Raw genomic sequence first — 56,854 nt, forward strand, 5'->3', positions numbered from 1 at the left:
GTCGGCGAAGGGGGCGTAGGTCTTGTCGCCGAGGAGGGTGGACAGGAGGTAGCCGGTGAGGAGGGCTCGGGTGGTCTTCTCGGTCTTGTGTTCGTAGCGGCCCGCGCCGAGGGCGGCGAAGAGGCGGCGGCCTTCGATGATGCCGTTGTGGGAGGCGCCGTCGATGGTGCGCAGGAGGGAGGGGCCGGCCCAGGCGGTGGCGAGGGCGCGGGCGTTGGAGTTGACCGAGTCGAGGTCGGTGGCGCCGGCCAGGATCAGGCCGGGCGTGTCGATATCGGGGGCGATGTTCTCCGCGGCCGGGGAGGTGGGGGCGGGGAACAGGGCGGCGACGGCGGCGACGCGGCGCTGGGCGGCCGCGATGACGGCCGCGCCCGCGCCCATGCCGTGGCCCGCCAAGGCGAGGCGGTCGGGGTGGACGCTGATGGTGCCGTCACCGAGGCGCACCTTGCTGACGATGTCGAGCGTGGTGAGCAGGTCGGTGCCGAGGTCCAGGTGTGACGGGATCGGGCCGCGTTCGGTGTCGGGCGCGGCGACGACGAAGCCCCACGAGGCGACGTGCTCGAGCAGGCTCTTGTAGTTCTCGGCGCTGGTCAGCCAGCCGTGCGCGAACGCGACGGCGGGCAGGCTCAGCCCGGATTCGGGGGTGTACACCACACCCGGCTGGCCCGCGATGCCCAGATTTCCGCGCAACACCCGGTGGGGGCCACGCGCGGACAGGGTGCTCAGGAGCGACTTCACAGACACCGACACGGCGAGAAGGGTATCCGATCAGTAGGGTGGGGGACCATGTGCGGAATCGTGGGCTACGTCGGGTACCGGGACGCGCTCGGCGTTGTCGTCGACGCGTTGCGACGCATGGAGTATCGCGGATACGACTCCGCGGGCGTCGCGATTCTCGACGGAAACGGGTCGATCGCGGTCGAACGCAAGGCGGGCAAGCTGGCCAACCTGGAGGCCGAGCTGGCCGAAGCCGGGGCCGAGCGGTTCGCGGGCACCAGCGGCATGGGCCACACCCGGTGGGCGACGCACGGCGCGCCGACCGACCGCAACGCGCATCCGCACCGGGACGCCTCCGGCAAGCTCGCCGTGGTCCACAACGGCATCATCGAGAACTTCGCGCCGCTGCGCCGCGAGCTGGAGAACGCGGGCATCGAGCTGCTCAGCGACACCGACACCGAGGTCGCGGTGCACCTGGTGGCGCGCGCCTACGCCGAGGGCCCCACCGCGGGCGATTTCACCGCCAGCGCGCTGGCCGTGCTGCAGCGCCTCGAGGGCGCGTTCACGCTGGTCTTCACCCATGCCGATCACCCGGGCACGATTGTTGCCGCCCGGCAGTCGACGCCGCTGGTCGTCGGGGTCGGGCAGGGCGAGATGTTCATCGCCTCCGATGTCACCGCGTTCATCGAGCACACCCGCGAGGCGGTCGAGCTCGGGCAGAACCAGGCCGTGGTGATCACCGCCGACAGCTACACCGTCACCGACTTCGCCGGCAACACCGAGGGCGTGACGACCAGGCCGTTCACCATCGACTGGGATCTGGCCGCCGCCGAGAAGGGCGGCCACGACTACTTCATGCTCAAGGAGATCGAGGAGCAGCCGACCGCGGTCGCCGACACCCTGATCGGGCATTTCGTCGTCGACGAGAACGGCGGCCGGATCGTCCTGGACGAGCAGCGCCTCGCCGATCAGGAACTGCGCGAGTTCGACAAGGTGTTCGTCGTCGCGTGTGGCAGCTCCTACCACGCGGGCCTGCTGGCCAAGTACGCGATCGAGCACTGGACCCGGGTGCCGGTGGAGGTCGAGCTGGCCAGTGAATTCCGCTATCGCGACCCGGTCCTGGACCGGTCGACGCTGGTGGTGGCGATCTCGCAGTCCGGCGAGACGGCCGACACGCTCGAGGCGGTGCGCCACGCCAAGGAGCAGAAGGCGCGCGTGCTCGCCATCTGCAACACCAACGGCGCGCAAATCCCGCGCGAGTCGGACGCGGTGATCTACACCAGGACCGGGCCGGAGATCGGTGTCGCCTCGACCAAGGCGTTCCTGGCGCAGGTGGCGGCCAACTACCTGGTCGGCCTGGCCCTGGCGCAGGCCCGTGGCGTGAAGTACCCCGACGAGGTCGCTCGCGAGTTCGCCGAGCTCGAGGCCATGCCGAAGCTGATCGCGCGGGTGCTCGAGACCGGTGCGCAGGTGCGGGCCATCGCGCGCGAACTGGCGCACGTGCCGACGGTGCTGTTCCTCGGCCGCCACGTCGGGTACCCGGTGGCGCTGGAGGGCGCGCTCAAGCTCAAGGAACTCGCGTACATGCACGCCGAGGGCTTCGCCGCCGGTGAGCTCAAGCACGGACCGATCGCGCTGATCGAGGACGGTCTGCCGGTCATCGTGGTGATGCCCTCGCCCAAGGGGCGCCCGGTGCTGCACTCGAAGCTGCTGAGCAATATCCGTGAGATCCAGGCGCGCGGCGCCCGGACCATCGTGATCGCCGAGGAGGGCGACGACACGGTGCGGCCGTTCGCCGACGACCTGATCGAGATCCCGGCCGCGCCGACGCTGTACCAGCCGCTGCTGTCGACGGTGCCGCTGCAGATCTTCGCCGCCGAGGTGGCGCAGGCGCGTGGCTACGACGTGGACAAGCCGCGCAACCTGGCCAAGTCGGTCACCGTCGAATAGATCGACTCCGCCCAACTCCGTCCCCGCACGCCCCGACCTCGGGGAAGGGCAGGCCGGCGAAGTCGACCTGAGCGCACCAGCGCTCCGACAACTCGGCCCCGTACGCCCGACCCCTGGGGAGGGCAGGCCGACGAAGTCGGCCGTCGGCGGCCGTCCCGCCGGTCAGGCGCCGTGGCGCACGCGACGAAGGAGCAAGCCACGGCGCCTGACCGGCGGGACACAGGGGGCCGCCGACCTCGAGCGCGCCAGCGCTCCTAAGACACCGTGATGGTCCCCCGCATGTCTGGGTGCAGACTGCACAGGTAACGGTAGGTGCCGGGCTGGGTGAAGGTGTAGGACCATTCGCCCTTGTCGATGATCGGGCTGTTGATGCCCATCGCCTTGTCGCCGATGCCCTGCACGTTGTGCGGGGCCTTGTCGGAGAACTTCCAGGTGACGGTCTCGCCGACCTTGATGGTGGCGTCGGCGGGGGAGTACTTCATCCCGGAGACGTCGACCGTGAGGTTGGTCGGCTTGTGCTCGGTCTGGGTGGTCGTGGTGGTGACCGGACGCGGCTTGCGGGTAGTGGTGGAGGCGGCGTTCCCGGAGTCGCCGGAACAACCGGCGATCAACAGGGTGGCGGCCACGACGAATCCGGCGACAACCCGGGTGGATGCGGCGCGGTGACGAACCATCGACATGGGTCTGGAGCGTAGTCTGCGAACGATCGCGGACCTGTCGTGGGCCGCGCGGGCGGCCGGGAGGCGACGATGACGGATCGGCGTGGCTACTTCACCGCCGACCAGGTCAGGGCGGCCGAGGCGGAGCTGTTCACCCGCGTGCCCGCGGGGATGCCGATGCGCCGGGCCGCGTACGGGCTGGCCAACGTGGTGGCCGACGAATTGCGTTCCCGGACCGGCGGTGTCGCGGGCCGGGCGGTGGGGCTGCTGGTCGGGTCGGGCGACAACGGTGGCGACGCGCTGTGGGCGGGGTCGATGCTGGCGCGGCGCGGCGTGGCGGTGCGCGCGGTGCTGCTGAGTCCCGAACGCGCGCATCCGGCGGGGTTGGCGGCGCTGCGGAAGGCCGGCGGGCGGGTGGTCGACCGGCTCGACGCGGTGGATCTGGTGATCGACGGGATCGTGGGGATCTCCGGCCGTGGACCCTTGCGCCCGGCGGCCGCGGAGCTGGTGGCGGCCGTGACGGTTCCGATCGTCGCGGTCGATCTGCCCAGCGGCGTCGACGTGGATACCGGCGCGGTCGACGGGCCCGCGGTCCGCGCCGAGGTGACGGTGGCGTTCGGGGCCTACAAGCCGGTGCACGCGCTGGCCGCGCCGTATTGCGGACGAATCGTGCTGGTGCCGATCGGTTTACAGCTGCCCGAACCCGACCTCGCCCAGCTCGCGGCCGCGGCGATCGGGGCGGACTGGCCGGTCCCCGGCGCGACGGACGACAAGTACAGCCAGGGCGTGGTGGGGGTGTGCGCGGGCAGCGCGAAGTATCCGGGAGCCGGGGTGCTGAGCACCGGCGCGGCGGTGGCGGCGACCTCGGGCCTGGTGCGCTACGTCGGCGACGACACCGAGGTGCTGGAGAAGTTCCCCGAAGTCATTGCCAGCCACACGATCTCGGGCACGGGGCGGGTCCAGGCGTGGGTGTTCGGTCCCGGCGCGGGGACCGACCTCGCGGCCAGGGACCGGCTCGCGCAGGTGCTGGCCACCGAGCTGCCGGTGCTCGTCGACGCCGACGGGCTCACCCTGCTCGCCGCCGAACCCGCCCTGGTGCGGGGCCGCACCGCACCGACGGTGCTGACGCCGCACGCGGGTGAGTTCGCCCGGCTCACCGGTGCCGAACCCGGTCCGGATCGGGTGGAGGCGGTGCGCGCGCTCGCCGACGAGTGGCAGGTGACCGTGCTGCTGAAGGGCCGCGCGACGATCATCGCGGCGCCGGGGGAGCCGACGCTGGTCAGCGATGCCGGTGGTTCGTGGGCCGCGACGGCGGGCTCGGGTGACGTGCTGTCCGGACTGCTCGGCGCGCTGCTGGCGGCGGGTCGCCCGCCCGCGTGGTCGGCCGCGGCCGCCGCTCGCGTGCACGCCTTGGCCGCCAACCTCGCCGCATACGACGGCGAGCCGGCGGCCGCGCCGATCTCCGCCTCGCCGCTGTTGCGGCACATCCGCCCGGCTATCCGCGTGCTGCGGGAACTCGCGGGCGAATGACCACACGACCCAGGCGAGAATTCCGAGACGACCGCGAACCTGCCCCCTCGCGTGTGGACGGGGAGTGCGCGTGGTCGGCCGCCGCGGGGTGAGGTAGGCAGCCCAGCTGCCACGAATCCGGCGGGTCCTGGCAGGATCGAAGCCGTGAATGCGCAAGTGGAGACTGTCATCGACCTGGATGCCATCGCCCACAACGTGCGTGTGCTGCGCGAGTTCGCGCAGGGCGCCGGGGTGATGGCGGTGGTCAAGGCCGACGGCTACAACCACGGCGCGGTCGAGGTCGGGCGCACGGCGCTGGCGGCGGGAGCCACCGAGCTGGGGGTCACGACCGTCGCCGAGGCGCTGGCCCTGCGCGCCGCCGGGATCACCGCGCCGATCCTGTGCTGGCTCAACACCATCGATGCCGATTTCGGCGCCGCGATCGCGGCCGATGTCGAGATCGGGGTGTCCTCGCTCACGCAGTTGCGGGCCGTCGAGCGGGCCGCGCGCGCGAGCGGCCGGACCGCCACCGTGACGCTCAAGGTCGACACCGGCTTGAACCGCAACGGGGTCTCGGTCGCCGAGTATCCGCAGGTCCTGCGGGCACTGCGCGTCCTCGTCGACGAGCAGGTCGTTCGGTTCCGGGCGATCTTCTCCCACCTCGCGCACTCCGACGAACCGGAGCATCCGATGCTCGACCGGCAGCGGGAACGCTTCGTGGAGGCGATCGCGCAGGCCAAGGAGCAGGGGCTGGAACCCGAGCAGGTGCACCTGGCCAACTCCGCGGCCACGCTGACCCGCCCCGACCTGCACTTCGACGTGGTGCGCCCGGGCATCGCGGTGTACGGGCTGTCGCCGATCCCGGAGCTCGGCGACTTCGGGCTGCGGCCCGCGATGACGTTGCAAGCCGAGGTCACCCTGGTGAAACGGGTGCCGGCGGGGGAGGGCGTGTCCTATGGGCACCGCTGGATCGCGCCGCGTGACACGACGGTCGCGCTGGTGCCCGCCGGGTACGCCGACGGTGTATTCCGCTCGCTGAGTGGGCGTTTCGAGGTGTGGCTGGGCGGGTCCCGGCACCGTAATGTCGGGCGGGTGTGCATGGACCAGTTCATGGTCGACCTCGGCGACAACCCGGGCGGCGTGCGGGAGGGTGATCGGGCGGTGCTCTTCGGCGGCGGCGCCGGGCATCCGCACGCGCTCGACTGGGCCAGGCTGCTCGACACCATCGACTACGAGGTGGTCTGCTCGCCGCGCGGCCGGGCCGTGCGCCGCTACGTGGGGACCGGCCGATGACGCGGGGCAGGGTGATCCTGCGCGGCGGCCTGGCGACCGCGAGCCTGCTCGGCGCGCTCGCCGTCGCGCACACGCTGCGCCGGATCGGCGCGCGCGTGCTGTGGCCCGCCGAACGCGACGAGTACCGCGACGAGAACTTCGCCCTGATCGACGAGGACGAGCCGGGGTCGGTGATCGCCGACGACGGTGTGTCGCTGGCCACCCGCACCTACGGTGACGAGTCCGCCGAGGTGACCGTCGTGTTCGTGCACGGCTTCTGCAACAGCATGGAGTCCTTCCACTTCCAGCGCCGCGATCTCGCGCGCGCCTGGGGTCCGCGGGTCCGGATGGTCTTCTTCGACCAGCGCGGGCACGGCCGCTCCGGCACGCCGAGCACCGAGAGCTGCACCGTCGCCCAGCTCGGCCACGATGTCGCCGCCGTGCTGCGCGAGTGCGCGCCGACCGGGCCGGTGGTGCTGGTGGGCCATTCGCTCGGCGGGATGGCCGTGCTCGCGGCCGCGGCGCAGTTCCCCGAACTCTTCGCGGCGCGGGTGCGCGCGGTCGGCCTGTTCTGCACCGCCGCCGCCGAGGTGACCGCGACCGGGCTGCCGCAGCTGCTGCGGCATCCGGCCATCGACGGGTTCCGGATGGCGGTGCGCACCGCGCCCGCCGTCGTCCAGGTGAGCCGGACCGCGAGCAAGCAGCTGGTGACGCCGATCCTGCACGTCAGCTCGTTCCACGGTCCGGTGAGCCCGACGCTGTCGCGATTCACCACGATGATGATCGACCGCACCCCGGTCGTGACCATCGAGAAGTTCCTGAAAGCGATTGAGTTGCACGATGAGTCGGCGGCGCTGCCGGTGCTGGCCGAGATGCCGGTGCTGGTCCTGGGCGGCGCGCACGACATGGTGATCCCGTTCCGCAATTCGCGCGCGCTGGCCGCGGCGCTGCCCGGCAGCGAGCTGGTGCGGGTGCGCGAGGCCGCGCACATGCCGCACCTGCAGTACCCCGAGGTGACGCTGGACGCGCTCGACCGGCTGCTGGCCGCCGCCGGCTTCGGCGACGCGCGGAGTGGGGAGGCCGTCGGTGGCTGAGCCACAGCAGCGTGTCCTCGCCACAGTCGAGGACACCGAGGCGTTCGGCCGGGAGCTGGCCGCGACCCTGCGCGCCGGCGACCTGGTGGTGCTCGACGGTCCGCTCGGCGCCGGAAAAACGGCGCTGACCAGGGGAATCGCGGCGGGTCTCGGCGTGGCTGGCCGGGTCAGCTCGCCGACCTTCATCATCGCGCGGGCGCACAAGGCGGGGCAGCGGCCCGACGGCACGCCCGGCGTCGCGCTGGTGCACGTGGACGCCTACCGCCTCGCGGGCGACCTGGACGAACTCGACGCTCTCGACCTCGACACCGACTTACATCACGCCGTCGTGGTGGTGGAGTGGGGCAAGGGTGTCGTCGAACACCTCACCGAGCGGCATCTGCGGGTGCAACTCGCCCGGGAACCGGAATCCGATGTGCGCACGGCCATCTGGGAGTGGATCGAATAACCCGTGGATCGGCGGGCACCGGTGCGCGCCGGGCGCGGAAACCACCCGGTATTGTTGAGACAATCATGCTCGTACTAGCAGTCGACACCGCGACACCCGCCGTTACAGCGGGATTGGTGCATCTGTCACCTGCCGCCGACGCGGACGCCCGGCCCGCCGTGGCGACGCTCGCTGCCCGCGTGAAGGTCGACGCCCGCGCCCACGCCGAAGTGCTCACCCCGCAGATCCTGGAATGCCTCACCGAGGCCGGGGTGCGCCGCGACGAGCTCGACGCGCTCGTCGTCGGGATCGGGCCGGGCCCGTTCACCGGGCTGCGCGTCGGGATGGCCACCGCCGCCGCCTTCGGTGACGCGCTGGGGCTGCCCGTGTACGGGGTGTGCAGCCTCGATGCCATCGCCGCCGAGGCCGAGGCCACGGGCGAGCAGCGCGACATCGGCGAACTGCTGGTGGTGACCGACGCGCGCAGGCGCGAGGTCTACTGGGCCCGCTACCTGAACGGGACGCGCAGCGCCGGACCCGAGGTGTGCAAGCCCGCCGAGGTCCCGCTCGGCGACGCCGCCGCGATCGCGGGCTCGGCCGCCCACGTCGACTACTTCGATCTGCCGGTGCTGCCGAGCGAGACGCCCTCGCCCGCCGGGCTGGTGACCGTCGCCGCGGCCGAGCTGCTGGCCGGTACCGCGCCCGAGCCGCTGGTCCCGCTGTACCTGCGCAGGCCCGACGCCGTGGAGAACAGCTTCCGCACCCTCGACCGGACCGGGGCGTGAGCGCCGTGTCCGACTACCGGATCGCACCGATGACGGTGCACGACATCGACCGCTGCGTCGAGCTCGAGCACCTGCTGTTCCCCGAGGACGACCCCTGGCAGGCGGTGTCGTTCCGGTCCGAGCTGGCCGGCGCGCACAACCGCTACATCACCGCCCGCGACGCGAACGGCGCGATGGTCGGGTACGCGGGCATCGCGCTGCTCGGCGACGCCGCGCATCCCGAAGCCGAGGTGCACACCATCGGCGTCGATCCGGACTGTCATCGCGGCGGCATCGGCACGCTGCTGCTGGAGGCGTTGCTGGCCACCGCCGCCGAACGTGGCGGCCCGGTGTTCCTCGAGGTCCGCACCGACAACGCGCCCGCGATCGCGCTCTACGCCAAGCACGGTTTCCACATCATCGGGCTGCGCAAGAACTACTACCACCCCAGCGGCGCCGACGCGTACACGATGCGCAGGCCCGAACTCACCGTGGCGGCCGACGAATGGGCCGCGCGCGGCAGGCAGGACGAGGTGCTGTCGTGATCGTCATGGGCATCGAAAGCTCGTGCGACGAAACGGGAGTCGGCATCGTCCGGCGCCACCCGGATGGTTCGCTGGAACTGCTCGCCGACGAGGTGGCCTCCAGCGTCGACCAGCACGCGCGCTTCGGCGGCGTGGTCCCCGAGATCGCCTCGCGCGCGCATCTCGAGGCGATCGTGCCCGCCATGCGCCGGGCGCTGGCCGCCGCGGGCATCAGCAAGCCCGACGCGCTCGCCGTCACCATCGGGCCCGGCCTCGCCGGTGCGCTGCTGGTCGGCGTCGCCGCGGCCAAGGCCTACGCGGCCGCCTGGGACGTACCGTTCTACGCGCTCAACCACCTCGGCGGGCACGTCGCGGTGGACACTCTCGAGCACGGTCCGCTGCCGCCCGCGGTGGCGCTGCTCGTCTCCGGCGGGCACACGCACCTGCTGCAGGTCACCGACCTGGGCTCGCCGATCACCGAACTCGGCAGCACGGTCGACGACGCCGCGGGCGAGGCCTTCGACAAGGTCGCCCGCCTGCTCGGCCTCGGCTACCCGGGCGGTCCCTGCCTCGACGCGGCGGCCAAGGACGGGGACCCGCGCGCGATCGCGTTCCCGCGCGGCATGACCGGTCCGCGCGATGCCCGCTACGACTTCTCCTTCTCCGGCCTCAAGACCGCGGTAGCCCGCTATGTCGAGGCCGCGCAGCGCCAGGGCATCGGCCCCGACCAGCTGCCGATCCCGGATATCGCCGCGTCCTTCCAGGAGGCGGTGGCCGATGTGCTGACGATGAAGGCCGTGCGCGCCGCGACCGATGTCGGCGTGGACACGATCGTGCTCGGCGGCGGTGCCACCGCGAATTCGCGGATTCGTTCGCTGGCCGAGGAACGCTGCGCGGCAGCGGGATTGACCCTGCGGGTGCCCAAGCCTCGGCTGTGCACCGACAACGGGGTGATGATCGCGGCGCTCGGTGCGCACGTGATCGCGGCGGGCGCGCAGCCCGCGGAATTGACGGTCGCCACCGATCCGGGTCTGCCGGTGTCGGTGAGCGCTCTGCGCGGCTAGTCGATCAGCTGCAGTGGCGCGCTCTCCGGTGTACTCGCGGCGGGCGGCACCGGGAGCAGGCCCTGGGCGGGCCGCTGGGACGGTGAGGTGTTCGGCGTCGACGGTCGCTGCTGCTGGCCACCCGAGGACCCACTGTCGATCGGGCCGAGCGGCGACTCCGGGTAGGGGATCTGCGGCAGATTCGGATCCGGGCGCAGCGTGGGCGCCGTCGTCGACGACGGCGGCGCCATCTGGCTCGGGGGCGACGACGGCGGCGTGGTCGACGGCGTGGTCGGGGCCGGGGTCGTGGTGACTTCGGTGGTGGGCGGCGCGTTGGTGACGCCGGTGCGGTCGGTGCTCTCGCGATTCTGGGGTGTCGGTGCCTGCTGCGGCACCACGGGTAACGGCGGTTGCCGCACGGTGCTGCTGGTGCCCGCGGGGGTGACATCGGCGGGGTCGGGCGAGACCGCCTGCACGCCGTAGCCGATCACCAGGCCGACCACGACGACCGCGCCGGCCAGCGTCCCGGCGACCTTGGCGAAGGTGCCGCTCGGGGCGTCGCCCAGCGCGGCCACCTGCAGGGCCGAGGGTGCCGCCGCGTCGGCGACGAGCGCGGCGCCCTTGGCGATCACGGCCTCCGGATCGGGCACGGTGAGGACCGGGACGTCCAGCCTGCCGTGCAGCGTCTCCACGACGGCGGGGATGTTGGCGCAGCCGCCGATCACCGCGACCGCCTCGGGGTACTTCGGCGCGCGGGTGAAGACCGAACCGGTGAACAGCGCGATATTGCGCAGCAGCCCACCGATGAGCTCCTCGAAATCGGAGCGGGTGAGCTTGAGCGGCTGCCCGGCGACGTGGTCGATAGTGACCGCGGGCGCGATCGACAGGTGCTCCTTGGCCGCCCGGCCCCGGTTGGTCAGGGTGCCGCGGTTGGGCCTGGTGCCCCGGCGGGCGTAGTGCAGGTCGACGAGGTGGTGGTAGATCAGCTCGTCGATGGCGTTGCCGCTGAGCGTGGGCGTGCGTTCGGTGTGCAGGATCGTGCCGTCGGCGTAGTCGACGACGGTGACGGTGAGTCCGGTGGCGCCGAGGTCGACCACGGCGACGGTGGCGTAGCGGCCGAGCAGGCCGGTGTCGCGTAAGTAGGTCATCGCCGCGGTGCCCTCGGGCACCAGCCGCAGATCCCGGTGCCGGGTGGTGGCGGCCCGGATGGCCTGGGCCTGCTCCTTGTTCCGGTAGGCGACGGCGACGCTGGTCGGTGGGCGCGATCGGGCCGACTCGGCCCTGCGGTGCGCGCCGGTGGAATAACGCCCGAGCGGTTCGCCCGCCATGGCGGCGCCCTGGGTGACGGGCAGCTGGGTGGTCATCAGCTCGATCGAGGACGACACGAGATCGCCGAGATCGGAATGGGCCGCGTCGGCGGAGACGACGCGGTAATCGAAGCTCTGCTCACCGGCCGGACCGGTGGCGACCAGCGCTGAGCACACCACCTCGTTACCTGCGGAGATGCCGAGGGATGTTCGCATGTTCACCTCCCTTCGAGCGGATGGTTCTGTGATGCCGACCATCTCGAATGGAACGCTATACATATCCTTTCACAGCCTGTTATGCGAACGTTACAGATTGTGGCAAGCGATGTGAAGATCACTGGCCAGTGTGGGCGTGTCGAAAATGCGACATTGGCAGAACCCGGCCTTGAGCGCTGGCACTCTCACGTATAGAGTGCTAGTCGGCACTGTGTAGCTGTGCTTGTGCCAGTCGACTACTGGGCTTCGGGTCCCGGCACCCGCGACGACGGGGCTGACGCGCAGGGTCGGATGCAGACCGAAACCCGGTCCGGGACAACAGTTCCGGACGACCGAATTCCCCTGAAAGTGGAGGGCTCAACGTGGCGAGCGTGAACATCAAGCCGCTCGAGGACAAGATCCTCGTCCAGGCCAACGAGGCCGAGACGACGACGGCCTCCGGCCTGGTCATCCCGGACACGGCCAAGGAGAAGCCGCAGGAGGGCACCGTCATCGCCGTCGGCGAGGGCCGGATCACCGACAAGGGTGACCGCATCCCCGTCGACGTCAAGGAAGGCGACGTCGTCATCTACAGCAAGTACGGCGGCACCGAGATCAAGTACCAGGGTGGCGAGTACCTCATCCTGTCGGCGCGCGACATCCTGGCCGTCGTCACCAAGTAGGCCAACGCCGCATTCGCGTTCCGCCCCGGCGTCGTCCAGCGACCCGGGGCGGATTGCGTTCTCACTCGCGGCATGAGCGACGGACCCGGAGGCGGCAGCTCGCGTCACCACGTAGGGGCCCGGGAGTGCCGCCATTCAACACAGGAGCTGAATCCTTTATGGCAAAGCAGATCGAGTTCGACGAGAAGGCTCGCCGGGCTCTGGAACGCGGTGTCGACAAGCTCGCCGACGCCGTCAAGGTGACCCTCGGTCCCCGTGGCCGCCACGTCGTGCTGGCCAAGGCCTTCGGTGGCCCGACCGTCACCAACGACGGTGTCACCATCGCGCGGGACATCGACCTCGAGGACCCCTTCGAGAACCTCGGCGCGCAGCTCGTCAAGAGCGTCGCCACCAAGACCAACGACGTCGCCGGTGACGGCACCACGACCGCGACCGTGCTGGCCCAGGCCTTCGTGCGCGCCGGCCTGAAGAACGTCGCCGCGGGTGCCAACCCGATCTCCCTCGGCCAGGGCATCGCGCTGGCCGCCGACAAGGTGTCGGAGGTGCTGCTGGCCGCGGCCACCCCGGTCTCCGGCGAGCAGGCCATCGCCCAGGTCGCCACCGTCTCCTCGCGCGACGAGGAGATCGGCGCGATGGTCGGCAAGGCGCTGACCACCGTCGGCAAGGACGGCGTGGTGACGGTCGAGGAGTCCTCGACCACCCAGACCGAGCTCGTGATCACCGAGGGTGTGGCGTTCGACAAGGGCTACCTCTCGCCCTACTTCGTGACCGACCCCGAGACCCAGCAGGCCGTGCTGGAGGACACCTACGTCCTGCTGCACCGCGACAAGATCAGCTCGCTGCCCGACCTGCTGCCGCTGCTCGAGAAGATCGCCGAGTCCGGCAAGTCGGTGCTGATCATCGCCGAGGACATCGAGGGCGAGGCGCTGTCCACCCTGGTGGTCAACTCGATCCGCAAGACCCTCAAGGCCGTCGCGGTCAAGGCGCCGTTCTTCGGTGACCGCCGCAAGGCGTTCCTCGACGACCTGGCCGTCGTCACCGGTGGCACCGTGATCAACCCCGACCTGGGCGTCACCCTGCGCGAGGCCACCATCGAGCAGCTCGGTCAGGCGCGTCGCATCGTCGTCACCAAGGACGAGACCGTCCTGATCGACGGCGCGGGCACCGAGGCCGACATCGCGGCCCGCAGCGCGCAGCTGCGTCGCGAGATCGAGGCCACCGATTCCGACTGGGATCGCGAGAAGCTCGAGGAGCGTCTGGCGAAGCTGGCCGGCGGCGTCGCGGTGATCCGCGTCGGCGCGGCCACCGAGACCGCGCTCAAGGAGCGCAAGTACCGCGTCGACGACGCGGTCGCGGCGGCTAAGGCCGCGGTCGAGGAGGGCATCGTCGCCGGTGGCGGTACCGCACTCGTGCAGGCCGCGACCGCGCTGATCGAGCTGCGCGACTCGCTGACCGGTGACCAGCGCGTCGGCGTCGAGGTCGTCCGCAAGGGCCTCGAGGCGCCGCTGTTCTGGATCGCCACCAACGCCGGTGTCGACGGCGCGGTCGTCGTCAGCAAGGTCGCCGAGGGCAAGGAGGGCTTCAACGCCGCCACCCTGACCTACGGTGACCTGCTCACCGACGGTGTCGTCGACCCGGTCAAGGTGACCCGCTCCGCCGTGGTGAACGCCGCCTCGGTCGCGCGGATGATCCTGACCACCGAGAGCGCCATCGTGGAGAAGCCGGCCGAGGAGGCCGACGACCACGGGCATCACGGCCACGCGCACTGACCCGCGGCACGACGAAGGCCCCTGGACCGCACTGCGGTTCGGGGGCCTTTCGTTTTCGCGCTAGCTGGCTACCGGGGGCTCTTCGGCGTCGAGCGCGGCCAGCAGGCGCGCACGCAGGGAGGGGGGAGGTGGTGTCGGGGTACTCGCAGCGAGTTCGGCGAGGACCGTGCGGGTAGCGCGGATCTCGTGCAGGAACTCGGTACAGAGGACGGGGTCTTCGGTATCGATGATGGTCTGGATCGCGTGATGGTCTTCGTCGTCGATCAATCCGAGCGCGACGGTGTGCGCGAGATCGATCTGGGCTTCGTTCATCTCACGTCACCCCCAAACTTTTCTTCAGTCGTGTCAGTCCGTCCCGAATACGGGACTTGACGGTCGGTAGTCCGATGCCGAGGTGCTGAGCTACCTCCGCATAGGTGCGCCCGCCGTAGTAGGCGAGCGAGATCGCCTCGCGCTGCGTCTCGGTCAAAGTCGAGAGCCCGCGCTGGACGGCCTGTTGTTCGAGTCTGCGTTCCACCTCCTCCGTGACCTCGTCGAATTCGTTGCCGAGAACCCGTATCCCGTACGCGACCTCGCGCTGGGTGTGGGCTTGCTCGGCACGAACCCGGTCGACCGCCCGTCGGTGCGCCAACGTCATCAGCCAGGTCACCGCCGACCCCTTGGCGGGGTCGAAACTCGTTGCGGTGCGCCAGATCTGGAGATAGACCTCTTGCGTGGTCTCCTCCGCGTATCCCGGGTCGTGGAGGACCCGCAGGATCAGGCCGAAGACGCGCGCAGACGTCCGGTCGTACAGTTCGGCAAAGGCTTGCTGGTCGGACAGGCCGCATCGTTCCAACAGTGCAGCTAGCTCGACTCCTTCGGCCGCGCGTGCGGTAACCGCAGAATCCACGCTCGGTGGGAAGGCTTCGCTTCGGAACCCATTCTGTGTCATCGGTCACGAATGTAGCCCGCGGCTATGACCTCCCTCCGCCCGGGGGTGCCTTGTTCGGGTGCCAGCTGTTTGCTAGAGATTCGGCACGCCACGCCGGGCGGATGGGAGTTGATTTGCCGAAGTATCTAGACGGCCATGCGGCGCCGGTTGCGGCGCGCGTGCATCTCGCGTTCGGTCTCCGACATCCCGCCCCAGATGCCGTACGGCTCGCTCACCTTGAGCGCGTGGGTACGGCACTGCATCAGCACGGGGCAGGCCCGGCAGATCTCCTTGGCGCGCATCTCGCGCGCGGTGCGGGCACGGCCACGTTCGCCGTCGGGATGGAAGAAGACGGCGGAGTCCTGGCCGCGGCACGAACCGCGCATCTGCCAATCCCAGACATCGGCGTTCGGGCCGGGGAGGTGGGTGGGCATGGGCATGGTGAACTCCTTGTGGTGCGAGCTCGTCAGCGTTGTCGAGCGACGTGGTGCGGCAGGTCTTCGCGCCACCTCGCGCGGAGGTGGCCGGCTCGACGGTGCCTGACGGTGCCGAAGGTGGTCGCTGCAATTTCGCGCGGCGCCGACCCCGGCGATGAGCTACGTTAGGTGCACGCGGGAATTTCCGTCAATAGTTCGACGCATTGGTACCGCAAATCCGCAACGCTGAAATTTAACCTGCGCACTGTTTACATTTCATGCTCGACCCGTCCATACTGTTCGGTTGGCTATGGATGGGTCGCCGCGCGGTGCTCGCGGTGTCGGGCGTTTCCCCAGGTCGCGCCAGGCAGGGCCGGTTTCGGCCCGCTGGGCCGCCGGTCGGGCGGGTGTTCCGGGTCACAACGGCCCTCCGCCGTGGACGGGGCGCAGATGGCGTAATCGGGGCGCCGAGGTTAATTGCGCGAAACGCATGTGAATTCGAAACTTTGCGGTAGCGGTGCCGGCGGGCGGAGATTTACCTGATGGCAACATGAGCCATCGGAGGAAAAGCTGATCGGTAGCTGCGCCTGCGTCGTCGTGACATATCACGAGAAGGCCTCGCCGCCGGTGGCGGCTACAGTCTCGGCGTGCAGACAACGGCTTCACCCGCGGATATCGGTTCCGAAATACTCGCTGCGACTGCTTTCGGGCCAACGCCCGGCACGGCCGCTGCGGAGTTGCCGACTCCGGCTACCCCCCTGGACAGGTGGTATCGCGCTGTCGCGCTCGGCGCGCAGGGCCGCTACGCCGCTGCCAGAGCGGAGCTGCTGACGCTCACCCGCGCGCGCATCGATCCGGCGCTGCGCTCGCGCGTCGAGAGCACCCGCGGCTCGCTGCTGCGTCAGCTCGGCGGGCACGCCGCCGCCGCGACCTTCGACGGTCGCGCGGCCACGCTCGCCACCGGCGCCACCGGCGCCGCCCGCGCCGAGGCGCTGGCCGACGCCTACACCGGCCTGGCCGCCGACGCCCTCGGCACCGGCAGGCTCGCCCTGGCCCGCCGACTGCTCGGCCGGGTGGAACCGCTGCTGGCCGACGCCCCGGCCCGCTGCGCGGTGCGCTGGCACTGGGTGCGCGCGGAGACCGCGCTGGCCGGGGGCGCGGCGGCGCCGGCGCTGCGCGACGCCGAGACCGCGGTGGCGCTCGCCGCCGCCCTGCCCTCGGTGCGGCACCGGGTGAAATCGGCGCTGCTGGTCGCCGCCGCGACCGCCGCCACGGGCGACCTGGACGGGTCGGCGCGACGGGCCCGCGCGGTCGACGACGAGTGCCGCGAACACGGCCTGTTGCCCCTGCGCTGGGCCACGGCGCTACTGCGTGCCGGGGTGTGCGCGGAGGCCGAGTCGCGGGCCGCCGCAGCCGAAGCCGCAGATCATGCGGCCCGAATCCGCGCATGGGGTGGGGATTTCACGGCGCCGTCCTGGTGACCCCTCCCCGGTGATCTTCCTGAGAGGTCTCATAGAAGGGGCCAGGCCCGCTAGCGGGTGATCAACGGGTCGCTATTGTTAGTCCCGTTCCGCCCCTTCGGTGGAAGCTCGGTCACATTGGACCGCGCCACTCGTAACGCCAGGAAAATCTCTGACGATGACGCATATGGGCGAAGAGTTGGACCTCGCCGTCGCTGCGGCTGCGCAGGGCGACAGGACTGCTTTAGCTCAGGTACTGGAACTGATCCGTCCGCTGGTAGTCCGCTACTGCCGGGCCAGGATCGGGGCCGCGGAGCGCGGGCAGCTCTCCGCGGATGATGTTGCGCAAGAGGTCTGTTTGGCTGTGATGACCGCCCTGCCCCGCTATCAGGATCAGGGTCGGCCCTTCATGGCCTTCGTTTACGGCATCGCTTCGCACAAGGTCGCCGACGCCCATCGCAACGCCGCCCGTAACAAGGCGGAGGCGATGGCCGAAGTACCAGATGTCATATCCACCGACCAGGGACCGGAGCAGCGAGCTCTCGACTCGGAGACGAGCAGGCAGATGAACACTCTGCTGGCAACACTCCCCGAGAAACATCGGGAAATCCTGATCCTGCGCTTGGTCATGGGTCTGTCAGCAGAGGAAACCGCAGTCGCCGTGGGCAGCACGGCGGGGGCGATACGAGTAGCCCAGCACAGGGCACTCGCGAAACTGAAGTCACAAGTGGCGAGGGCAGGTGAAATGTATGGCTAGGGATGGCGAGCGCGGTCGAGGCGACCGGAAGGTTTGGCGTGGGTCGCACGACAGCGGTCCCTACGCCGCCGAGGATGCCGGTGATTCCGGTCCGGTCGACATCGCGGCGGTGCGCAGCGATGATGCGCTGATCGACGCGATCGCGAGCGACGGACCGGTGCGTACCGACAGCCCCGAGGAGTTCCAGCTGGCGTCGTTGCTCGCGGATTGGCGAGCTGACCTGCTGGCCGAGCCGATGCCCGCGGGTCCTGATCTGGACACCGTGTTCGCGGCGGTCAATCAGGAGATCGGCGCGCGGCAGGTTCGAGTCGGAGCTTCCTCGCGCGGACGTCTACGGCTGGTACGACCCATTCTCGGCGCGGCCGCGGCACTGGCCGTGGTCTTCGGCGGCATCACAGCGTTCTCCTACAGCGCGGCACCCGGCGATCCGCTGTGGCGCGTCAAGGAGGTCGTGTTCAGCGAGCAGGCGCAGTCGACCGTCGTGGCACGTGCCGACGACGATCTCGTCGCCGCGCAGAACCTGCTCGACGCCGGTAACCCGGAGCAGGCGCGGGCCCGGCTGGAACAGGCTTCGGCCACCGCGAGCCAGGTCAACGACCCGGGCAAGCGGGAGGATCTGGTCGCCCGCTGGAACCTGCTGCGTGACGAGCTGGCCAAGCGCGCGCCGGAGATCGCCGCCCAGCTGGCGCCGTCGGCGCCGACCTCACCCGGACAGACCAAGCCCACCTCACCGTCGCCGGCCTCGCCGACCCCCAACCCGGGCAGCACCGCTCCGGTGGCGCCGACCGGTCCCGGTGGTACCGCCGACCCGTCCTCGGAGCCGCCGGTGATCCTGCAGACGCCGGGTCCGGGTTCGGAGACCAAGCCGCTCGTTCCGCCGGTCACCGTCGAACCCACGGTGCCGCCGGTGACCACCGTGCCGACCACACCACCCCCGGTGACGGTCGACCCGACCACCCCGCAGACAACCATCGCCGAACCACCGCCGGTCACCGTGCCGACGGTGGTCCCGACGTCCGCTCCGGTGCCACCCACGGTGCCACCGACCCTGCAGACGCCGCCGGCCATGACGATCCTGCCCGCACCGCCCGCGGTGCCGTCACCCTGATCGTCGCGTTCTGACGACGAAGGCCCCGAACCTCAGGTTCGGGGCCTTCGTCGTTGGTGTCTGTCGATGCCGTGCGGCATCCGTCCCCCGCGCACGCGTGACCGGAGCGGGGGAGCGGCGCCCAGCGGACGGCTCAGCTGTCGAAGCCGTCGAAGCCGTCGCCGTGGAACGCCTCGTTCATCGAGGCGTCCGCGTAGCCGCGGCAGTAGTCCCAGGTGACGTACGCCTCGGGCGTCGGGTCGTAGGCGGGCTCGTGCGGACGGACGGTGCCGTCGACGAGTAGCTGGAGCAGGTTCGCCCGCAGCATGTCCCAGTCGTGGTAGTGATCTTGCCGACAATCCTCGCAGCTGACGACGAGCCCGCGGATGCCGCGATGGGCCAGCAGGGCTTCGTAGACGGCGAGGTCGGCGAGATCTTCCTCGACCGCGAGGCGCTCATGAGGATCCAGCGGCTCACCGGGCTCGATCGCATCGAGCGCGGCAGACGGGTCGGAGGGGTCTCCGGCGAAGGGATCCGGCGGCAGGCCAGGTGGTAGATGGTCACGCACATCCCCACGGTACGCAGTACTTGGTGGTCTGCGCCAGCGATGCACCGGGCAAGTTTGCCGCGGGGCTCACTTCACAGGCGTGTTCGCCCGCCGGATACCATGGAATGCAGGCGTCGGCGAGCTTGTTCTCACCGACCATCAATCATTTCCGCTCAGCACCGTCGCGCTGCATCTATCGGCGTCGGTTGCTACCGACGACCAGGAGGGGTCGATCCGAATGAGTAATCCCGTGTCGGGCGAACGAATCGCGGTGCGCCCTCCTACGGGTGGCGACGATCCGACCAAGATCGCCATGCTCGGCCTCACGTTCGACGACGTGCTGTTGCTGCCTGCCGCCTCGGATCTCATCCCCAGTTCCGTCGAGACCTCCAGCAGGCTCACCAGGGAGATCACCCTGCGCACCCCGCTGGTGAGTTCGGCCATGGACACCGTCACCGAGGCCCGCATGGCCATCGCGATGGCGCGTGCCGGTGGTATGGGCGTGCTGCACCGCAACCTCTCGGCCGCCGATCAGGCCGCCCAGGTGGAGACGGTGAAGCGGTCGGAGGCGGGCATGGTGACCGACCCGGTCACCTGTCGTCCCACCGACACCCTCGCCGAGGTCGACGCCATGTGCGCCCGGTTCCGCATCTCGGGCCTGCCCGTGGTGGACGAGACCGGCGCGCTGGTGGGCATCATCACCAACCGTGACATGCGTTTCGAGGTCGATCAGGATCGTCGCGTCGACGAGGTGATGACCAAGGCGCCGCTGATCACCGCCCAGGAGGGCGTCACCGCCGAGGCCGCGCTGGGTCTGCTGCGCCGCCACAAGATCGAGAAGCTGCCGATCGTCGACGGCAACGGCCGCCTGCGCGGCCTGATCACGGTCAAGGACTTCGTCAAGACCGATCAGTACCCCAACGCCACCAAGGACCGCGACGGCAGGCTGCTGGTCGGCGCCGCGATCGGCGTCGGCGAGGACTCCTGGTCGCGCGCGATGACGCTGGGCGACGCCGGGGTCGACGTGCTGATCGTCGACACCGCGCACGGTCACCAGTCGCAGGTGCTGCAGATGGTCGCCAAGGTCAAGGCCGAGGTGGGCGACCGGATCCAGATCGTCGGCGGCAATGTCGCCACCCGCGCGGGCGCCGCGGCGCTCGTCGAGGCGGGCGTCGACGCTGTCAAGGTGGGTGTCGGTCCCGGCTCGATCTGCACCACCCGCGTGGTCGCCGGTGTCGGCGCCCCGCAGATCACCGCGATCCTCGAGGCCGTCGCCGCGTGCAAGGCCGCCGGTGTGCCGGTCATCGCCGACGGTGGCGTGCAGTACTCCGGTGACGTCGCCAAGGCCATCGCGGCCGGCGCCTCCACCGTGATGCTCGGCTCGCTGCTCGCGGGCACCGCCGAGGCCCCCGGTGACCTGATCCTGGTCAACGGCAAGCAGTTCAAGAGCTACCGCGGCATGGGTTCGCTCGGTGCCATGCAGGGACGCGGCCAGGCCAAGTCGTACTCCAAGGACCGCTACTTCCAGGACGACGTGCTCGCCGAGGACAAGCTGGTCCCCGAGGGCATCGAGGGACGCGTGCCGTTCCGTGGCCCGGTCAACCAGGTGATCCACCAGCTCGTCGGCGGCCTGCGCGCGGCCATGGGCTACACCGGTTCGCAGAACATCGAGCACCTGCAGAACGCGCAGTTCGTGCAGATCACCGCGGCGGGCCTCAAGGAGAGCCACCCGCACGACATCACCATGACGGTCGAGGCCCCGAACTACACCGGGCGCGGCTGAGTACAATAGCTGCGTTTGTGCGCCGGAGGGCCGACCTCCGGCGCACAAACACGTGGGCAACTCGCACCTGGCAGGGGCTTGCGGTCCGCTGACCAACAGCGAAGGCTGGCGTCGAGATGTTGTCGGCCTTCCAACACCAACGTTCCCCGCACCCGCGACCTCGAGGAGCGGCGGCCACGCAGTGGCCGGTTCGCGGCCGGGCCGCCGGCCAGGCGCCGCGGCGTCGGCGACGCAGGAGCAAGCCGCGGTGACCGACCGGCGGCCCCCCGGGGGCCGCGAACTCGAGCGCGCCAGCGCTCAGAAAGCAGAGCGTGACTGTGCGTGACATGGTGGAAATCGGAATGGGCAGGGTCGCGCGGCGGACCTACGAGCTCGACGACGTCGACATCGTCCCCTCGCGGCGGACGCGCTCGTCCAAGCAGGTCTCGCTGGCCTGGCAGCTCGACGCCTACCGTTTCGAGATCCCGGTGCTCTCGCACCCGACCGACGCGCTGGTCTCCCCGGAGTTCGCGATCGAGCTGGGTCGCCTCGGCGGCCTCGGGGTGATCAACGGTGAGGGCCTGTGGGCCCGGCACGCCGACGTCCAGGACAAGGTCGATCAGCTGATCGATCTCGTCGACAAGGGGGGTTACGAACGCGCGATCTCCCTGCTGCAGGAATTACACGCCGCGCCCATGCAGCCCGATCTGCTCGCGGCCGCGGTCGCGCAGGTGCGCGCCGCGGGCGTGACCACCGCGGTGCGGGTCAGCCCGCAGAACGCGCGGGCGCTGACCCCGGCGCTGGTGCAGGCCGGGGTCGACCTGCTGGTGGTGCAGGGCACCATCATCTCCGCCGAGCATGTGGGCGACGGTGAGCCGCTGAACCTGAAGACCTTCATCGCCGAGCTGGACGTGCCGGTCGTGGCCGGTGGCGTGAGCGACCACCGCACCGCGCTGCACCTGATGCGCACCGGCGCCGCGGGCGTCATCGTCGGTTACGGCTCCTACCCGGGCGCCACCACCACCGGCGAGGTGCTCGGCATCGGCGTGCCGATGGCGACCGCGATCGCCGACGCCGCCGCGGCCCGCCGCGACTACCTCGACGAGACCGGCGGCCGCTACGTGCACGTCATCGCCGACGGTGACGTCGCCACCTCCGGCCAGCTCGCCAAGGCGATCGCCTGTGGCGCCGACGCCGTGATGCTCGGTGTGCCGCTGTCGGTGTCGGCCGAGGCGCCCGGGCGGGGCTGGTACTGGCCCTCGGCGACCGCGCACCCCTCGGTGCCGCGCGGCTCGTTCCTGCCGGTCGACGAGTCCTGGCTCGACGGCGCCGACGGCACGGTGACCCGCCCGAACCTCGAGCGCGTGCTCTACGGCCCCTCCGACGACCCGTTCGGCTCGCTGAACCTGGTCGGTGGCCTGCGCCGCTCGATGGCCAAGGCCGGCTACTCCGACCTCAAGGAATTCCAGAAGGTCGGGCTCAGCGTCCGCTAGCGCACGGGGGTCAGGGCGACCCTTTCCCGCAGGAACCGTGCGATCGCCGCGTTGACCGGTTCCGGGTGGGTCATCGTGACGGCCAGCCGGGCGCCATCGATCTCCATGAAGGTGGAGGCGGTGAGCCCGTCGGCCAGCGTGCGGGCGCGCGTGCCCGCGATGCCGCTGTGGGTGGCGTGGATGATCAGTGCGGGGCAGGTGATCTCGCGCAGCCGGTCCAGCACGGAGTCGCGTCCGAGCAGGCAGCCGACGGCGGCGTCGAGGCCGTTGTGGGCGTCGCTGACCCAGCGTTTGGTCCACACGTCGCGATGCCGATCGTCGTCGCCGATCAGCCAGTCGGCCAGGCGGCCCGCCGCTTCCTCGCGCGAGCCCTTGTCGTGCCACTCGTCGAGGAAGCGCTGGGTCGCGGTGGACTGCTCCCTGGTCGGCCCGTGCGCCTCGGTGCTGATGAGGATGAGCGCGGCGACCCGCTCCGGCGCGACCAGCGCGGTCCGCAACGCCGTGAATCCCCCTTGCGCGGTGCCGCCGACCACGGCGCGCTCGGCGCCGATGTCGTCGAGGACCGTCAGCGCGTCGCGCGCGGCGGTCCAGTACGTGAACGGCAACCGCTGATCCTTGGTACGGCCGTGTCCGCGCGCGTCCCAGGCCACGATCCGGAATTCGGGTGCCAGCACGGCCTGCTGCGCGGCGAACATGGTGCGGTCCATGAAGAACTCGTGGGCGAGCAACACCACCGGCCCCGTGCCACCGCTGTCCTCGTAGTAGATGTCGGCATCGATCGCGCGGGCGAATGGCACGAGCACGAGGATAACCAGCCCGACCGGGGATTGCGCAATGTTCTCCCAACGCGTGTGCGCGCACCGATGCCCGCTGCTCGGCCCTCGTGCGGCGTCACTAAACTGTCCCGGTGGCAGAAACTCAGAGACCGGTCCTCGTCGTCGACTTCGGCGCACAGTACGCCCAGCTGATCGCCCGCCGGGTGCGCGAGTCGCGCGTGTTCTCCGAGGTGATTCCACACACCATGACGGTGGAGGAGATCGCCGAGAAGCAGCCGCTGGCCGTCATCCTGTCCGGCGGCCCGTCCAGCGTGTACGCCGAGGGCGCGCCCCAGCTCGACGCCCGGCTGTTCGACCTGAACGTGCCGGTGTTCGGCATCTGCTACGGCTTCCAGGCGATGGCGCAGGCCCTGGGCGGCACGGTGGCCCACACCGGCACTCGTGAGTACGGCCGCACCGAGCTCAACATCGACGGTGGCGTGCTGCACGGCGGCCTGCCGACCATCCAGCCGGTCTGGATGAGCCACGGTGACGCCGTGACCGACGCCCCCGAGGGCTTCGAGGTCACCGGCACCACCGCGGGCGCCCCGGTCGCCGCCTTCGAGGATCGCGCCCGCCGCCTGGCCGGCGTCCAGTACCACCCGGAGGTGCTGCACTCGCCGCACGGGCAGCAGGTGCTGAGCCGCTTCCTGCACGAGCTGGCTGGTATCCCCGCGCAGTGGACCCCGGCCAACATCGCCGAGGCCCTGATCGAGGACGTGCGCGCGCAGATCGGCGACGGCCACGCCATCTGCGGTCTGTCCGGCGGTGTCGATTCCGCCGTCGCCGCCGCGCTGGTGCAGCGCGCGATCGGTGACCGCCTCACCTGCGTGTTCGTCGACCACGGTCTGCTGCGGGCCGGCGAGCGCGAGCAGGTGCAGCAGGACTTCGTCGCGGCGACCGGCGCCAAGCTGGTGACCGTCGACGCGGTGGACAAGTTCCTGGGCGAGCTGAAGGGCGTCTCCGACCCGGAGGAGAAGCGCAAGATCATCGGCCGCGAGTTCATCCGCTCCTTCGAGGACGCGGTCTCGGGCATCGTGCTCGAGGAGGGCGCGGCCGCGGGGACCGCGCCGAAGGTCGAGTTCCTGGTGCAGGGCACCCTGTACCCGGACGTCGTCGAATCCGGCGGCGGCACCGGCACCGCGAACATCAAGAGCCACCACAATGTCGGCGGCCTGCCCGACGACCTCGAGTTCGACCTGGTCGAGCCGCTGCGCCTGCTGTTCAAGGACGAGGTCCGCGCGGTCGGCCGCGAGCTGGGCCTGCCCGAGGAAATCGTTGCCCGCCAGCCCTTCCCGGGCCCCGGTCTGGCCATCCGCATCGTCGGCGAGGTGACCGCCGATCGGCTCGACCTGCTCCGCCAGGCCGACGCCATCGCCCGCGAGGAACTCACCGCCGCGGGCCTGGACAAGCAGATCTGGCAGTGCCCGGTCGTGCTGCTGGCCGACGTGCGCTCGGTCGGTGTGCAGGGCGACGGCCGCACCTACGGTCACCCGATCGTGTTGCGCCCGGTGTCGAGCGAGGACGCGATGACCGCGGACTGGACCCGCCTGCCCTACGACGTGCTCGAGCGCATCTCCACGCGCATCACCAATGAGGTGTCCGACGTCAACCGCGTGGTGCTCGATGTGACGAGCAAGCCGCCGGGCACCATCGAATGGGAGTAGGGCGCTAGGCCGGTCGCCGTGGCGGCGCCACCTGGGTGAGCAGCAGCCTGCCGAGGAGGAAGCCGCCGGGCGGCCGATGGGTGGTCGGCGGCAGCGCCTTCGCCAGCGGAGTGGGCTGCCGATCGGATCGGGAATCGTCCATTGCCGTGTGTCCTCCGACGACAATGGCCCGTCACGGTGACGGGCCATTGTCGTATCTCGGTGTTCGGTGAGCTTTCGTCAGTGTCGTTTGCCGCGCGGGGAGATCGTCAGCATCAGGCCGATGACGATCGCCGCGATCACCACGCCCCAGCCGATCGGCAGGATGCCGCCGCTGTCGGGGGTCGGTGCGCCGAGCAGCGCCCAGACGCTCAGGGCCAGGGCGATCAGTCCGGTGCAGAGCAGGGAGAACGCCGGTCGGCGGGGTTCGGTGCCGGTCGGGTCAGCCACGGGTCACCTCCACGTCACCCAGGTGCATCTTGATGTGCAGGTCCAGGACCGGGGCGCCCGGTGTTTTCGGGCCGCTCAGCCCTTCGACGCAGGTCGCGTCGGCCACCCGGATGTCACATGTCGTGTTCACTGTCATCCCTTCGGGCAGGTGCACTTTCGCGTCACCGATGTTCACCGCCACTTCGACGCTGCGCGATTCGGTGAGGTTCAGGCCCCGCAGATCCAGAGTGCCCGAACCGATGTCGAGGGCGTAGCGGGGCTGGAGTTCCGACACCGAGGTGGGCGCCCAGACGCGATCGCCGATGGCGCCGCCGTTTTCGAAGTCGATCGGCCCGATCAGCGAGGCCAGCAGGACGAACCCGGCCAGCGGGGCGGTCAGTACCAGCAGTCCGTAGCCGCGCCGCAGGAACGCGCCCGCGATCAGCCCGAGCCCGACGACCGCGAGCGCGACGGCCGCGATCCGCGCCGGGGTCATCCATTCGACGCCCGAGGCCGCGGCCGCACCGGCGAACGCCGCCGCCAGGATCGCCAGGCCGATGGTGACCGGGGTGAGCCGCGACCGCGGCTTCTTCGGCGGCGGGGGCGGCACCGCCACGGCGTAGCGCGGTGCCGCCTCGGGGAGCTCCCAGGCCAGCGGCGCGATGCCGAGCGGATCGATGCCGCTGGGCACCTGCGCGCCGCTGCGCGGGAAACCCGGTGTGGGCGAGGGGAGGTCCGTGCGGAGGACGGCGGTCGCGGCGAGCCCGAGGTCCTGGATCGGCGCGGGTGTCGCCACCTCGGCCGATCCGGCGTCGCGCTTGTCGAGATCGATGGTCGTCGTGGGTTCGCTCGAATCGTCCACGGGGCGGACGAGATCGGTCGATGCGGCATGCGGGGTGGCTTCCGCTGTGTCGGGCTCGGCCGTGCTGGCGGGCGTCGAGGTGGCGGTGTCCATGTCGGCGGGTGGGTTCGTCGTGTCGTCTACCGCTGCGGCCGCGGCGGATTCGCTCGTCGCGACCGCGTCGACTACGTCCGCCGAATCCGACGCGTGCGCGACGTCGGTGGGGCCGGGTTCGGCGGTGGCCGGTGCGAGGTCCTTGTGCAGGACGATCGTCTCGGTGGTGTCGACCCGGAGCAGGGGCGTGGATTCGGCTGCGTCGGTGCGGGTTTGCGCGCGAGGCGGCACGGTTGTGGCCGGATCGGGGACGTAGGCGTCCGGCAGCTTGGTGTAGGGCGTGTACATCCCGGTCGGTGGCACGTCGGGGACGTACGGGTACCCGCGGACCGGCACGCCGGTCGGGTAGCCCGCGGCCGGGTAGCCCGCGGTGCCGAGTGATTCGGCGCGGACGGTGTCGAAACCGCTGGGCAGTTCGGGGTGCCGGATGTAGAGCATCCACCAACCCGCCAGCATGAGTCCCATGCTGACCACCCCGGAGCCGCCCATTCCGAGCCCCACCGGACCCATGGTCGATACCGCGATCGCCAGCGCGACGATCAACACGATCGTCTTGGTCTGCGAGTGCGTGCCGCGCGCGTGATCGGTCAGCGCCTCGGCCGCCGACGCCTCGTTCCCCGCGGAGCTGAGCACCAGCCACGCGAGCAGATACAGCACGATGCCCGCGCCACCGAAGATCGTCGAGACCACGAACGCCACCCGCAGCAGCACCGGATCGACGCCGTAGCGGAGCCCGAACCCGGCCGCGACGCCGGCGATCGGCCCCTGCCGCGGCAGCCGGACGGGCCGCGTATGCCACATCTGCTGGATCTGGTCACCGAAGCTCGTTCTGCTCATGTCCTCCATGGTGTGCTCGACCAGTCCTTTCGCACATCGGGGTGAACCCTGAGGTTTGCCCGGGTTCCCCGGTCAGGCGCAGGGTGGGCGGTAGGAGACGTTCGGGACCTGACGGTGCCAGACGGGTTCGGTGAGCGCGTCGCCGGTGGCCGCGCAGATCCGGGCGGCGACCTGCTCGGGGTCCAGCTCCCAGACGCCGAGCTGGCCGTTGTCGGTGATCACGACCAGCTGTTCGCCGTCGGGATGCACGACCACCCGGCGATTGCGTCCGTCGGCGGGCCCGATCGGGCCGACGCCCTTGTGGGGTGCGCGCGGGTCCTCGATGGACCACAGCACGGTGGTCCCGTCATCGCTGGACAGGGCCAGACTGTCGCCGCCGATCGCGGTGGACAGCGAGATGATCGGGGACATCTCGGTGCGGATAGGGTCGGTGAGCGGCGCGATCGATCCGGGCTCCGCGACCGCCCACAGCCGGAAGTTGTCGAACTCCGTCACGATCATCGTGCGGTTGTCGGGCAGCAGCTGGGACGGCTGGAAGGTGGTCGTGGCGTGGGCGTCCACGGTGCCGATCAGTCGTGGATGGTCCGGGTCGGCCAGGCTCCAGATCTGGCGCAGGTACGGCTGCGCGCTGTCGCCGGGGTCGTAGGACATGGTCTCGAGCCGGTCGCCGTCGGCGGCGAAGCGGCCCGAGGAGAACTGCCCGTGTGTCGCGGTGAGCGGTGCTCCCCGGCGCACCGGTGCGGCCCGATCGGTGACGTCCCACAGCTGGAGCGTGGAGCCGTGGATCACCATCATCCGGTCGCCCTCGACGATCGATTCCGTGGTGTCGTCGGCGGGCCACGGTGCCAGCGGGCGCGGGGCCGCTGGATCGTCGAGGGCGAACACGAGTCGCTGGGCGCCGTATCGGTCGTGGACCGAGAGCGTGCGTCCGTCGGAACTCAGCGCCGGGTCCGACCGGCCGGGCGCACCGGCGATCGTGGTCACCCGGACCGGGCGTCGGGGATCGCTGGTGTCCCAGACCACGAGGGACCCGCTGGCGGACAGCACGGCCATCCGGTCGCCCGCCTGATCGAACACGGGCGTGAACGACGAATGCGGTGCCGTCGTGACCATCGATCGGGGCATCGTCCACAGGCGCAGCGATCCGTCGTTGCCCGCGCCGGCCAGCGTCGACGTGCCGGGCAGCTCGATGAGCGAGCGCGGGCCGCTGTCACAGACCGAGGCGACGGCCTGCAGGCAGGGGCCGGGACTCACCGCCAGCGCGGGTCCGGCCGGCTCCGGTTGGGCCGGATCGATGATGTTCCACAACCGGCCCGCTTCGGCGGAGCTGGTCGCGAGCCCGGTGCCGTGCCCGGTGAAGGCGATCGAGTGCAGGACGTCGTTGTCGACCCGGAAGGGCGAGCCGTAGCGACGTGGGCGATCGGGGTCGGTGACCTGCCAGAGTTCCACCCGGCTCGATTGCGGGCCCGCGGCCTCGGCCGATCCGTAGGTGCCGACGGCGAGCATCGTGGCGTCCGGGCTGAACGCGAGGTCGCGAAAATGATCGCTGCCCGGGATGACGATGGGGGCGCCGACCGGCCGTGCCGTCACCGGATCGCGGACATCCCACAGCTGCACCACATCGGGCGCCCCGGTGTCGAAGACGAGTCTGCCGATCGCGAGCAGGGCGCCGTCGGGACTGAACTCGACGACCGATTGCACGTGCGCGGAGCCGTCACCGGGCAGCTCGATGCGGCGTACGGGACCAGGCCGCTCCCCGAGGGACCAGAACGTCACCGTCGTCGCGTCCGACTCGACGAGGTGGGTGCCGCGCGGGCTGACCGCCATCGACTGCCGCCGACCGGGGGTGAGGGTCTGGAGCAGCCGCGGTGCCTCCGGCCGTGCGAAGTCCCACCACTGCACGCCGGACGGCCCGTTGGTGACCGCGCCGGTGCCGCCGGGGACGAAGGCCAGCACATCGATGGGGACGGCGAAATCGGATGCGATTCGTCGCGGTCGCCGCGCGTCGGTGGTGTCCCAGAAGCGGGCATGGCGGGCGAGATCGATGGAGACCAGCAGCCCGTCCGCCGGGCGGGCGACCAGGGTGTCGATCTGCTGGTCATGGGCGGGAATCGTGGTCGCGAGCGGCAGTTCCTGGCTGTTGAGCAGCTGGGTCCTGCTCGCCGGGTCGGGGCGCATCCGGAACGCGGCCAGCGACAGCTGCGCCGACAGCGACGGATCGCTGGTCCTGCTCCGCTGGGCGGCGGCGACCAGCTCGGTGTAGTCGCGGTCCGCGGTGCGCTGGTCGGCGAGCTTGCCGCGGTCCCAGGCGACGACACCGGTAGCCAGCAGCGCGAGCACCACGGCGGCGGCACCGGCCCGTCGGCGCCGGCCGAACCGGGCCGATCGCCCGGAGGCGTCGAGGAAGGCGCGGGCCCGCGGGCTGGTCGCGGTGCCACGGGCGTGCTCGTTCGCGCTGTCGAGCCGGGTGCCGCGATAGAGCAGCGCGGGATCGCGGGCGGCCGCCTCCCATTCGGTGGCGTCGGTCTCGAGGCGCTGGCGGACCAGGTGTCCGACCCGATCGGTGTCGATCCACCCGCGCAGCCGGGGCCAGGCGGTCAGCACGATCTCGTGGGAGAACTGCACCGAGTCCGCGTCCAGGGCGAGCAGCCTGCTCGCGGCGAGCACGTCCAGCGCCTGCCCCGCGGCGGTGGGATCGGCGCCCCGGGCGAGCAGTTCGGTCCGGCCGACGACGCGGCGGGTATCACGCGTGTCCTGGCCGACGGTGACCAGCGAGCCCAGCAGTTCCTGGGCGGCGTTCTGCTGGGCCGGGGTGAGTTCGCTCCACGCCGATTCGGCGGTCTCGGCGACCGACCCCGCCACCGCGCCCGCCGTGCGATACCCGGCGACGGTGAGTTTGCGGCCCTCGCGCTGCTGCCAGGTCGCGGCCATCACATGTGAGAGCAGCGGCAGGGCACCGGGGTCGTAGCCGTCGGTGTCGGCGTGCGCGCCGAGCCCGCGCAGCTCGGTCAGCACCAGCTCTTCCAGGCCCTGTTCGAGGGTGAGACCGGCTGCGGCCGCCGGCCCGGTGATCGCGCGCGAGACCTCGTCCAGCGACATCGGACCGAGCAGATAGTCGTTGTGCTGCAGGCTGTCCCGCAGGATCGGATGGTGCAGGCAGCGCTCGTAGAAGTCGGCTCGCAGCGCCAGGACCACGGTGAGTGGATCACGCGGGCGGCTGGTCAGCTCGGCGAGCGCGGTCAGGAACGCCGAGCGTTCGGCCTCGTCCGGGCAGAGGGTGAACAGTTCCTCGAACTGGTCGACGACGAGCACCCGGAGGTCGGGGCCGAGCGCGGCGGCCAGCCCGGCGGTCGGTGCCGTGCCCGGTGTCATGGTGGCCGACGGCAGGTCGAGGGCCGGGCGCAGGCCCGCGGCCAGCAGCGAGGACTTGCCCGCGCCCGAGGCGCCGATCAACACCACGATGCCGGTGGTGGCGCGGACCAGGTCGACGAACGCGGTGGTGGCCTGTTCACGTCCGAAGAACAGCGCGCGCTCCTCGGCCCGGAAGGCCCGCAGGCCAGGGTAGGGGCAGGTGTCGCCCTCGCTCGCCGTCGCCGTCCAGGTCACCGATTCCTGCCACAGGCGCCGCCATTCGTGCGGGTCGGCGAGCCTGCGCGGCAGTTGATGCTGGGCTTTTTCGGTCAGCTCGACCAGTGTCAGGATCACCGGCAGCAGCGATTCGAAGCGGGCGGGTACGTTGCGCCCGGCTTTCCAGTCACTGATCCGCTGTGCCGACGGCGTGCCGGTCTGGGTGTTGCGCATGCGCCGCTCCGTGGCTGAGGCGACACGGCGCAGCGTCGGATTGCCCGCTGCGGCATAGAGTTCGGCGAACCGCTGCGCGAAAAGCGCACGTGGCGAAGAACTCTCCTGATCCTCGATGGTCAAAGAACCCCCCGTTCGGTGAAAACGACCGAGGAGAATGATATTTGGCGCATCGGGACCCGGCGCGCCGCCGGGTCCCGATGCGGTCAGAGGAACATGGTGTCGCCGAAGACCGAGTTGGTCGCGCTCACCTGCGGCGTGGTCGCGGTGACCGTCGCCCAGGAGTAGATGTTGAGCGGCCCGCCGCAGTTGCCGACCATCAGATGGAAGTCACGGTTCACCAGGTAGGTGGTGCCCGTGCCCAGCGGCATGCTCCCCACATCGATCTTCTTGATCTCGCCGGGCGCCAGCGACAGGCTCAGATCGAGCCCCGCCGAGATCGACGGACCGATATCGGCCGACGCGTCCGGTCCCGACGAGCCGAACCCGATGGTGGCCCCCGCGCTCACCGAGATCCCGCCGTCCAGTCCCACCGACAGCGTCACGTCCACCGCGCAGGCGACGAGGTAGCCGGACTCGAGCGTGCCGCTCGCCCCCGGGGGCGCCGTCACGTACGCGGTGTTGTCGAGGAACACCTCCCGGTTGGTCGGCATGGCGTTGAGCGCGGGCACCTGCCGGTAGGACTGCTCGGTGTGGCCGAGGGTCAGCTCGAAGCCCGCGGGTCCGTGATAGGTCGTCTCGTGCGGGGCCATCGGTGTCGCCGAGGCGACGGGAGCGATTCCGACGGTGGTCAGCGCGATGGTGGCGGCGCCCAGCACGGTGGTGATGATGTTCAACGTTCCTCCCCTGTGTGTGGGCCGCTGTTTCCGGCCCGTCATCAAGGTAGGAATTCGTCCGGTGCCGACGCTGGCAACGGACCCGCTCTGAAGCCGATAATCGCAGGTGAGAGTGCTGTGTCCGGTTGTCCGGTCCGGACAGGAATCCGCCCCGAACAGCCCGGAACCGGGTCAGATCACCGCGTACGGGTACCCGGCGGCACGGCCCTGGAAGGACAGGATGCGGGGGTTCTGGACGCGGCCGTCGCGGATCTCGACGGCGCGCCGGATGGTCTCGCTGCCCTCCCAGGCGTCGGGGCCGGCCAGCACGATCGGGACGTACTCGAGCAGTGCCTCGGAGTTCTCCCAGGTGGCCGAATCCCAGAGAAACGAGGGACTGTGGTCGACCCCGTAGTGGTGCAGCTCGGCGCCGAGGGTGAACATCGGGTCGGCGAAGGTCGTCGGGCGCGCCCAGGAGAAGCCCATTCCCTCGTCGCAGGAGACGTCGATGAACAGGGTGCCGCGGGCGAACAGCTCGAGATCGTCCTCGGTGACGAACATCAGCGGTTTCTCGGTGTCCTGGAACATGCAGTTGACGATCACGTCGTAGGTGGCCAGCACCTCGGCCAGCGGCCCCGGCTCGGGCGCCTTCAGCGCGAGCGTGCGGCTCGGGTCGGCCGGGTCGCGCTGGAAGTGCTGCATGCGCACCGAGGCGAACGGCGAGGCCACCGCCGACACGCTGCGCTGGGTCAGCACCGTCACATCGCTGATGCCGAGTGCCGAGAGCGCGCGGACCGCGCCGCGCGCTGTCGCGCCGAAGCTGATCACCGCCGCCCGCTTGCGACGCCCGTAGTCGCCGGTGATGCCGCGCAGTTGCAGGGCGTGCATGACCGAGCAGTAGCCGGCCAGTTCGTTGTTCTTGTGGAAGACGTGGACGCTGAAGTTGCCCGCCGTGGTCCAGTGGTTCATCGCCTCCCAGGCGATCAGGGTCAGCGCGCGGTCCACGGCCAGCTGGGTGATCCGCCGGTCCTGCACGCAGTGCGGCCATCCCCACACGATGGTGCCGGGCCGCATCTGTTCGAGGTCTTCGGCCAGCGGCTTGGCCAGCAGCAGCACGTCGCATTCGGCGAACAGTTCCGCGCGGGTGCGAAAGCCCGCGACCAGGGGCGCGAGGAGTTCGTCGGGATAGCCGAACCGGTCACCGTAGCCGTGTTCGAGGAAGATCTGACCGCGCAATCCCGGATCGATCCGGTCCAGATGGGCCGGGTGGATCGCCAGCCGGTGTTCGTTTTCCTTGCGGGAGGTCGCGACGAGGCCGACGGTCAGGCGCTTCACAGTTGCTTCACCTGGTCAGCCTACGCGTACCGGGCGGCGCGGAAAGCGGCAAGATCAGGGAGATTCCCGATGCCGGGGGCCGCGCGAGCGTGCCAGTATCGAAGGATGGATCCGTCTGTTCCCGCCCGCGCCGCCGCCCAGGGGCCCGTCGCCCCGCGCGGGTACGGCACCGCACCGGGGAACAACGCCACCCCGCCGCCGAACAGCGCACCCCGCTATCCCGGTGGCCCCGGCGCCGCGATGAACCCGGGCGGACACCGGCACCCGAAGGGCCCGCAGCGCTTCGTCGCACGGGCGCTCGGCAACGGCCAAGCTGTCTACGGCACACCGCACCCCTACGTCCCGCAGCCGCAGTTTCGCCCCGCGCCCGGCTACTACCCGGCCGGGTACCCGACGCCGTCGGGGTACGGCGTGCCGCGGGGTTACCGGCCGGGCGTGCTGCCGACGCCGGGCCCCGAGCCCGTCGGCCCGCCGCTGCCGGAGACCCCGCGACTGGTCCGCCGGACCGGTGGCCGGGTGGTCGGTGGCGTCGCCGGTGGGCTGGCCGATCATCTCGGCGTCGACGTGTTCAAGGTGCGGATGGCGTTCGTGCTGCTGTCGGCCCTGGTCGGCGCGGGCCTGGTGGCCTACGGGCTGCTGTGGATCTTCACCCCGGGCGGCAACGACGCGGCCAAACCGACCGGCGACGAGCGCAGGCAGGCGATCGGCCTGGCCCTGCTCGGCCTCGGTCTCGCGGTCACCGTGGGTTGGCTGTTCCAGGGCACCGCCGCGAAGGTGATCGCCCCGATCGTGGTGGTCGCGGTCGGTGCCGCGCTGGTCTGGCGCGAGTACGACGTCGCCGCGCCCGGACCTCGCGCGCTGTTCGGGCTGCCCGCGCGGCCGTCGGTGGTCACTTGGTCGCGGATCGTGGCCGGGGCGACGCTGATCGTGGTCGGCCTCGGCGTGGTGGTGCTGGCCAGGATCGACCTGAGTTCGCTCGGATCGGCGTTGATCGCGGTCGCGGTCACGCTGGTCGGCGCGGGCCTGCTGACGGTGCCGCTGTGGCTGCGCATGGTCCGCGCGCTCAACGCCGAGCGCGGCGCCCGCATCCGCAACGAGGAGCGCGAGGAGATCGCCTCGCACCTGCACGATTCGGTGCTGCAGACCCTCGCGCTGATCCAGCGGCAGGCCGAGGACCCGCAGGAGGTCCTGCGCCTGGCCCGCAGCCAGGAACGCGAACTGCGCAAGTGGCTGTTCGACGACACCGCCCCCGCCCAGTCCAGCCTGGCCGCCGCGCTGCGCACCATCGCCGGTGAGGTGGAGGACCAGCACGGGGTGAAGGTCACCCCGGTGACCGTCGGCGATGTGGCGATGGACCCCGGTGACACCGGCGCGGGCCTGCCGAAGGAACACTTCACCGCGCTGCTCGGCGCGAGCCGGGAAGCGCTGGTCAACGCGGCCAAGCACGCGGGCGTCCCCGAGATCGACCTGTTCGCCGAGACCGAACCGCATCAGGTGAGCATCTTCGTCCGCGACCGCGGCGCCGGTTTCGACACCTCGGCCGTGCCCGCCGACCGGCGCGGTGTCGCGAAGTCGATCTGCGCCCGCGTCGAACGCCGCGGCGGCACCGCCGTCATCGACTCGACCATCGGTCGCGGCACCGAGGTGCGCATAGTGATGCCGCGCTCGGACTCCGGCACCTCGGACCCGGCCGCCGACGCCGCCCCGGCCGACGCGCCGCGCCCGCCCGAGGCATGAGCGATCCGCAACGGCTGCCCCCGAGCGATATTCGTGGGCCCGATGCCTCGGTCCGAACCGACATTCACGGTCGTGTGGTACCGATGAGAACAAGTCGATCGCCGGTGGGATGAGAGTGAGCTGTCAGTGAGTGTTCGGGTGTTCCTGGTCGACGATCACGCGGTGTTCCGGTCCGGCGTGCGCGCCGAACTGAGCCGCGAGACCGACATGGAGGTCGTCGGCGAGGCGGGCGCGGTGGCCGAGGCGGTCGCGGGGATCGACGCGGCCAAACCGGATGTGGTGCTGCTGGACGTGCACATGCCCGACGGTGGCGGTGTCGCGGTGCTGACCGGGATCGCCGACGGCCCGGTGTGCCTGGCGCTGAGCGTGTCCGATGCCGCCGAGGACGTGATCGCGGTGATCAGGGCGGGCGCGCGCGGGTATGTCACCAAGACGATCTCCGGCGCCGAACTGGCCGACGGCATCCGCCGCGTCGCCGGGGGTGACGCCGTGTTCAGTCCGCGGCTGGCCGGTTTCGTCCTCGACTCGTTCACGGGCCGATCGCCGGTGCCCGAGCCGCCGCTCGATCCCGAGCTGGACTCGCTCACTCCGCGCGAGCTCGAGGTCCTGCGCCTGCTGGCCCGTGGCTACACCTACCGCGAGATCGCCGAGACCCTGTTCATCTCGGTGAAGACGGTGGAAACCCACGCCTCCAACGTGCTGCGCAAGACCCAGCAGTCCAATCGCAACGCGCTGACCCGATGGGCCCATCGCCGCCGGATCGAGTGATCACATCACCGCGATGATGATCGCGATCAGGATGACCAGGCCGATCAGCACGCCGGCGCCGATGGCCAGCGGCGCCCCGTTGGGCAGGTTGTCGACGAAGCTGCCGCTGCGCTGGGCCGGTGCCTGGGCGGCGGCCAGCGGGGCGCGCTGCGGGCGCGGCAGCGGGGCGGAATGCGGGCTGCGCAGGCCGCTGGCGGAGTTGCGGGCGGCCCAGGACGGGATGGTGCCGTCCTCGGTGCGCAGCGGCACGCCGAGGATGTAGGCGGCGGTGCCGGGGCCGAAGGCGGCGGTGAGGATCTCGTCGCGCGCCTGGGCCATCGTCGGGCGGCGCTGCGGGGCCGGTTCGAGCATGTGCAGCAGCGGCTGGGTCAGGATGCCGCTGCGGCTGGGCGGGATGATCCGGCCCATCGCGGCCCGGGTGACGACATCGTTCTCGTCGTCGTCGAAACCGAACGGCGGCTGGCCCTCCAGCGCGGTGTAGAGCGTGGCGCCGAGGGAGAACACGTCGCTGGCCTCGGTGGGCTGGGCGCCGCGGGCGACCTCGGGCGGCAGGTAGGCGGGGGTGCCGGTGATGGTGCCTTCCGGGTCGTCGCCGTGGGTGTCGCCCGCGCCGCGCGAGATGCCGAAGTCGCTGAGCTTGGCCTTGCCGAGATCGGGACCGCGATCGGCGACGAGGATGTTGCCCGGCTTGATGTCGCGGTGCACGATGCCTGCGGCGTGCGCGGCGGCGAGCGCGTCGGCCACCTGCGCGCCGATCTGGGCGACCTCGACCGCGGGCAGCGTGTCGAACAGCGTGAGCGCCTTGGCCACGCTGCGCGAGGGTAAGTACTCCATGACGAGCCAGGGTTCGCCCGCCTCGATCACCACGTCGTAGACGGCGATCGCGTGCTCGTGCGACAGCTTGGCCGCCACCCGGCCCTCGTGCACGATGCTGCTGCGGATGCGCTCGGCCTCGGCCTCGCTCAATCCGGCCGTGGAGAGCACCTGCTTGATCGCGACCTCACGGTTCAGCAACCGGTCCGTCGCGAGCCAGACCGCGCCCATGCCACCGCCGCCCAATTTCGACTGCAGGCGGTAGCGACCCGCGACGAGGTAGTCGGGGCCGATATGGGGACGAGCACGTTCGGTCACGGGTGCGAGGGTAGTCGAATATGCCGATGACTGGCCGGTATCACGACGCGCGGGTATAAGGGGGCCCGCTGTGGACACGGGGCGGGGGTGGGTGTCACCCTGGTCGCGATCGAACGTATATTCGAATACGATCGATAGCTGAAACGGTGCTGCCGTTCCGGTGCTGGGCGGTTCTCCGCTCGCGGGTCCATCGTGGAAGTAGGTGGTGTTGATGGGTTCGGATGCGTTGTCGCCCGAGGTGGCGGCCCGGGCGCGCACGCTCGACGAACTGCGCAGGCGGATGGCCGCGGTACCGGGCCGGGGCGAGTCCGCCACCGGGCACATCCCCCGTGAACAGCCATTACGCCGCGATCTGTTGCCGGTGCCCGCGCCGCTCGCCGAACTGTTGCCCGAGGGTGGCCTGCCCAAGGGTGCCGTGGTCGCCTATACCGGCGCGCACTCGTTGCTGTCCGGTCTGCTCGCCGCGGTGACCGGAGCCGGTGGCCACGCCGCGGTGGTCGGCCTGCCCCGGCTGGGTTTGCTGGCCGCCGCCGAGATGGGCGCGCAGCTGTCCCGGCTGGCCGTGATCCCCGATCCCGGCCCCGATCCGGGCGAGGTGGCCGCCGTCCTGCTCGACGGCCTCGATCTGGTCGTCCTCGGGCTCGACGGCGTCGCCGTCCCACCCGCCCGCTGCCGGGTCCTCGCCGCCCGCGCCCGCAACCGCGGCGCCACCCTGGTCGTCGCGGGCGGTACCTGGACCAATCCGTCGCTGCGCCTGGACACCCGCGTCACCGGCTATCGCGGTCTCGGCCCGGGCCGCGGCCGCCTGCGTTCGGTCTGCCTGGACGTGCGCGTCAGCGCCAAGGCGGGCCCACCCCGGCACGGCCGGATAGACCTGTGCGCCAAGGCCGGTCGCACCGAATGGCTCGCCCGCGAAGCGGAGACCCGCGCGGCGGCCGACCTGCGGGAGGCCGTGTCGTGACCGGCCGGCGGCGGCCATCCGGTCAGGCGCCGATCGCCTGCCCGACGGCCCCGCCGAGCCCGGGCCGCCGCACGGCGGCTCGACCGATCACGGTGTGCCCCGAGCCTGCGACGACAGTGGCGACGGCGCCGAGGCTGTCATCGGCCTCGACCGGTGGTTCCGCGCCGGAGCCGCATCCCGGCGGTCGGCCGGGGCGGTTCCCCCGCCGGTGGCGAACGCTGACCAGCGGTGGACATCCGGCCGCCGACGGTCGTCGCGTCGGGGACAGCCGATGACGCGGGCCGAGCGCGTGCTGGCGTTGCTGTGTCCGGACTGGCCCGCGGTGGCGGCGGCCGCGGCGGCGGGGGTGCCCGCGGATCGTCCGGTGGCGGTGCTGCACGGGAACCGGGTGGTGTCGGCGTCGGCGATCGCCAGGGCCGAGGGTGTGCGCGAGGGCGTGACCCGCAGGGAGGCGCAGTCGCGCTGCCCCGATCTGGTGGTCGCCCAGGCCGATCCGGACCGGGACGCCCGGCTGTTCGAACCGATCGCCTGCGCGGTCGACGCGACGGTGCCCGGTGTCGAAGTGCTGCGCCCTGGCCTGCTGGTGCTCGGCGCGCGGGGCGCCACCAGGTTTTTCGGTTCCGAGGAAGCGGCGGCGGTCCAGCTGATCGACGCCGTGGCGGTGGCGGGCGCCGAGGCCCAGATCGGCATCGCCGACGCCCTGTCGACCGCGGTGCTCGCGGCCCGCCGCGCCGCGTTCGTCCCGGTCGGCGGCGGCGCCCGCTATCTGGCGCCGCTCCCGGTGGCCGAGCTGGCGGCCGAATCCGCGCTGGCCCCGCCGGAACGCGCCGATCTGGTCGACCTGTTGCACCGCTTGGGATTACGCCGGGTCGGCGACTTCGCCCGGCTCACCCCCGCCGACGTCGCCTCCCGCTTCGGCGCCGACGCGGTGCTGGCCCACCGCCTCGCCCGCGCCCTGCCGGAGCGGGCGCCCTCCGCGCGCAGGCCACCGCCGGAGCTGAGCGTCGACCTCGACTGCGATCCGCCGATCGACCGGGTCGACGCCGCCGCTTTCGCCGGCCGCACCCTCGCGACCCGGTTGCACACCGCCCTCACCGCCGCGGGTGTCGCCTGCACCCGGCTGGCCGTCACCGCGCGCACCGAGGCGGGGGAGGAACTCTCGCGGATCTGGCGCTGCGCGCGCCCGCTCACCCCGCTCGACACCGCCGACCGCATCCGCTGGCAGCTCGACGGCTGGCTCACCCATCGCGATCGCCCGACCGCGCCGATCGTCGCGCTGCGCCTGGAACCGGTCGAGGTGGTCGCGGCGGGTGCGCTGCAACTCGGCCTGTGGGGCGGGGAGGGCGAGGAGACCGAACGGGCCCGCCGCGCGCTGGTCCGGGTGCAGGGCCTGCTCGGCGGCGAAGCGGTGCGCGTCGGCGTGCTCAGCGGCGGGCGCGGTCCCGCCGAGCGGATCACCATGATCGCCCTCGGCGACGAGCTCACCCCGGCCGCCGACCCGTCTCAGCCCTGGCCCGGCCGGCTCCCCGAGCCCGCGCCGACACTGCTGCTCCTGCACCGGCCCATCGTGCACCTGACCGCCGCCGACGGCACCGCCGTCGAGGTCACCGACCGCGGCCTGTTCACCGCCGACCCGGCCCGCCTGCACTGGGGTCGCAGGCAGTGGGCACTGCTCGGCTGGGCGGGCCCGTGGCCGGTGGACGAGCGCTGGTGGGCCGCCGCCGAGCAGGCGGGTCCGGCCGCCCGCGCCCAGGTCCAGCTCGACGCCGAACCCACCGAGATCAGGGCCGTGCTGCTCGTCTACGACGCCGCCGCCTGGCACGCCGAGGGCGTCTACGAATGACCGAACACAGGGTGCCCTTACCGCTGGCTCCGGCGCCGGTTCTACAGTGAAACGACGCCTGTTCCGGATCGGCCGGACATCGGTCGTGGAAGGAGCCGTCATGAACCCGTTCGAGAGCATGTCGTGCTCGGTGGCCGCGACGGAGCTGTCCCTGCTCGGCACCGCGGCACATGTCACCGGCTGGCTGTGCATCGAGCATCCCGGTGCCTGGGGCCACGACGTGATCGGCGACGAGGTGCTCGGCCCGGAGATCACCGCCGAACTGGCCGCCCGCACCACCGCCGCGAAGGTCCGCCCGACCCTCATCCGCCGTCCCGGCCGCAACGAGTTCACCGGCACCCGCACCGTGCTGCTGGTCAGCTCGCGCCCCGAGGGTTCCTGGTGCGAGCGGTTCGAGATCACCGACCTGCGTCAGCTCCTCGACATCGACCTGCATCTGGTCGACGGCCCACCGCCGGGAATCGGTGCGCGCGTGGACGAGCCGCTGGTCCTGGTGTGCGCGCACGGCAAACGCGACCAGTGCTGCGCCCGGCTCGGCCGCCCGATCGCCGCCACCCTGGGCGCCGCCCATCCCGACCGCGTCTGGGAGGCCTCGCACACCGGCGGCCACCGCTTCGCCCCCGCCGTCGTCCTGCTCCCGTCCGGTCTCACCTACGGCCGCGTCGACGCCGACGCCGCCGAGGCCATGCTCGCCGCCGCCGACACCGGCGCCGTCTCGCTCACCGGCCTGCGCGGCCGCAGCTGCTACGACCCGATCGGCCAGCTCGCCGAAGTCGCTGTCCGCGAGCGGTTCCCGGCCCTGCCCGCCGACGCCTTGGTCGTCGAGCCCGATTCGAGCCACACCGCCGACCCGACCCTGGCCGGCGCCGCCGTCGTCACCCATCGCGACGGCCGCCGCTGGCGCGTCACCGCCCGCACGGTCCCCGCTCCGCCCCGCAAGGCCAGCTGTGGCGGCGCGCCGAAACCGGCCACCTACCTGGAAACCGCCGCGGTGGAGGAACTGTCAGTGCAGGCGCACCGGTAGTTCGGTCAGTCCGCGGATGAGGGTGCTCGTCTGATACCGCGGATCGTGGGCGTCGGGGGCGAGCGTCAGGGCGGGGAAACGGGAAAGCAGCGCGGTGAAGGCGATCTCGGCCTCCAGCCGGGCCAGCGGCGCGCCGACACAGAAATGGATGCCGTGGCCGAAGGCGAGGTGGCCGTTCGCCGCGCCGTCGACCCGGAGATCATCGGGGTCGGGGAACCGGTGCGGGTCACGGTTGGCCGCGACGAGCGCGACGTGGACGAACTCGCCCGCGGGAATCTCGATGTCGCCCACCGTGATCGGCTCGGCCGTGACGCGCTCGGTGGACATGTTCACCGGGCCGTCGAAGCGCAGGAACTCCTCGACCGCCGCGGGCACGCCGGCGGGATCGTCGAGCAGCGCCCGCCACTGTTCGGACGCGCGCAGGAGCGCGAGGGTGCCGTTGCCGATCAGATTGACCGTGGTCTCGTGTCCGGCGACGAGCAGCAGGAACGCCATCGCCACCAGCTCCTGGTCGGTGAGGCGGTCGCCGTCGTCGTCGGCGAGCACCAGCCGCGAGAGCAGATCGTCGGCGGGCCGCTCCTGCTTGGCGCGCACCAAGTCCGACAGGTAGGTGTGCATCTCGATCGCGGCGGTGGCGCCGTCCTGGGTGAGCCGGTGCACGCCGACGAGCAGTCGGGTCCAGGCCTGGAAACGGTCGCGGTCCGCGAACGGTACGCCCAGCAGCTCGCAGATCACCGCCACCGGAAGCGGAGTGGCGAAGGCGGCCATCAGGTCTACCTCGTCCTCGGCGGCGAATCCGTCGAGCAGCGCGTCGGTGATCTCCTGGATGCGCGGTCGCAGCACCGCCACCTGCCGGGTGGTGAAGGCCTTGTTCACCAGTTTGCGCAGCCGGGTGTGCCCCGGCTCGTCGGTGTTGAGCATGTGATCGGACAGCACCAGCGCCCGGTTGTCGACCAGCGTCCCCGTCCGGCTCGCCATGGTCGCCGCGAGTTCCGCGATGCCCTTGTGCAGCCGCGAATCCGCCAGCAGGGCCCGGCCCACCGCGTAGTCGAGGACCACCCACCGGACGATGTTGTCCGGAAACCGCACCCGATGCACGATCCCGCGCTCCCGCCATCGGCGATAGTAGGAGTGCGGATCGTCGTAGAAATCGTTACCGATGGTCTCGACCGTCGCAGGGCCCGAGTGATTCGCCGCCATGGCTCCAGGCTACGCCGACCGCGTCGCCACGAACTCGGGAAATCGGGCGAATTCTGCTGCTACACAGTAGCTTTCGCGCGACTCACCAATGGGTGCCCGGCACCCAGCGCGCGGCGCGTCGCAGGGCGCTGCCGGTGGCCTTGCGCGCCGCCGACTTCGGTTTCGGCTCCGTTCGCAGCGCCGTCGGTTCGACGGCCGGTTCGGCGGGGTCGACCGATTCGCCCTTGGCGGCGGGGGAGTCCGGCAGGGCGCGGTAGTAGCGGTGCAGGATGCGGTCGCGCAGCTTGGGGGTGAGCAGCGCGCCGTACTCGGCGAAGGTGCCGAGCGGGACGTCGATGCGCTTGGGGCGCTCGGTGAGGGCGCGGACGATGGTGGCGGCGGCCCACTCCGGTGATTCGGAGGGGCCCTGGTCGCCACTCGGCGCGATCATCGGGGTGCGCACCAGCGGCATGTGGATGGTGGTGAAAGTGACGCCGTCGGCCAGGGTTTCGACGGCGGCGACCTCGGTGAACTTGTCCAGCGCCGCCTTGCTGGCGAGGTAGGCGGAGAAGCGCGGGGTGGCGACCTGCACGCCGGCGCTGGAGATGTTGACGATGTGACCGAAGCCGCGTTCGCGCATCTGCGGCAGCAGCGCCAGCGTCATCCGCAGCGCGCCGAAGTAGTTGACCGCCATGGTGCGCTCGAAGTCGTGCAGGCGATCGGTGGACCGGTGGATCGCGCGGCGGATGGACCGGCCCGCGTTGTTCACCAGCATGTCGACGTGGCCGTGCTGGTCGAGGATCGCCTCGACGGTCGACTCGACGGACTCGGCGTCGGTGACGTCGCACTGATAGCCGTGGGCCCGGCCGCCCGCGTCGACGATCTCGGCGACCACGGCGCCCAGTTCGTCGCCGCGGCGGGCGAGGAGGAAGACCACGGCGCCCTTGTCGGCGACCGCCAGCGCGGCGGCGCGCCCGATCCCGGACGACGCGCCCGTGATCACGACATGACTGCCGGTCAGATCGTGCCGCCGCCGACCGCGACGGCCCTGTGTACCGGGAGAAACCTGTGACATCACTGCTCCTTTGCAGCTCGTTCCCTCGAACTTACTCCAAAGTAAGTTCCGGGACCAGGCCCGGCGAAAAACTCGAAAATATGTTCGAACTCCTCTCGCCAACATTCGAACGTATGTGCGATACTGGGCCACATGGCGGACGATCGGATGGCGGATATCTATGCCGCGGTGCGGCTCGGCGGTGGCGACCCGGAGGCGGCGCGCGCGGCGCTGACCAGGCTCTGGGACGAGGTAGGGGAAGGCGGCGACCCGTTGCATCGCTGCGTGATCGCGCATCACCTGGCGGATGTGCAGGAGTTGCCGGAGGGCGCGCTGCTCTGGGATCAGCGGGCGCTGGCCGCGGTGTTCGGGCCGGGCGTCCCGCTGGACGAGGGACTGCGCGGATTCTTGCCCTCGCTGTATCTGAATCTGGCCGACAGTCACCGTCGCGTCGGTGATTTCGACATGGCGCGGATGCAGCTGACCATCGCGCGCGGGCACCTGGACGTGCTCGCCAACGATGCCTACGGCGCGGTGATCCGGTCGGGTCTGGGGCATGTGGAGGCCGCGCTGGAGTCGCAATCGATGGAGCGTTTGCCCGCGAGTTGAGGGGTCGGGCAACCGCGATCGAGTGGGAGGTGCGGGTGATGCGGGGGCCGTGAGAGGAGTGGGCGCGTGGGCTGGAGCAACGGTCCGCCGACCTGGTCGGAACTGGAACGGGTGCTGTCGGGCAGGCCGTCCCGCCGTCCCGCCGAGGAGATGCATCCCGGCGACGGCGGTGACAGCCCGGCCTGGTCGCGCAAACGCGGTGCGTACGAGGCGAACTCGATCGCCAGGCCCACCGTGTCGACGGTGCCCTTCGCCGAGCTGCACGCTCACTCCGCCTACAGCTTCCTCGACGGCGCGAGTCAGCCGGAGGAACTGGTGGAGGAGGCGGTGCGCCTGGGGCTCGAGGCGCTCGCGCTCACCGATCACAACGGGTTCTACGGGACCGTCCGGTTCGCCGAGGCGGCCAGAGAATGGGGAATGCCAACGGTTTTCGGTGCCGAACTGTCACTGGGAACCGATGCGGAGGCGGCGCCTGGCCGAGGGGATGCGGTCAGGCGCCGTTCTGTTCCCCGGGGCGGGCTGCGGCCGATCGGTGATCCCCGGGGTGCGGTCGGCGGCCACGCCGACGCCCCGGACGCGCTGCCGCGCACGGGGACTCCCGACCCGAACGGGCCGCACCTGCTGGTGCTGGCGCGCGGGCAGGAAGGGTATCGCCTGCTGTCGCGGCAGATGTCGGCGGCGCACATGGCGGCCGGGGAGAAAGGCGTCCTGCGCTACGACCTCGACACGCTCACCGCCGCCGCTGCGGGTCACTGGCACATTCTGACCGGGTGCCGGAAGGGGCATCTGCGCCTGGCCATGGAACAGGACCTGCGCGCGGGCGACACCCGGCTGCCGAAAGCCGAAGCGGCGCTGCGTGAGCTGATCGAACGCTTCGGCGCCGACCGGGTGAGCGTCGAACTCACCCACCACGGCATCGCCACCGACGACGAGCGCAACGAGTACCTGGTCGCGCTCGCCGACCGCCTCGGACTGCCGGTCCTGGCGTCCACCGGCGCGCACTTCGCCTCGCCCGCCCAGCGTCGCCGGGCCATGGCACTGGCCGCGATCCGGTCCAGGAGCAGCCTGGACGCGATGGCGGGCTGGCTCCCGTCCACCGGCGGCGCGCATCTGCGCTCCGGCGCGGAGATGGCCGCGCTGTTCGCCGAGTACCCGCACGCGGTGGCCAACGCGGCGGAACTGGCGCGCGAGTGCGCCTTCGACCTGCGCCTGATCGCCCCGAAACTGCCGCCGTTCGAGGTCCCCGCCGGGCACGACGAGGATTCGTGGCTGCGCGAGCTGAGCTATCGCGGCGCGGCCGAGCGCTATGGTCCGCCGGAGCGGAATCCGAAGGCGTACGCGCAGATCGAGCACGAGCTCGCGGTGATCAAGAAGATGACCTTCCCCGGGTACTTCCTGGTGGTGCACGACATCGTCGACTTCTGCAAGCGCAGCGACATCCTGTGCCAGGGCCGGGGCTCGGCCGCCAACTCCGCGGTCTGCTACGCCATCGGCATCACCAATGTCGACCCGGTGCGCAACGAGCTGCTGTTCGAACGCTTCCTGTCCACCGAACGCGACGGCCCGCCCGACATCGACGTCGACATCGAGTCCGATCGGCGCGAGGAGGCCATCCAGCACGTCTACGCCAAGTACGGCCGCGACTACGCCGCCCAGGTGGCCAACGTCATCACCTATCGCGGCAAGTCCTCGGTGCGCGATGCCGCACGGGCGCTGGGCTTCTCGCCGGGGCAGCAGGACGCCTGGAGCAAACAGGTGAGCCGCTGGTCGGGGGTGTCGGCGGAGCAGGGCACCGATATCCCGGCACCGGTGCTCGAGCTCGCCGGCGAGCTCGACGGCCTGCCCCGGCATCTGGGCATCCACTCCGGCGGCATGGTGATCTGCGATCGGCCGATCGCCGACGTGTGCCCGGTGGAGTGGGCGCGGATGGCGGGGCGCAGCGTCTTGCAGTGGGACAAGGACGACTGCGCCGCCGTCGGCCTGGTGAAGTTCGACCTGCTCGGCCTCGGCATGCTCTCGGCGCTGCACTACATGATCGACCTGGTGCGTGAGCACAAGGGCGAGGAGGTCGAACTGCACGCGCTCGATCTCGCCGAACCCGCCGTCTACGAGATGTTGCAGCGCGCCGACTCGATCGGGGTGTTCCAGGTGGAGTCGCGCGCGCAGATGGCGACGCTGCCCCGGCTGAAGCCGCGCACCTTCTACGACCTGGTGGTGGAGGTGGCGCTGATCCGGCCCGGTCCCATCCAGGGCGGGTCGGTGCACCCGTACATCCGCAGGCGCAACAAGCTGGAGAAGGTCGTCTACGACCATCCGGCGCTGGAGAATTCGCTCGAACGCACGCTGGGCGTCCCGCTGTTCCAGGAGCAGCTGATGCAGATGGCGGTCGACGTCGCCGGGTTCACCCCCGCCGAAGCCGACCAGCTGCGCCGCGCGATGGGCTCCAAGCGCTCACCGGAGAAGATGGAACGGCTCAAGGACCGTCTCTACCAGGGCATGCGCGACCTGCACGGCATCACCGGCGCCGTCGCCGACCGGATCTACGAGAAGCTCTACGCCTTCGCCAATTTCGGCTTCCCGGAGAGTCATTCGCAGAGCTTCGCCTCGATCGTGTTCTATTCGTCCTGGTTCAAGCTGCATCATCCGGCCGCGTTCTGCGCCGGACTGCTGCGTGCCCAGCCGATGGGCTTCTACTCCCCGCAGTCGCTGGTCGCCGACGCCCGCCGCCATGGTGTGCTGGTGCACGGGCCCGACATCAACGCCAGCCTGGCCGAGGCCACCCTGGAGAACGTGGGCACCGAGATCCGGCTCGGCCTGTCCGGCGTCCGCCACATCGGCACCGATCTCGCCGAGCGGATCGTCGCCGAGCGCACCGAGGCGGGCCCGTTCACGTCGATGCTCGACCTCACCGGACGCGTGGAACTGACTGTCGCCCAGGCGGAGTCACTGGCCACCGCGGGGGCGCTGGACCGCCTGGTCGATGCGGTGCCCTGGTCCGGCGAGCAGCGACTTCGCGGTGCCGCGACCGGGACGAGTCGAGCCGCCGCGCGCGCGGTCGACGATGTCACGCCGGTGGATCGAGCGGGTGCGACGGTGCGCGTACCGGCGGAGTCGGCCGATCGGGCGGACGAACGCCCGGTCACCGGGCGCGGCAGCAGCGTGCGCCGGGCCGCGCTGTGGGCCGCGGGTGCCGCGGCGGGCGAGCGTCCGCACCTGCTGCCCGGTACCGGACCGGCGACCGTCGCCCCGTCCCTGCCCGGCATGAGCGCACTCGAACTCGCCGCCGCCGACGTCTGGGCCAGCGGCATCTCGCCCGGCAGCTATCCCACCGAATTCCTGCGCGCGCACCTGAACTCGCTCGGTGTCGTCCCGGCCGCCGACCTGCTGCTCGTCGAAGACGGCACCCGCATCCTGGTCGCGGGCGCGGTCACCCACCGGCAGCGTCCAGCCACCGCGGCGGGCGTCACCTTCCTCAACCTGGAAGATGAGACCGGCATGGTCAATGTCATCTGCTCGGTGGGTCTGTGGGCCCGCTACCGCCGGCTGGCCCAGAACGCGACCGCACTGCTGATCCGCGGCCGCGTCCAGAACGCCGAGGGCGCGGCCAGTGTCCTGGCCGACCACCTCGAACACCTCGACCTCACCATCGCCGCCCGCTCCCGCGACTTCCGTTGAACCACTGCCGAATCGATGCCGGACATCCGGGAATCGCTGCGGTATCAAGGAAGTGGAGCATCGAATCGTGGGGGCCGCATGTCGCACTCCGAACTGAACGCACTGTCGGTGACCTACCGGCAGGGCTACCACTGGGCCGTGGTGGATCTGCTGGCGTCGCTGCCATCGATCGTGCTGAGCGGTTGGCTGCTGGTGGGAATCGCGGCGCTGTCGGCGAACTGGGTCGCGGTGCTGGTCGCCGTGCTGTGGGTGGCGTCGGGCCCGGTGATGCTGGGCTGGCGCCGGCTCCTGCTGGGGGCGATGGCGCTGTCGTCGGAACGGGACCTGCCGGACGAACACGACCGGGTGAACCGCGCGTGGGCGCGGGTCGCCGAGGCCGCCGGTGTGCCCGCCGCCACGACCACGGTGTGGGTCATGCGTTCCGAGGCCGTCAACGGAGCCGTCAACGCCAGCGGCTATGTCAGTGTCACCCGCGCTGCCGTCGAGGCTTTCACCGAGCGGCAGCTCGAAGCGCTGATCGCCCACGAACTCGGGCATCGCCTGCAGGGCACCGCCACTTGGCGGTCGGTGATCCGGTGGTATCGGTGGCCATTCGAGTGGCTGGTACGCGCTGTTTTCGCGCCGGCGGACCGGTTGATGGTTCCGTTGCACCCGCGCCTGTTGCGATTCTCGAACCGCGTGATCGCCGCCCTGCGCTATTCCGCTCTCGGTGTGGCCGCCGCGACCACGCTGCTCGCGGCCCCGGCCGTCCTGGCCTACGGCACCGCCGCCTGCCTGCTCTTCGCGGCACTCGCACTGCTGCTCGGCCCCTGGGGTTCCGCACTCGCCCTGGCTCTGGCCGCTCTCCAGCCGCTGATCCGGCCCCGGCTGTCGCAGCGCCTCGAATTCCTGGCCGACCGCGTTGTCGTCGACCTCGGCTACCTCGACGACTTCCGCCACGTCCTGCGACTCGTGTACGACCGTTCGACGTTTCCCGGCTCCGCCTACCTCACCGAGGTCCCCACCCTGCTCGCCACCCACCCCCGCCTCGACGACCGCCTCGCCGAACTCGACCGCTACGCCCACCGAACTCACTGACCTGCGACTGCGGTGATCTCGCCGAGCTGGACCAGCTCGTGCACCGCGATCTCGCCGCGGCCCAGCTCATCCGGGCCGAGTACGAGGGCCTTCGGCTCGACCTCGCCGACGCGTTCCGCGTCCTGCCCGCCGACGTGTAGATCCGCGGGTGGGCCCGCTCGGGCCACTCGCGCATTACGCTGCGATCATGCGCAAGCTTGCGGTGGTGATGGTCGGGGTGCTCGGGCTGGTATTGCTGGCCGGGTGTGGGAACGACGTGAGCGAGAGTCCGGCCGATCACGCGTCCTCGCCGACGATCTCGGGCCCCGCCGCGGCGGTGGCGCCGGGGTATCGGGAGGGGGCGCCGGCGAAAGAGAGTCCGGCGCCACCGGATTCGGACCGCAAAGAGGTGATCACCGGGTCGGTCGATGTCACCTCGGGTGATCCGATCGGCGCGGCGGCGCAGGTCACCGAGCAGGTGCGTGTGCTCGGTGGGCGGATCGACAGCCGCACCGAACAGCCGGGTACCGACGACCGCGCGCCGCGCGCCGTGCTCAGCGTGCGGGTTCCCGCGGACAAGACCGATGCCTTCATCACCGGGCTCGACGGGGTCGGCACCGTCACCAGGGTGAGCACCAATCGCGACGACGTCACCATGCAGTGGCAGGACCTCGACGCCCGGATCAGCGCCCTGCGCGCCTCGGTCGACCGGTTGCGCGCGCTCATGGCGGGCGCGACCAACACCGCCGACCTGATCGCCGCCGAGGAGGCGCTGGCCAGCAGGCAGGGCGAACTCGACAGTCTCACCGCGCAGAAGCGTTCCCTCGACGACCAGGTCGCGCTGTCCACGCTCACCCTCACCTTCACCGCCGACGACAAGGACGCCCCCGGCGATCCGGACAACTTCTGGGACGGCATCGTCGCCGGGTGGAACTCGCTGATCGACTGGCTCCACGACGCCGTCGTCTTCGCGGGCAAGGCGGTGCCGTGGCTCGGCTTCCTCGCCGTCCTCGGCGGGGTGATCTGGCTGGTGCTGCGGACCGCGCTGCGCCGTCGCCGCCCCGCACCGCCCGTCGCGAAAACCCCTGCGGCCGCGCAGACACCCGAGGAGGAACCGACCGATGCCGACCGTACGGGCGACGATCAAACCGAACAGCCGTAAAGGCCCACTGGTCGAAGTCGCCGACGACGGCACCCTCACCCTCTACGTCCGCGCCCCGGCCGTCGAGGGCAAGGCCAACAAGGCCGCCATCGAACTCCTCGCCGACCACTTCGGCGTCGCCAAATCGGCGGTGCGCTTGACCGGCGGCGCCACCTCCCGCTTCAAGCGTTTCGACATCGACGACTGACGCCGGAGCTCAGTCGATGACTTCGACCCGGCACGGCAATCCGGGTGTTCTGCTGAGCGGCGCGTCGCTGTGAGCAGTGGAACATCGAGTCGTGCCGCCAGCGCGGCGTGGAGGCCGTCGTAGAAGGTGATCGTGTGACGGAGCAGCCAGTCCTGCTCGCTGAGCCATCCCTGGTGGCATAGCGCCGATCGACCATCGTCGCCAGCATGCGCAGGCCGATCGTGGCGGTATCGGGGTCGATCAGGCCCTCGCGCTCATGGCGGCGCAGCACATTACCGACTTCGGCATCGATGAGATGTGGCGCGTGGCAGGTGCTGGCCTCGATCAGCCGTCCGACGGCGGTCCCGACGGCGTCCTTGCGCAGCAACGCGGTCGAGGCGGTCGAGGCGTCGAGCACGTACTCCTCACTCGCCACGGGCGTCGTCCAGCGCGCTCAGGATCGATTCGCGATCGGCTCCCTCGCTCGTGTCGCGCTCGAGCGACTGCTATACGGCGCCGGGGAAGCCCAGTTGGCGCCAGGCCTCGTACACCGCGACCGCCGCGGCGTTGGACAGGTTCATCGAGCGGCGGCCGGGCAGCATCGGGATGCGGACCTGGTCGGTGATGTGTGGGTCGGTGAGGACCTCGGCGGGCAGGCCGGTCGGTTCGGTGCCGAACAGCAGGGCGTCGTTGTCGCGGTAGGCGACCTCGGTGAAGCGGGTGGTGGCCTGGGTGGTGAACGCGAACACCCGGTCCGGCGCGATGGCCGCCCACGCCGTGGCCAGGTCGGGATGCACCGTCACCACCGCGAGGTCGTGATAGTCCAGCCCGGCCCGGCGCAGTTTCGACTCCGAGAGGTCGAAGCCGAGCGGCTCGATCAGATGCAGCGCGCAACCGGTCCCCGCGGCCAGCCGGATCGCGTTGCCGGTGTTGGGCGGGATCACGGGGTTGTGAAAGATCAGGTGCAGCACAGCGCATCACTCTGTCATGCCGGGCTCGCGCGCCCGGTTCGCCCCACCGATCGGGCGCGGGCCGCCCGCCGCGCGGCCGCGTCTGGAACAATCGGGGCCGTGAACAAGGTGGAGACGACCGGGAAGCATCGGGTCGTGCGGTTGAGCGCGGGGGAGCAGTACCTGCGCAGTCACCTGCCGATGACCGTGGTGAGCGCGCTGATCCTGGTCGCGATCGTGTTCGTCGCCTGGGATCGGTGGCGGCGCGGCGCGATCATCTTCGGCAGCGCGGCCCTGGTGGCCGCCGCCTTCCGGCTGTGCCTGCCGACGGTGCAGGTCGGCCTGCTCGCCGTCCGCAGTCGTCCGTTCGACGTGGCCACCCTGACCGCGCTCGGCAGCGCCATCGTCTTCCTCGCCGCCACCATCAACACCCTGGGCGTCAGCTGAGATAGCGCTCGGTGAACACCGCGCGCTCCCGCGGCCTGCGGCCGGGGTGCGGCGGCGTGCCCGCGCCGTAGCCGACGGCGACCATGACCGCGATCGCGGTCTCGGCGTCGGCGTCGATGCCGATCGCCTGCTTGACCAGCGCTTCGTCCCAACCGTTCATCGGCGCGGAGTCGAGTCCGAGCCCGGTCGCGGCGAGCATCACGTAGGTGGCCGCGATCATCGCGTTCTTCACGGCGTTCTCGCGCAGCAGCCCGCGCTCGCGCATCGAGTGATAGTCGGCGCGCGAGTCGAACTTCGCCAGGAACTGCTCGTTCCACGCCCCGTTGCGCGTCGCCTGCTCGGCGATATCGGCGTTGGCGCCGGTCCAGGCCGTCGGATCGGCGACGAACACCAGCACCGCGGGCGCCTCCAGCGGCTGCGGCTGACCGAACGCCGCCGCCGAGAGCGCCTTGCGGCCCGCTTCGCTGGTGACGACGACGATCGAGCGGTCCTGCATGTTCCAGGCGCTCGGCGCCTGCACGGCCAGCTCGAGCAGTTCGTCGAGCAGTGCGGGATCGAGCGGCTCGGGCCGGTAGTGGCGGACGGTGCGACGGGTGCGGATGGCCTCGGTGACCGAAAGTGTCTGTGTGTTCATGATTCCTACTATCGGAGAGTCGCTCTCCATTGGGAAGTAGGCACCTTTTTGTGCGTTAGACTCGGTGAGGTGCGCACGATTCACGAGGCCACCGGCCTGCCCGCCGACGTCTACTCGGCCAAATGCCCCACCCGCGAGGTCCTCGACCACATCGCAGGCAAGTGGACGGTGCTGATCGTGGACGCCCTCGCCGAGGGCACCCTGCGCTACACCGATCTGCGCAGACGCATCGACGGCATCTCCCAGAAGATGCTCACCCAGACCCTGCGTCAGCTCGAGCACGACGGATTCGTCGCGCGCACGGTGTATCCCACGGTGCCGCCGCGAGTCGAGTACACGCTCACCGATCTCGGCCACAGCCTGCGCGAGCCGATCGCGGCACTGCGGGAGTGGGTCGAGACGAACATCAATCGCATCGAGAAGGCCAGGCACGCGACGGCGTCCTGATCCGTCGACGCGATCAGGCGGACTCGACGACCCGCTGTTCCCACAGGCTGCGGGTGCCGGTGTTGCCGTAGCGCTCACGGGCTTCGGCGGGGCTGATCGTCGACCGGGTGCGCGGCGGGGCGGCGGCGGCGTGCGCGGCCAGGATCTGTCCGGTCGTCTTCGCGACGAACGGGCTGGCCAGGATCAGTCCGCGGTTGTCGCGGCGCGCGGTGGCCCACACGAGCGCCTTCCACGGAAGCCGCGCCGACGCGTCGACGATGCCCGGCCGATCGAACCGGCCGAGCTCGCGCATCCAGGTGGGTAGCGTCGCGATCGTCGCCAGCGACAGCACGCGGCCACCGACGGCGAACGTCATGCCCTTGCTCGCCGACGGCCACAGCAGGAAGTGCATGGCCCGCACGGCCCGCTCGCTGACGCACAACTGCGGTCGGACCCGCGCGAAGTAGGCGCGCACCTCGTCGCGATTGCGCGGCACATCCGCGGGCTTGCAGGTCTGGAGTTCGGCGGCGATCACGCACTCGGCCCAGTATCGGTCCTCTTCGGCCGGACTCAGCGGGCCGGGGCCGAACATCTCGTAGGCCTTGAGGACCGAATGCCAACCGGTGACGTGGATCCACAGCTGGGAATCGGGGCTGTTGGCGCTGTAGCGCTTGCCGCTGATCGGTTCGATGCCGGTCATCGGCGCGTGCACCTTCATCAGGTGCTCGGCGGCCTGGATGGCGGTGCGGCCGTCGCCGAGCGCGACCAGCAGGAAGTAGGACAGCGTGTGGTCCAGGCGGGTGGCGGGATTGTCGTAGATCCCGTGCGAATCGGCCACCGCGGCGGTGAGGAAGGGGTCGAAGTGCTCGAGCGTGACCGCGCGCTGGAACCCGATCAGCGCGGTCGGTGCCGCCCACACCTTCCAGGTGGGGGAGTCCGGGCCGAAGAAGCCGTAGTCGTCGCGACGCAGAGTCGACGCATCGAATGCCATTGCACCTGCTCCTTTGCAGTTGCCGAGGAAGCCCTCGCAATTGAATACAACACCACCGTAGCAATTGCTCGAAACGAATACAACGGTTGCGTAGGATTGGTGCCGGGAGCCCGGTACCGGGGTATCGTCCAGGCGACGACAGGAGGAGCGCGTGACCGCGACGCAGGACCGACCACCGCGGCGCCGCTATGCCCCGCGCCTGCCACCGGACGAACGCCGCGCCCAGCTCCTCGACGCCGCGTTCACCGTGCTCGAGCGCAGGGAACTGCACGAACTGAGCATGGAGGCCGTCGCGCAGGAGGCCGGCGTCGGCAAGCCGGTGCTCTACACCGTGTTCAAGACCCGTGCCGAACTCGTCGAGGCGCTGCTGGAACGCGAACGTGAACGCGGTCTGGAGCAGATCGCCGACACTCTGCCGGAGAACCTGGTCGGCACCGAGCCGCTCGCCGCCGCCTCGGCGACCGTCGAGGCGTTCGTCGGTGTGGCACTGGCGAATCCGACCCGCTGGCGGCTGATCCTGGCGACCCCGGCGAGCGCGCCGGACGAGTATCGCGCGGCGTTGACGGCGGCCAGGGCAGAGATCCTGGCCCGCGCGGAAGCCCTTGTCCGCGTGGGCATCGCGATGTCACCGCGCTGGGCGGCGATGGACGCGGCACTGCTCGCGAACTCGACCCTCACGGTCGCCGAGATGCTCGGCAGGCTCGCGGTCAGCGAACCCGAGGAGTATCCGCGCGAACGGCTGCAGGCCTATGTGCGCTCGATCATGACCCTGCTGGCCGGGACGACACGGGACTGAAAAGGCCCGGCCGTCAGCGGTTCTCGCGGGCCAGCCGCATGGTTTCGGTGAGCAGCTTGGACACCGCGGCGGCCTCGGTGAGGAAGCCGTCGTGCCCGTCGCGCGAGTGCACGATCTCGAGTCCGGCGCAGCCCGGCAGCCCCTCGGCCAGCTCGGCCTGGGTGTGCAGGGGGTAGAGCCGATCGGAATCGACGCCGCCCACCACGACCGGCACCGTCGTCGCGGCCAGCGCCGCGGCGATCCCGCCCCGGCCGCGACCGATGTCGTGGCGGTTCATGGCCTCGCTGAGCAGCACATAGGTGGCCGGATCGAAGCGCTGACACAGCTTCTCGGCCTGGTGCTCGAGGTAGCTCTGCACCGCGTAGCGCCCGCCCGTCCACGGATCCTCGTCGCCCTGGGGACGATTGGTGAAGCGGTGGTCGAGCTCGCCTTCGGTGCGGTAGGTCAGGTGCGCGATGCGCCGGGCCAGGCCCATGCCGGTCATCGGCGCGCGGCCGGTGCCGTGGTAATCGCCGCCCTGCCAGTCGGGGTCGGCCGTGATCACGGCCATCTGGGTGGTCTGGGTGCCGATCTGGTCGGCGGTGGCGCGGGCGCCGACGGCCAGCACCAGCGCGGCCGCCGACCGCCCCGGCTGTCCGACGATCCACTCCAGTACCCGCATGCCACCCATCGATCCACCGACGACGGCGGCCAGCCGCTCGATCCCGAACAGATCGAGCAGCTGCGCCTCGGCGGTGACCTGGTCGCGGATGGTCAGGTCGGGAAACCGCGAACCCCACGGCGCGCCGTCGGGCGCGAGCGAGGACGGCCCGGTGCTGCCCTTGCAGCCGCCGAGCACGTTGGTCGCGATGACACACCACTCGTCGGTGTCGATCGGCGCGCCGGGGCCGACCATGCCCTCCCACCAGCCGGGCTGGGCATTGTCGGCGCTGGCGATGACGTGGGAGTCACCGGTCAGGGCGTGTTCGACGAGCACCACATTGTCGAGTGCGGGCGAGAGCTCGCCCCAGCGCTGCACCGCCAGCCGCACATCGGGGACCACGGCGCCGTTCTCCAGCGCGACGTCCCCGATGGCGACCACGCCGAGTCGCCCGTCCGGCGGTGGCAGCAGGGCCACACCGGTTGCGGGACGGGCGATCGGCGATTCGGTGCTCACAGTCACGTGTTCGCCGCCGCGAAACCGGCGCGCAGATCCGCCAGGATGTCGTCGATGCCCTCGATGCCCACGGCGAGCCGGACCAGCCCCGGGGTCACGCCGGAGGCCAGCTGCTCCTCGGGCGTCAACTGCGAGTGCGTGGTCGACGCCGGGTGGATCACGAGAGAACGCACATCACCGATGTTAGCGACATGGCTGTGGAGGCTGAGCGCGTCCACGAACTTCTTGCCCGCGTCGACGCCGCCGCGCAGCTCGAACGCGACGATCGCGCCCGCGCCCTTGGGGGCCAGCTGCTTGGCCCGCGCGTACCACGGCGAGGACTCGAGACCGGCGTAGTGCACGGCCTCGACGCCCGGCTGCTCGGCAACGAACTTCGCCACGGCCTCGGCGTTGGCGACGTGCCGCTCGACCCGCAGGCTCAGCGTCTCGATGCCCTGGGCGATGAGGAACGCGTTGAACGGCGACACCGCCGCGCCCAGGTCGCGCAGCAGCTGCACGCGCGCCTTGAGCGCGAAGGCGGGCGCGCCCAGGTCGGCGAAGACCGCGCCGTGGTAGCTGGGGTCGGGCTCGGTGAAGCCGGGGAAGCGGGCGTTGCCGTCGGCATCGCGCACGGTCCAGTCGAAGGTGCCGCCGTCGACGATCACGCCGGCCACCGCCGCACCGTGCCCGCCGAGGTACTTCGTCGCCGAGTGCACGACGATGTCGGCGCCGTGGGCCAGCGGCTGGATCAGGTACGGGGTCGCGACGGTGTTGTCGACGATCAGCGGGATGCCCGCCTTGTGCGCGATCTCGGCGATGCCGGGGATGTCGAACACGGCACTGCTCGGGTTGGCGATGGTCTCGCCGTAGAACGCCTTGGTGTTGGGCCGGATGGCGGCCTGCCACTGCGCCAGGTCGTCGGGATCCTCGACGAAGGAGACCTCGATGCCGAGCTTGGGCAGCGAGTAGTGGAACAGGTTGTACGTGCCGCCGTAGAGGTGCGGGCTGGACACGATGTGGTCGCCCGCGTTGGCCAGGTTCAGGATCGCGAAGGTCTCGGCGGCCTGGCCCGAGGCCAGCAGCAGCGCCGCGACGCCACCCTCGAGCGCGGCGACGCGCTGCTCGACGGCGTCCTGGGTGGGGTTCATGATCCGGGTGTAGATGTTGCCCGGCTCGGCGAGACCGAACAGCGCGGCGGCGTGATCGGTGTCGCGGAAGGTGTAGGAGGTGGTCTGGTAGATCGGCAGCGCCCGCGCGTTGGTGGCCGCGTCGGGGGACTGGCCCGCGTGGATCTGCTTGGTCTCGAAGGACCAGTTCTCGGGCAGGGCAGAGTCGGTCATGAAAAGCTCCAGGGTTGTTCGCCGGTGTTTCGCGTCAGATGGGTTGGATCGACGGACAACAACACATGGGGGCCTCCTGCGATGCGCGCTTGCTCCCGGCCTTCGGGAGCCCGGTCATCACCCGGAGCACCCCACCGCAGCTGGAGGGTTGCCGACCAGCGAGCCGGGGCTTGGCACTGGTACTCATGACCTTGCCGACATGTTAACCGGCGATTGCGCCCGCGCGGAAACTTCCCCCGGTTTCATGCCGTGGATCACTCCGCCGCCGGTGTGCCGACCGCTGGCGTGTCGGGGTCCGGCTGGGCGCCGCAGATGCGCCGAAGCTCGTGGTAGGCGCGCAGAACGGCGTCGCGGGTGACCAGCGCGGCGGCCTCGGGGGTCGAGCTGAGCAACGCGTCCTCGACCGAGACGAGCGAGAGGTGGCACAGCATCTGCCAGGTGCCTGCCACCAGCCGGACCGAGAAGTCGTCCGGGGTCGTCGACATCCGCTCGGCCAGTCGCGCGCAGACCGCGATGTTCTTCTTCTCGGCGTACTCGAGTGCCCGCGCGTTCACGGCCTGGCTGGCGCGCATGATCCGCTGCATCTGCAGGAACTGACGCAGGAACCGCACGCCGTCGGCATCGGCCTCGGTGTCGATGACCTGCAGGTAGGCGCCACACAGCGCCTGTAGCTCGTTGTCGGTGCGCGGTTGCTCGCCCAGCGCGACGGCGACGGCGAGCCCGAAGTCGTCGATCGGGGCGAGCACGATGTCTTCCTTCATCGGGAAGTACCGGTTCACCGTGCGGGGGGAG

The 56,854-nt window shown here is 70.9% G+C and carries 53 protein-coding genes and 1 riboswitch (2 of these 54 cut by a window edge); of the genes, 29 read left to right on the plus strand and 24 right to left on the minus strand.

Annotation, left to right across the window (positions count from 1 at the left end; genetic code table 11):
- On the minus strand, positions 1-750 hold the 5' portion of the coding sequence (locus Q7X29_RS07110) for an alpha/beta hydrolase (protein WP_218717745.1). Its footprint begins 108 nt before the window's first position; only the first 750 of its 858 coding nucleotides appear in the window; the start codon lies at positions 748-750; the stop codon falls past the left edge of the window.
- 36 nt (positions 751-786) lie between these two features.
- Between Q7X29_RS07110 and glmS the strand changes: the two genes are divergently transcribed.
- Positions 787-2,667: a glutamine--fructose-6-phosphate transaminase (isomerizing) gene (gene glmS / locus Q7X29_RS07115; RefSeq protein WP_218717746.1), complete on the plus strand. Its 1,881-nt coding sequence runs from the start codon at positions 787-789 to the stop codon at positions 2,665-2,667.
- A gap of 254 nt (positions 2,668-2,921) precedes the next feature.
- On the opposite strand, the gene Q7X29_RS07120 is transcribed toward glmS, so the two are convergent.
- Positions 2,922-3,347, minus strand: a complete 426-nt coding sequence (locus tag Q7X29_RS07120) for a cupredoxin domain-containing protein (RefSeq protein ID WP_218717747.1) — start codon at positions 3,345-3,347, stop codon at positions 2,922-2,924.
- Between the two features lie 69 nt (positions 3,348-3,416).
- Here Q7X29_RS07120 and Q7X29_RS07125 point away from each other — a divergent pair, with 69 nt between their 5' ends.
- The 7 genes from Q7X29_RS07125 (at position 3,417) to tsaD (ending at position 9,980) form a co-directional block, all read left to right on the plus strand.
- Positions 3,417-4,856 carry an NAD(P)H-hydrate dehydratase gene (locus Q7X29_RS07125; RefSeq protein ID WP_316573593.1) on the plus strand — a complete coding sequence of 480 codons (1,440 nt, stop codon included), beginning with the start codon at positions 3,417-3,419 and terminating at the stop codon, positions 4,854-4,856.
- Positions 4,857-4,991: 135 nt separating this feature from the next.
- Positions 4,992-6,128 (plus strand): alanine racemase, encoded by a 1,137-nt coding sequence (gene alr / locus Q7X29_RS07130; protein WP_316573711.1) that lies wholly within the window; start codon positions 4,992-4,994, stop codon positions 6,126-6,128.
- Positions 6,125-7,201 carry an alpha/beta fold hydrolase gene (locus Q7X29_RS07135; protein WP_316573594.1) on the plus strand — a complete coding sequence of 359 codons (1,077 nt, stop codon included), beginning with the start codon at positions 6,125-6,127 and terminating at the stop codon, positions 7,199-7,201. Before alr ends, Q7X29_RS07135 begins: the two co-directional genes overlap by 4 nt.
- The gene (gene tsaE / locus Q7X29_RS07140; RefSeq protein WP_218717750.1) at positions 7,194-7,649 is read left to right on the plus strand and encodes a tRNA (adenosine(37)-N6)-threonylcarbamoyltransferase complex ATPase subunit type 1 TsaE; all 456 of its coding nucleotides are present in this window, start codon (positions 7,194-7,196) and stop codon (positions 7,647-7,649) included. Before Q7X29_RS07135 ends, tsaE begins: the two co-directional genes overlap by 8 nt.
- A gap of 65 nt (positions 7,650-7,714) precedes the next feature.
- Positions 7,715-8,413, plus strand: coding sequence for a tRNA (adenosine(37)-N6)-threonylcarbamoyltransferase complex dimerization subunit type 1 TsaB (tsaB, locus tag Q7X29_RS07145; RefSeq protein WP_218717751.1), 699 nt, complete (start codon positions 7,715-7,717; stop codon positions 8,411-8,413).
- 29 nt (positions 8,414-8,442) lie between these two features.
- Entirely contained in the window at positions 8,443-8,937 is a 495-nt protein-coding gene (gene rimI / locus Q7X29_RS07150) for a ribosomal protein S18-alanine N-acetyltransferase (RefSeq protein WP_218717760.1), read from the plus strand.
- Positions 8,934-9,980, plus strand: coding sequence for a tRNA (adenosine(37)-N6)-threonylcarbamoyltransferase complex transferase subunit TsaD (tsaD, locus tag Q7X29_RS07155; protein ID WP_316573595.1), 1,047 nt, complete (start codon positions 8,934-8,936; stop codon positions 9,978-9,980). The genes rimI and tsaD overlap by 4 nt, the downstream gene beginning before the upstream one ends.
- On the opposite strand, the gene Q7X29_RS07160 is transcribed toward tsaD, so the two are convergent.
- Complete coding sequence (locus Q7X29_RS07160; protein WP_218717753.1) at positions 9,977-11,482, minus strand: Hsp70 family protein; 1,506 nt, start codon at positions 11,480-11,482, stop codon at positions 9,977-9,979. The genes tsaD and Q7X29_RS07160 overlap by 4 nt on opposite strands.
- A gap of 362 nt (positions 11,483-11,844) precedes the next feature.
- Between Q7X29_RS07160 and groES the strand changes: the two genes are divergently transcribed.
- Together groES and groL are read left to right on the plus strand one after the other, a co-directional pair.
- The gene (gene groES, locus Q7X29_RS07165) at positions 11,845-12,144 is read left to right on the plus strand and encodes a co-chaperone GroES (RefSeq protein WP_110037083.1); all 300 of its coding nucleotides are present in this window, start codon (positions 11,845-11,847) and stop codon (positions 12,142-12,144) included.
- A gap of 158 nt (positions 12,145-12,302) precedes the next feature.
- Complete coding sequence (gene groL / locus Q7X29_RS07170; protein ID WP_218717754.1) at positions 12,303-13,913, plus strand: chaperonin GroEL; 1,611 nt, start codon at positions 12,303-12,305, stop codon at positions 13,911-13,913.
- 60 nt (positions 13,914-13,973) lie between these two features.
- Here the strand turns inward: groL and Q7X29_RS07175 are convergent, their stop codons facing one another.
- From Q7X29_RS07175 to Q7X29_RS07185, 3 genes are all read right to left on the minus strand, one after another.
- Positions 13,974-14,225, minus strand: a complete 252-nt coding sequence (locus tag Q7X29_RS07175) for an RskA family anti-sigma factor (RefSeq protein WP_218717755.1) — start codon at positions 14,223-14,225, stop codon at positions 13,974-13,976.
- A 1-nt stretch (position 14,226) separates the two neighbouring features.
- Complete coding sequence (locus Q7X29_RS07180; RefSeq protein ID WP_255587510.1) at positions 14,227-14,844, minus strand: sigma-70 family RNA polymerase sigma factor; 618 nt, start codon at positions 14,842-14,844, stop codon at positions 14,227-14,229.
- 125 nt (positions 14,845-14,969) lie between these two features.
- Complete coding sequence (locus tag Q7X29_RS07185; RefSeq protein ID WP_022567299.1) at positions 14,970-15,263, minus strand: WhiB family transcriptional regulator; 294 nt, start codon at positions 15,261-15,263, stop codon at positions 14,970-14,972.
- A gap of 713 nt (positions 15,264-15,976) precedes the next feature.
- Between Q7X29_RS07185 and Q7X29_RS07190 the strand changes: the two genes are divergently transcribed.
- The 3 genes from Q7X29_RS07190 (at position 15,977) to Q7X29_RS07200 (ending at position 18,564) form a co-directional block, all read left to right on the plus strand.
- Positions 15,977-16,720, plus strand: a complete 744-nt coding sequence (locus Q7X29_RS07190) for a hypothetical protein (RefSeq protein ID WP_316573596.1) — start codon at positions 15,977-15,979, stop codon at positions 16,718-16,720.
- Between the two features lie 157 nt (positions 16,721-16,877).
- The gene (locus tag Q7X29_RS07195; RefSeq protein WP_110037079.1) at positions 16,878-17,456 is read left to right on the plus strand and encodes a sigma-70 family RNA polymerase sigma factor; all 579 of its coding nucleotides are present in this window, start codon (positions 16,878-16,880) and stop codon (positions 17,454-17,456) included.
- Positions 17,449-18,564 (plus strand): anti-sigma-D factor RsdA, encoded by a 1,116-nt coding sequence (locus tag Q7X29_RS07200; protein WP_218717318.1) that lies wholly within the window; start codon positions 17,449-17,451, stop codon positions 18,562-18,564. The genes Q7X29_RS07195 and Q7X29_RS07200 overlap by 8 nt, the downstream gene beginning before the upstream one ends.
- A 133-nt stretch (positions 18,565-18,697) precedes the next feature.
- Here Q7X29_RS07200 and Q7X29_RS07205 read toward each other — a convergent pair whose 3' ends face one another.
- Positions 18,698-19,111, minus strand: a complete 414-nt coding sequence (locus tag Q7X29_RS07205; protein WP_011207424.1) for a DUF5319 domain-containing protein — start codon at positions 19,109-19,111, stop codon at positions 18,698-18,700.
- A gap of 217 nt (positions 19,112-19,328) precedes the next feature.
- Between Q7X29_RS07205 and guaB the strand changes: the two genes are divergently transcribed.
- Both guaB and Q7X29_RS07215 read left to right on the plus strand, forming a co-directional pair.
- Complete coding sequence (gene guaB, locus Q7X29_RS07210) at positions 19,329-20,873, plus strand: IMP dehydrogenase (RefSeq protein WP_305082650.1); 1,545 nt, start codon at positions 19,329-19,331, stop codon at positions 20,871-20,873.
- 317 nt (positions 20,874-21,190) lie between these two features.
- On the plus strand, positions 21,191-22,345 hold the full coding sequence (locus Q7X29_RS07215) for a GuaB3 family IMP dehydrogenase-related protein (RefSeq protein WP_218717349.1): 1,155 nt from the start codon (positions 21,191-21,193) through the stop codon (positions 22,343-22,345).
- On the opposite strand, the gene Q7X29_RS07220 is transcribed toward Q7X29_RS07215, so the two are convergent.
- Positions 22,342-23,142 (minus strand): alpha/beta fold hydrolase, encoded by an 801-nt coding sequence (locus Q7X29_RS07220; protein ID WP_218717319.1) that lies wholly within the window; start codon positions 23,140-23,142, stop codon positions 22,342-22,344. The genes Q7X29_RS07215 and Q7X29_RS07220 overlap by 4 nt on opposite strands.
- A gap of 110 nt (positions 23,143-23,252) precedes the next feature.
- On the opposite strand from Q7X29_RS07220, the gene guaA reads away from it, so the two are divergent.
- On the plus strand, positions 23,253-24,827 hold the full coding sequence (guaA, locus tag Q7X29_RS07225) for a glutamine-hydrolyzing GMP synthase (protein WP_218717320.1): 1,575 nt from the start codon (positions 23,253-23,255) through the stop codon (positions 24,825-24,827).
- Between the two features lie 4 nt (positions 24,828-24,831).
- On the opposite strand, the gene Q7X29_RS07230 is transcribed toward guaA, so the two are convergent.
- From Q7X29_RS07230 to Q7X29_RS07255, 6 genes are all read right to left on the minus strand, one after another.
- Positions 24,832-24,969, minus strand: coding sequence for a hypothetical protein (locus tag Q7X29_RS07230; RefSeq protein WP_218717321.1), 138 nt, complete (start codon positions 24,967-24,969; stop codon positions 24,832-24,834).
- Between the two features lie 77 nt (positions 24,970-25,046).
- Positions 25,047-25,256, minus strand: coding sequence for a hypothetical protein (locus Q7X29_RS07235; RefSeq protein ID WP_218717322.1), 210 nt, complete (start codon positions 25,254-25,256; stop codon positions 25,047-25,049).
- Complete coding sequence (locus Q7X29_RS07240) at positions 25,249-27,027, minus strand: PspC domain-containing protein (protein WP_316573597.1); 1,779 nt, start codon at positions 27,025-27,027, stop codon at positions 25,249-25,251. The genes Q7X29_RS07235 and Q7X29_RS07240 overlap by 8 nt, the downstream gene beginning before the upstream one ends.
- A 72-nt stretch (positions 27,028-27,099) precedes the next feature.
- On the minus strand, positions 27,100-30,828 hold the full coding sequence (locus tag Q7X29_RS07245; protein ID WP_316573598.1) for an NACHT and WD repeat domain-containing protein: 3,729 nt from the start codon (positions 30,826-30,828) through the stop codon (positions 27,100-27,102).
- 206 nt (positions 30,829-31,034) lie between these two features.
- Positions 31,035-31,664 (minus strand): MspA family porin, encoded by a 630-nt coding sequence (locus Q7X29_RS07250; protein WP_218717325.1) that lies wholly within the window; start codon positions 31,662-31,664, stop codon positions 31,035-31,037.
- Positions 31,665-31,835: 171 nt separating this feature from the next.
- Positions 31,836-32,978, minus strand: a complete 1,143-nt coding sequence (locus tag Q7X29_RS07255) for a N(5)-(carboxyethyl)ornithine synthase (RefSeq protein WP_316573599.1) — start codon at positions 32,976-32,978, stop codon at positions 31,836-31,838.
- 240 nt (positions 32,979-33,218) lie between these two features.
- Here Q7X29_RS07255 and Q7X29_RS07260 point away from each other — a divergent pair, with 240 nt between their 5' ends.
- Together Q7X29_RS07260 and Q7X29_RS07265 are read left to right on the plus strand one after the other, a co-directional pair.
- Positions 33,219-34,715, plus strand: coding sequence for an ATP-binding protein (locus Q7X29_RS07260; protein WP_316573712.1), 1,497 nt, complete (start codon positions 33,219-33,221; stop codon positions 34,713-34,715).
- 126 nt (positions 34,716-34,841) lie between these two features.
- Positions 34,842-35,483, plus strand: a complete 642-nt coding sequence (locus Q7X29_RS07265) for a response regulator (RefSeq protein ID WP_374104838.1) — start codon at positions 34,842-34,844, stop codon at positions 35,481-35,483.
- Here Q7X29_RS07265 and Q7X29_RS07270 read toward each other — a convergent pair whose 3' ends face one another.
- Positions 35,484-36,614 carry a serine/threonine-protein kinase gene (locus Q7X29_RS07270; RefSeq protein WP_218717327.1) on the minus strand — a complete coding sequence of 377 codons (1,131 nt, stop codon included), beginning with the start codon at positions 36,612-36,614 and terminating at the stop codon, positions 35,484-35,486.
- 211 nt (positions 36,615-36,825) lie between these two features.
- On the opposite strand from Q7X29_RS07270, the gene Q7X29_RS07275 reads away from it, so the two are divergent.
- The 3 genes from Q7X29_RS07275 to Q7X29_RS07285 all read left to right on the plus strand — a co-directional run bounded on the left by Q7X29_RS07275 (position 36,826) and on the right by Q7X29_RS07285 (position 40,442).
- Entirely contained in the window at positions 36,826-37,575 is a 750-nt protein-coding gene (locus Q7X29_RS07275; RefSeq protein ID WP_218717328.1) for a hypothetical protein, read from the plus strand.
- 271 nt (positions 37,576-37,846) lie between these two features.
- Complete coding sequence (locus tag Q7X29_RS07280) at positions 37,847-39,418, plus strand: DNA polymerase Y family protein (RefSeq protein WP_316573600.1); 1,572 nt, start codon at positions 37,847-37,849, stop codon at positions 39,416-39,418.
- A 100-nt stretch (positions 39,419-39,518) separates the two neighbouring features.
- Positions 39,519-40,442: a sucrase ferredoxin gene (locus tag Q7X29_RS07285; RefSeq protein WP_218717330.1), complete on the plus strand. Its 924-nt coding sequence runs from the start codon at positions 39,519-39,521 to the stop codon at positions 40,440-40,442.
- Here the strand turns inward: Q7X29_RS07285 and Q7X29_RS07290 are convergent.
- Both Q7X29_RS07290 and Q7X29_RS07295 read right to left on the minus strand, forming a co-directional pair.
- Positions 40,422-41,642: a cytochrome P450 family protein gene (locus tag Q7X29_RS07290; protein WP_316573601.1), complete on the minus strand. Its 1,221-nt coding sequence runs from the start codon at positions 41,640-41,642 to the stop codon at positions 40,422-40,424. The genes Q7X29_RS07285 and Q7X29_RS07290 overlap by 21 nt on opposite strands.
- An 82-nt stretch (positions 41,643-41,724) precedes the next feature.
- The gene (locus Q7X29_RS07295; RefSeq protein ID WP_316573602.1) at positions 41,725-42,696 is read right to left on the minus strand and encodes an SDR family NAD(P)-dependent oxidoreductase; all 972 of its coding nucleotides are present in this window, start codon (positions 42,694-42,696) and stop codon (positions 41,725-41,727) included.
- A 132-nt stretch (positions 42,697-42,828) separates the two neighbouring features.
- On the opposite strand from Q7X29_RS07295, the gene Q7X29_RS07300 reads away from it, so the two are divergent.
- From Q7X29_RS07300 to Q7X29_RS07320, 5 genes are all read left to right on the plus strand, one after another.
- Positions 42,829-43,284: a hypothetical protein gene (locus tag Q7X29_RS07300; RefSeq protein WP_218717333.1), complete on the plus strand. Its 456-nt coding sequence runs from the start codon at positions 42,829-42,831 to the stop codon at positions 43,282-43,284.
- Between the two features lie 66 nt (positions 43,285-43,350).
- The gene (locus tag Q7X29_RS07305) at positions 43,351-46,959 is read left to right on the plus strand and encodes an error-prone DNA polymerase (RefSeq protein ID WP_316573603.1); all 3,609 of its coding nucleotides are present in this window, start codon (positions 43,351-43,353) and stop codon (positions 46,957-46,959) included.
- Positions 46,960-47,037: 78 nt separating this feature from the next.
- Positions 47,038-48,036: a M48 family metalloprotease gene (locus Q7X29_RS07310; protein WP_218717335.1), complete on the plus strand. Its 999-nt coding sequence runs from the start codon at positions 47,038-47,040 to the stop codon at positions 48,034-48,036.
- 187 nt (positions 48,037-48,223) lie between these two features.
- Complete coding sequence (locus Q7X29_RS07315) at positions 48,224-49,177, plus strand: DUF4349 domain-containing protein (RefSeq protein ID WP_218717336.1); 954 nt, start codon at positions 48,224-48,226, stop codon at positions 49,175-49,177.
- Positions 49,137-49,364 carry a DUF167 domain-containing protein gene (locus Q7X29_RS07320; protein ID WP_218717337.1) on the plus strand — a complete coding sequence of 76 codons (228 nt, stop codon included), beginning with the start codon at positions 49,137-49,139 and terminating at the stop codon, positions 49,362-49,364. Before Q7X29_RS07315 ends, Q7X29_RS07320 begins: the two co-directional genes overlap by 41 nt.
- Here Q7X29_RS07320 and Q7X29_RS07325 read toward each other — a convergent pair.
- Both Q7X29_RS07325 and Q7X29_RS07330 read right to left on the minus strand, forming a co-directional pair.
- Positions 49,339-49,761 carry a type II toxin-antitoxin system VapC family toxin gene (locus Q7X29_RS07325; RefSeq protein ID WP_316573604.1) on the minus strand — a complete coding sequence of 141 codons (423 nt, stop codon included), beginning with the start codon at positions 49,759-49,761 and terminating at the stop codon, positions 49,339-49,341. The genes Q7X29_RS07320 and Q7X29_RS07325 overlap by 26 nt on opposite strands.
- A gap of 88 nt (positions 49,762-49,849) precedes the next feature.
- Positions 49,850-50,314: a tRNA (cytidine(34)-2'-O)-methyltransferase gene (locus tag Q7X29_RS07330; RefSeq protein WP_218717339.1), complete on the minus strand. Its 465-nt coding sequence runs from the start codon at positions 50,312-50,314 to the stop codon at positions 49,850-49,852.
- A 99-nt stretch (positions 50,315-50,413) separates the two neighbouring features.
- Between Q7X29_RS07330 and Q7X29_RS07335 the strand changes: the two genes are divergently transcribed.
- Positions 50,414-50,740 carry a DUF3017 domain-containing protein gene (locus Q7X29_RS07335; RefSeq protein ID WP_316573605.1) on the plus strand — a complete coding sequence of 109 codons (327 nt, stop codon included), beginning with the start codon at positions 50,414-50,416 and terminating at the stop codon, positions 50,738-50,740.
- Here Q7X29_RS07335 and Q7X29_RS07340 read toward each other — a convergent pair.
- Positions 50,733-51,374 (minus strand): nitroreductase family protein, encoded by a 642-nt coding sequence (locus tag Q7X29_RS07340; protein WP_218717340.1) that lies wholly within the window; start codon positions 51,372-51,374, stop codon positions 50,733-50,735. The genes Q7X29_RS07335 and Q7X29_RS07340 overlap by 8 nt on opposite strands.
- Before the next feature lie 69 nt (positions 51,375-51,443).
- Between Q7X29_RS07340 and Q7X29_RS07345 the strand changes: the two genes are divergently transcribed.
- A complete protein-coding gene (locus Q7X29_RS07345) occupies positions 51,444-51,821 on the plus strand; it encodes a winged helix-turn-helix transcriptional regulator (protein WP_316573606.1) in 378 nt (125 codons plus the stop codon).
- Positions 51,822-51,834: 13 nt separating this feature from the next.
- Here Q7X29_RS07345 and Q7X29_RS07350 read toward each other — a convergent pair whose 3' ends face one another.
- Positions 51,835-52,791, minus strand: coding sequence for an oxygenase MpaB family protein (locus tag Q7X29_RS07350; protein WP_316573607.1), 957 nt, complete (start codon positions 52,789-52,791; stop codon positions 51,835-51,837).
- A gap of 151 nt (positions 52,792-52,942) precedes the next feature.
- Here Q7X29_RS07350 and Q7X29_RS07355 point away from each other — a divergent pair, with 151 nt between their 5' ends.
- Positions 52,943-53,587: a TetR/AcrR family transcriptional regulator gene (locus Q7X29_RS07355; protein WP_316573608.1), complete on the plus strand. Its 645-nt coding sequence runs from the start codon at positions 52,943-52,945 to the stop codon at positions 53,585-53,587.
- 13 nt (positions 53,588-53,600) lie between these two features.
- Here Q7X29_RS07355 and metX read toward each other — a convergent pair whose 3' ends face one another.
- The 3 genes from metX to Q7X29_RS07370 form a co-directional block, all read right to left on the minus strand.
- Positions 53,601-54,749 (minus strand): homoserine O-acetyltransferase MetX, encoded by a 1,149-nt coding sequence (gene metX, locus Q7X29_RS07360; RefSeq protein ID WP_218717343.1) that lies wholly within the window; start codon positions 54,747-54,749, stop codon positions 53,601-53,603.
- Positions 54,746-56,062, minus strand: a complete 1,317-nt coding sequence (locus tag Q7X29_RS07365; RefSeq protein WP_218717344.1) for a bifunctional o-acetylhomoserine/o-acetylserine sulfhydrylase — start codon at positions 56,060-56,062, stop codon at positions 54,746-54,748. The genes metX and Q7X29_RS07365 overlap by 4 nt, the downstream gene beginning before the upstream one ends.
- Before the next feature lie 80 nt (positions 56,063-56,142).
- Positions 56,143-56,253, minus strand: a riboswitch (SAM riboswitch).
- A 63-nt stretch (positions 56,254-56,316) separates the two neighbouring features.
- Positions 56,317-56,854, minus strand: partial view of a TetR family transcriptional regulator gene (locus Q7X29_RS07370; protein WP_218717345.1) — the 3' portion only. It continues 203 nt past the right edge of the window; 538 of the gene's 741 nt are visible here — the last part of the coding sequence; its start codon lies off the right edge, out of view; its stop codon occupies positions 56,317-56,319.

The organism is Nocardia canadensis, from assembly GCF_032656385.1.
Classification (GTDB): domain Bacteria; phylum Actinomycetota; class Actinomycetes; order Mycobacteriales; family Mycobacteriaceae; genus Nocardia; species Nocardia canadensis.

Coding starts and splice junctions, on each gene's coding strand:
- glmS (WP_218717746.1), top strand. CDS start 787: ATGTGCGGAATCGTGGGCTACGTCGGGTACCGGGACGCGCTCGGCGTT.
- Q7X29_RS07120 (WP_218717747.1), bottom strand. CDS start 3,347: ATGTCGATGGTTCGTCACCGCGCCGCATCCACCCGGGTTGTCGCCGGA.
- Q7X29_RS07125 (WP_316573593.1), top strand. CDS start 3,417: ATGACGGATCGGCGTGGCTACTTCACCGCCGACCAGGTCAGGGCGGCC.
- Q7X29_RS07135 (WP_316573594.1), top strand. CDS start 6,125: ATGACGCGGGGCAGGGTGATCCTGCGCGGCGGCCTGGCGACCGCGAGC.
- tsaB (WP_218717751.1), top strand. CDS start 7,715: ATGCTCGTACTAGCAGTCGACACCGCGACACCCGCCGTTACAGCGGGA.
- rimI (WP_218717760.1), top strand. CDS start 8,443: ATGACGGTGCACGACATCGACCGCTGCGTCGAGCTCGAGCACCTGCTG.
- Q7X29_RS07160 (WP_218717753.1), bottom strand. CDS start 11,482: ATGCGAACATCCCTCGGCATCTCCGCAGGTAACGAGGTGGTGTGCTCA.
- groL (WP_218717754.1), top strand. CDS start 12,303: ATGGCAAAGCAGATCGAGTTCGACGAGAAGGCTCGCCGGGCTCTGGAA.
- Q7X29_RS07175 (WP_218717755.1), bottom strand. CDS start 14,225: ATGAACGAAGCCCAGATCGATCTCGCGCACACCGTCGCGCTCGGATTG.
- Q7X29_RS07180 (WP_255587510.1), bottom strand. CDS start 14,844: ATGACACAGAATGGGTTCCGAAGCGAAGCCTTCCCACCGAGCGTGGAT.
- Q7X29_RS07185 (WP_022567299.1), bottom strand. CDS start 15,263: ATGCCCATGCCCACCCACCTCCCCGGCCCGAACGCCGATGTCTGGGAT.
- Q7X29_RS07195 (WP_110037079.1), top strand. CDS start 16,878: ATGACGCATATGGGCGAAGAGTTGGACCTCGCCGTCGCTGCGGCTGCG.
- Q7X29_RS07200 (WP_218717318.1), top strand. CDS start 17,449: ATGGCTAGGGATGGCGAGCGCGGTCGAGGCGACCGGAAGGTTTGGCGT.
- guaB (WP_305082650.1), top strand. CDS start 19,329: ATGAGTAATCCCGTGTCGGGCGAACGAATCGCGGTGCGCCCTCCTACG.
- Q7X29_RS07230 (WP_218717321.1), bottom strand. CDS start 24,969: ATGGACGATTCCCGATCCGATCGGCAGCCCACTCCGCTGGCGAAGGCG.
- Q7X29_RS07240 (WP_316573597.1), bottom strand. CDS start 27,027: ATGAGCAGAACGAGCTTCGGTGACCAGATCCAGCAGATGTGGCATACG.
- Q7X29_RS07245 (WP_316573598.1), bottom strand. CDS start 30,828: ATGCGCAACACCCAGACCGGCACGCCGTCGGCACAGCGGATCAGTGAC.
- Q7X29_RS07260 (WP_316573712.1), top strand. CDS start 33,219: ATGAACCCGGGCGGACACCGGCACCCGAAGGGCCCGCAGCGCTTCGTC.
- Q7X29_RS07275 (WP_218717328.1), top strand. CDS start 36,826: ATGGGTTCGGATGCGTTGTCGCCCGAGGTGGCGGCCCGGGCGCGCACG.
- Q7X29_RS07280 (WP_316573600.1), top strand. CDS start 37,847: ATGACGCGGGCCGAGCGCGTGCTGGCGTTGCTGTGTCCGGACTGGCCC.
- Q7X29_RS07285 (WP_218717330.1), top strand. CDS start 39,519: ATGAACCCGTTCGAGAGCATGTCGTGCTCGGTGGCCGCGACGGAGCTG.
- Q7X29_RS07290 (WP_316573601.1), bottom strand. CDS start 41,642: ATGGCGGCGAATCACTCGGGCCCTGCGACGGTCGAGACCATCGGTAAC.
- Q7X29_RS07295 (WP_316573602.1), bottom strand. CDS start 42,696: ATGTCACAGGTTTCTCCCGGTACACAGGGCCGTCGCGGTCGGCGGCGG.
- Q7X29_RS07300 (WP_218717333.1), top strand. CDS start 42,829: ATGGCGGACGATCGGATGGCGGATATCTATGCCGCGGTGCGGCTCGGC.
- Q7X29_RS07310 (WP_218717335.1), top strand. CDS start 47,038: ATGTCGCACTCCGAACTGAACGCACTGTCGGTGACCTACCGGCAGGGC.
- Q7X29_RS07315 (WP_218717336.1), top strand. CDS start 48,224: ATGCGCAAGCTTGCGGTGGTGATGGTCGGGGTGCTCGGGCTGGTATTG.
- Q7X29_RS07320 (WP_218717337.1), top strand. CDS start 49,137: ATGCCGACCGTACGGGCGACGATCAAACCGAACAGCCGTAAAGGCCCA.
- Q7X29_RS07340 (WP_218717340.1), bottom strand. CDS start 51,374: ATGAACACACAGACACTTTCGGTCACCGAGGCCATCCGCACCCGTCGC.
- Q7X29_RS07350 (WP_316573607.1), bottom strand. CDS start 52,791: ATGGCATTCGATGCGTCGACTCTGCGTCGCGACGACTACGGCTTCTTC.
- Q7X29_RS07365 (WP_218717344.1), bottom strand. CDS start 56,062: ATGACCGACTCTGCCCTGCCCGAGAACTGGTCCTTCGAGACCAAGCAG.